Origin of the sequence: Peribacillus muralis, assembly GCF_001645685.2 — a bacterium.
Lineage (GTDB): Bacteria > Bacillota > Bacilli > Bacillales > DSM-1321 > Peribacillus > Peribacillus muralis_A.
Genome location: NZ_CP017080.1, coordinates 3,644,947 through 3,702,617 on the forward strand (window position 1 = coordinate 3,644,947; position 57,671 = coordinate 3,702,617).

General features: G+C 43.6%; 57 protein-coding genes and 4 riboswitches (2 of these 61 only partly in view). Of the genes, 25 read left to right on the forward strand and 32 right to left on the reverse strand.

Annotation, left to right across the window (positions count from 1 at the left end; genetic code table 11):
• Together ABE28_RS17725 and ABE28_RS17730 are read right to left on the reverse strand one after the other, a co-directional pair.
• Positions 1-1,313 carry the 5' portion of a PEP/pyruvate-binding domain-containing protein gene (locus ABE28_RS17725; RefSeq protein ID WP_064466101.1) on the reverse strand. The gene continues 1,201 nt to the left of window position 1, outside the view, so 1,313 of the gene's 2,514 nt are visible here — the first part of the coding sequence; the start codon lies at positions 1,311-1,313; the stop codon falls past the left edge of the window.
• A gap of 400 nt (positions 1,314-1,713) precedes the next feature.
• Complete coding sequence (locus ABE28_RS17730; RefSeq protein WP_064466102.1) at positions 1,714-2,742, reverse strand: NADH:flavin oxidoreductase/NADH oxidase; 1,029 nt, start codon at positions 2,740-2,742, stop codon at positions 1,714-1,716.
• Positions 2,743-2,914: 172 nt separating this feature from the next.
• On the opposite strand from ABE28_RS17730, the gene ABE28_RS17735 reads away from it, so the two are divergent.
• Positions 2,915-3,355, forward strand: coding sequence for a MarR family winged helix-turn-helix transcriptional regulator (locus ABE28_RS17735; protein WP_064466103.1), 441 nt, complete (start codon positions 2,915-2,917; stop codon positions 3,353-3,355).
• 296 nt (positions 3,356-3,651) lie between these two features.
• Here ABE28_RS17735 and ABE28_RS17740 read toward each other — a convergent pair whose 3' ends face one another.
• Positions 3,652-4,494, reverse strand: coding sequence for an aldo/keto reductase (locus ABE28_RS17740; RefSeq protein WP_064466104.1), 843 nt, complete (start codon positions 4,492-4,494; stop codon positions 3,652-3,654).
• A 163-nt stretch (positions 4,495-4,657) separates the two neighbouring features.
• Positions 4,658-5,887, reverse strand: coding sequence for an MFS transporter (locus ABE28_RS17745; RefSeq protein WP_064466105.1), 1,230 nt, complete (start codon positions 5,885-5,887; stop codon positions 4,658-4,660).
• Positions 5,888-6,075: 188 nt separating this feature from the next.
• Here ABE28_RS17745 and ABE28_RS17750 point away from each other — a divergent pair, with 188 nt between their 5' ends.
• The 3 genes from ABE28_RS17750 (at position 6,076) to ABE28_RS17760 (ending at position 8,160) form a co-directional block, all read left to right on the forward strand.
• Entirely contained in the window at positions 6,076-6,438 is a 363-nt protein-coding gene (locus tag ABE28_RS17750) for a winged helix-turn-helix transcriptional regulator (RefSeq protein WP_064466106.1), read from the forward strand.
• A gap of 264 nt (positions 6,439-6,702) precedes the next feature.
• Positions 6,703-6,990 (forward strand): hypothetical protein, encoded by a 288-nt coding sequence (locus tag ABE28_RS17755; RefSeq protein WP_064466107.1) that lies wholly within the window; start codon positions 6,703-6,705, stop codon positions 6,988-6,990.
• 21 nt (positions 6,991-7,011) lie between these two features.
• Entirely contained in the window at positions 7,012-8,160 is a 1,149-nt protein-coding gene (locus tag ABE28_RS17760) for a CAP domain-containing protein (protein ID WP_306807301.1), read from the forward strand.
• Between the two features lie 62 nt (positions 8,161-8,222).
• Here ABE28_RS17760 and ABE28_RS17765 read toward each other — a convergent pair whose 3' ends face one another.
• From ABE28_RS17765 to ABE28_RS17775, 4 genes are all read right to left on the reverse strand, one after another.
• A complete protein-coding gene (locus ABE28_RS17765; protein WP_064466109.1) occupies positions 8,223-9,416 on the reverse strand; it encodes a nucleoside transporter C-terminal domain-containing protein in 1,194 nt (397 codons plus the stop codon).
• A gap of 163 nt (positions 9,417-9,579) precedes the next feature.
• A riboswitch (purine riboswitch) is annotated at positions 9,580-9,680 on the reverse strand.
• Between the two features lie 184 nt (positions 9,681-9,864).
• Positions 9,865-10,614: an alpha/beta hydrolase gene (locus tag ABE28_RS17770; protein ID WP_064466110.1), complete on the reverse strand. Its 750-nt coding sequence runs from the start codon at positions 10,612-10,614 to the stop codon at positions 9,865-9,867.
• Between the two features lie 372 nt (positions 10,615-10,986).
• A complete protein-coding gene (locus ABE28_RS25170) occupies positions 10,987-11,211 on the reverse strand; it encodes a hypothetical protein (protein ID WP_156775815.1) in 225 nt (74 codons plus the stop codon).
• A gap of 227 nt (positions 11,212-11,438) precedes the next feature.
• Complete coding sequence (locus ABE28_RS17775) at positions 11,439-11,981, reverse strand: VUT family protein (RefSeq protein WP_064466111.1); 543 nt, start codon at positions 11,979-11,981, stop codon at positions 11,439-11,441.
• 51 nt (positions 11,982-12,032) lie between these two features.
• Positions 12,033-12,075: riboswitch (PreQ1 riboswitch) on the reverse strand.
• Between the two features lie 204 nt (positions 12,076-12,279).
• Between ABE28_RS17775 and ABE28_RS17780 the strand changes: the two genes are divergently transcribed.
• On the forward strand, positions 12,280-12,465 hold the full coding sequence (locus tag ABE28_RS17780) for an SRPBCC family protein (protein ID WP_064466112.1): 186 nt from the start codon (positions 12,280-12,282) through the stop codon (positions 12,463-12,465).
• Positions 12,466-12,719: 254 nt separating this feature from the next.
• Here the strand turns inward: ABE28_RS17780 and ABE28_RS17785 are convergent, their stop codons facing one another.
• The gene (locus tag ABE28_RS17785) at positions 12,720-13,319 is read right to left on the reverse strand and encodes a hypothetical protein (protein ID WP_064466113.1); all 600 of its coding nucleotides are present in this window, start codon (positions 13,317-13,319) and stop codon (positions 12,720-12,722) included.
• Positions 13,320-13,479: 160 nt separating this feature from the next.
• On the opposite strand from ABE28_RS17785, the gene ABE28_RS17790 reads away from it, so the two are divergent.
• Positions 13,480-14,049 (forward strand): TetR/AcrR family transcriptional regulator, encoded by a 570-nt coding sequence (locus ABE28_RS17790; RefSeq protein WP_064466114.1) that lies wholly within the window; start codon positions 13,480-13,482, stop codon positions 14,047-14,049.
• Positions 14,050-14,092: 43 nt separating this feature from the next.
• Entirely contained in the window at positions 14,093-14,440 is a 348-nt protein-coding gene (locus tag ABE28_RS17795; protein WP_064466115.1) for a DUF4260 domain-containing protein, read from the forward strand.
• A gap of 43 nt (positions 14,441-14,483) precedes the next feature.
• Here the strand turns inward: ABE28_RS17795 and queE are convergent, their stop codons facing one another.
• From queE to queC, 3 genes are read right to left on the reverse strand one after another with little or no spacing between them, the layout of a single operon-like run.
• Positions 14,484-15,212, reverse strand: coding sequence for a 7-carboxy-7-deazaguanine synthase QueE (queE, locus tag ABE28_RS17800; protein WP_064466116.1), 729 nt, complete (start codon positions 15,210-15,212; stop codon positions 14,484-14,486).
• Positions 15,205-15,675 carry a 6-carboxytetrahydropterin synthase QueD gene (gene queD / locus ABE28_RS17805; RefSeq protein ID WP_083232264.1) on the reverse strand — a complete coding sequence of 157 codons (471 nt, stop codon included), beginning with the start codon at positions 15,673-15,675 and terminating at the stop codon, positions 15,205-15,207. Before queD ends, queE begins: the two co-directional genes overlap by 8 nt.
• Entirely contained in the window at positions 15,675-16,340 is a 666-nt protein-coding gene (gene queC / locus ABE28_RS17810) for a 7-cyano-7-deazaguanine synthase QueC (protein WP_064466118.1), read from the reverse strand. The genes queD and queC overlap by 1 nt, the downstream gene beginning before the upstream one ends.
• Positions 16,341-16,395: 55 nt before the next feature.
• Positions 16,396-16,438, reverse strand: a riboswitch (PreQ1 riboswitch).
• A 169-nt stretch (positions 16,439-16,607) separates the two neighbouring features.
• Between queC and ABE28_RS17815 the strand changes: the two genes are divergently transcribed.
• From ABE28_RS17815 to ABE28_RS17845, 8 genes are all read left to right on the forward strand, one after another.
• A complete protein-coding gene (locus ABE28_RS17815; protein WP_083232129.1) occupies positions 16,608-18,287 on the forward strand; it encodes a methyl-accepting chemotaxis protein in 1,680 nt (559 codons plus the stop codon).
• Between the two features lie 340 nt (positions 18,288-18,627).
• Positions 18,628-18,840: a hypothetical protein gene (locus ABE28_RS17820; protein ID WP_064466119.1), complete on the forward strand. Its 213-nt coding sequence runs from the start codon at positions 18,628-18,630 to the stop codon at positions 18,838-18,840.
• 741 nt (positions 18,841-19,581) lie between these two features.
• Positions 19,582-20,763, forward strand: coding sequence for a poly-gamma-glutamate synthase PgsB (gene pgsB, locus ABE28_RS17825; protein ID WP_064466120.1), 1,182 nt, complete (start codon positions 19,582-19,584; stop codon positions 20,761-20,763).
• A 15-nt stretch (positions 20,764-20,778) separates the two neighbouring features.
• Complete coding sequence (gene pgsC, locus ABE28_RS17830; RefSeq protein ID WP_064466121.1) at positions 20,779-21,228, forward strand: poly-gamma-glutamate biosynthesis protein PgsC; 450 nt, start codon at positions 20,779-20,781, stop codon at positions 21,226-21,228.
• A 10-nt stretch (positions 21,229-21,238) separates the two neighbouring features.
• A complete protein-coding gene (locus ABE28_RS17835; protein ID WP_064466122.1) occupies positions 21,239-22,483 on the forward strand; it encodes a CapA family protein in 1,245 nt (414 codons plus the stop codon).
• A 93-nt stretch (positions 22,484-22,576) separates the two neighbouring features.
• On the forward strand, positions 22,577-24,151 hold the full coding sequence (locus ABE28_RS17840) for a gamma-glutamyltransferase family protein (protein ID WP_064466123.1): 1,575 nt from the start codon (positions 22,577-22,579) through the stop codon (positions 24,149-24,151).
• Between the two features lie 62 nt (positions 24,152-24,213).
• Positions 24,214-24,378: a CapE family protein gene (locus ABE28_RS25175; RefSeq protein ID WP_156775817.1), complete on the forward strand. Its 165-nt coding sequence runs from the start codon at positions 24,214-24,216 to the stop codon at positions 24,376-24,378.
• A 119-nt stretch (positions 24,379-24,497) separates the two neighbouring features.
• Positions 24,498-25,130, forward strand: a complete 633-nt coding sequence (locus tag ABE28_RS17845; RefSeq protein ID WP_257390619.1) for a poly-gamma-glutamate hydrolase family protein — start codon at positions 24,498-24,500, stop codon at positions 25,128-25,130.
• A gap of 12 nt (positions 25,131-25,142) precedes the next feature.
• On the opposite strand, the gene ABE28_RS17850 is transcribed toward ABE28_RS17845, so the two are convergent.
• The 6 genes from ABE28_RS17850 to ABE28_RS17875 all read right to left on the reverse strand — a co-directional run bounded on the left by ABE28_RS17850 (position 25,143) and on the right by ABE28_RS17875 (position 32,786).
• Complete coding sequence (locus tag ABE28_RS17850) at positions 25,143-26,345, reverse strand: C40 family peptidase (protein WP_064466125.1); 1,203 nt, start codon at positions 26,343-26,345, stop codon at positions 25,143-25,145.
• Positions 26,346-26,622: 277 nt separating this feature from the next.
• Entirely contained in the window at positions 26,623-27,288 is a 666-nt protein-coding gene (locus tag ABE28_RS17855) for a hypothetical protein (protein ID WP_064466126.1), read from the reverse strand.
• 24 nt (positions 27,289-27,312) lie between these two features.
• A complete protein-coding gene (locus ABE28_RS17860; protein ID WP_064466127.1) occupies positions 27,313-28,668 on the reverse strand; it encodes an arsenic transporter in 1,356 nt (451 codons plus the stop codon).
• 225 nt (positions 28,669-28,893) lie between these two features.
• On the reverse strand, positions 28,894-30,975 hold the full coding sequence (locus tag ABE28_RS17865; protein WP_064466128.1) for a methyl-accepting chemotaxis protein: 2,082 nt from the start codon (positions 30,973-30,975) through the stop codon (positions 28,894-28,896).
• A gap of 481 nt (positions 30,976-31,456) precedes the next feature.
• Positions 31,457-31,939, reverse strand: coding sequence for an SRPBCC family protein (locus ABE28_RS17870; RefSeq protein ID WP_064466129.1), 483 nt, complete (start codon positions 31,937-31,939; stop codon positions 31,457-31,459).
• Between the two features lie 331 nt (positions 31,940-32,270).
• Positions 32,271-32,786 (reverse strand): YfiT family bacillithiol transferase, encoded by a 516-nt coding sequence (locus ABE28_RS17875; protein ID WP_064466130.1) that lies wholly within the window; start codon positions 32,784-32,786, stop codon positions 32,271-32,273.
• Positions 32,787-33,029: 243 nt separating this feature from the next.
• Between ABE28_RS17875 and ABE28_RS17880 the strand changes: the two genes are divergently transcribed.
• The 6 genes from ABE28_RS17880 to ABE28_RS17900 all read left to right on the forward strand — a co-directional run bounded on the left by ABE28_RS17880 (position 33,030) and on the right by ABE28_RS17900 (position 39,093).
• The gene (locus ABE28_RS17880; RefSeq protein WP_064466131.1) at positions 33,030-34,130 is read left to right on the forward strand and encodes a GerAB/ArcD/ProY family transporter; all 1,101 of its coding nucleotides are present in this window, start codon (positions 33,030-33,032) and stop codon (positions 34,128-34,130) included.
• Positions 34,105-35,589, forward strand: a complete 1,485-nt coding sequence (locus ABE28_RS17885) for a spore germination protein (protein WP_083232131.1) — start codon at positions 34,105-34,107, stop codon at positions 35,587-35,589. Before ABE28_RS17880 ends, ABE28_RS17885 begins: the two co-directional genes overlap by 26 nt.
• A 4-nt stretch (positions 35,590-35,593) precedes the next feature.
• The gene (locus ABE28_RS17890) at positions 35,594-36,739 is read left to right on the forward strand and encodes a Ger(x)C family spore germination protein (RefSeq protein ID WP_064466132.1); all 1,146 of its coding nucleotides are present in this window, start codon (positions 35,594-35,596) and stop codon (positions 36,737-36,739) included.
• Between the two features lie 149 nt (positions 36,740-36,888).
• A complete protein-coding gene (locus ABE28_RS17895; RefSeq protein WP_064466133.1) occupies positions 36,889-38,046 on the forward strand; it encodes an IS256 family transposase in 1,158 nt (385 codons plus the stop codon).
• A 384-nt stretch (positions 38,047-38,430) separates the two neighbouring features.
• Positions 38,431-38,571 carry a hypothetical protein gene (locus ABE28_RS25180; protein WP_156775818.1) on the forward strand — a complete coding sequence of 47 codons (141 nt, stop codon included), beginning with the start codon at positions 38,431-38,433 and terminating at the stop codon, positions 38,569-38,571.
• 81 nt (positions 38,572-38,652) lie between these two features.
• The gene (locus ABE28_RS17900; RefSeq protein ID WP_064465744.1) at positions 38,653-39,093 is read left to right on the forward strand and encodes a GNAT family N-acetyltransferase; all 441 of its coding nucleotides are present in this window, start codon (positions 38,653-38,655) and stop codon (positions 39,091-39,093) included.
• A 51-nt stretch (positions 39,094-39,144) separates the two neighbouring features.
• On the opposite strand, the gene ABE28_RS17905 is transcribed toward ABE28_RS17900, so the two are convergent.
• Positions 39,145-39,429, reverse strand: coding sequence for a transition state genes transcriptional regulator AbrB (locus ABE28_RS17905; RefSeq protein ID WP_064465743.1), 285 nt, complete (start codon positions 39,427-39,429; stop codon positions 39,145-39,147).
• A gap of 472 nt (positions 39,430-39,901) precedes the next feature.
• On the opposite strand from ABE28_RS17905, the gene ABE28_RS17910 reads away from it, so the two are divergent.
• The 4 genes from ABE28_RS17910 (at position 39,902) to ABE28_RS17925 (ending at position 42,259) form a co-directional block, all read left to right on the forward strand.
• Entirely contained in the window at positions 39,902-40,873 is a 972-nt protein-coding gene (locus ABE28_RS17910; RefSeq protein WP_064465742.1) for a DMT family transporter, read from the forward strand.
• Between the two features lie 80 nt (positions 40,874-40,953).
• Positions 40,954-41,054, forward strand: a riboswitch (guanidine-I (ykkC/yxkD leader).
• A 73-nt stretch (positions 41,055-41,127) separates the two neighbouring features.
• Entirely contained in the window at positions 41,128-41,469 is a 342-nt protein-coding gene (locus ABE28_RS17915; protein WP_064465741.1) for a DMT family transporter, read from the forward strand.
• Entirely contained in the window at positions 41,469-41,783 is a 315-nt protein-coding gene (locus ABE28_RS17920; protein WP_064465766.1) for a DMT family transporter, read from the forward strand. Before ABE28_RS17915 ends, ABE28_RS17920 begins: the two co-directional genes overlap by 1 nt.
• 215 nt (positions 41,784-41,998) lie before the next feature.
• The gene (locus ABE28_RS17925) at positions 41,999-42,259 is read left to right on the forward strand and encodes a hypothetical protein (protein WP_064465740.1); all 261 of its coding nucleotides are present in this window, start codon (positions 41,999-42,001) and stop codon (positions 42,257-42,259) included.
• Between the two features lie 195 nt (positions 42,260-42,454).
• Here the strand turns inward: ABE28_RS17925 and ABE28_RS17930 are convergent, their stop codons facing one another.
• The 13 genes from ABE28_RS17930 to ABE28_RS17985 all read right to left on the reverse strand — a co-directional run.
• Positions 42,455-45,661: a DEAD/DEAH box helicase gene (locus ABE28_RS17930; protein ID WP_064465739.1), complete on the reverse strand. Its 3,207-nt coding sequence runs from the start codon at positions 45,659-45,661 to the stop codon at positions 42,455-42,457.
• Positions 45,662-45,827: 166 nt separating this feature from the next.
• Positions 45,828-46,061 (reverse strand): YczF family membrane protein, encoded by a 234-nt coding sequence (locus ABE28_RS17935; RefSeq protein WP_064465738.1) that lies wholly within the window; start codon positions 46,059-46,061, stop codon positions 45,828-45,830.
• The gene (locus tag ABE28_RS17940) at positions 46,058-47,203 is read right to left on the reverse strand and encodes a GerAB/ArcD/ProY family transporter (RefSeq protein ID WP_064465737.1); all 1,146 of its coding nucleotides are present in this window, start codon (positions 47,201-47,203) and stop codon (positions 46,058-46,060) included. The genes ABE28_RS17935 and ABE28_RS17940 overlap by 4 nt, the downstream gene beginning before the upstream one ends.
• Positions 47,204-47,224: 21 nt before the next feature.
• The gene (locus ABE28_RS17945; protein WP_257390621.1) at positions 47,225-48,454 is read right to left on the reverse strand and encodes a Ger(x)C family spore germination protein; all 1,230 of its coding nucleotides are present in this window, start codon (positions 48,452-48,454) and stop codon (positions 47,225-47,227) included.
• Complete coding sequence (locus ABE28_RS17950) at positions 48,438-50,066, reverse strand: spore germination protein (protein ID WP_064465736.1); 1,629 nt, start codon at positions 50,064-50,066, stop codon at positions 48,438-48,440. Before ABE28_RS17950 ends, ABE28_RS17945 begins: the two co-directional genes overlap by 17 nt.
• Before the next feature lie 172 nt (positions 50,067-50,238).
• On the reverse strand, positions 50,239-50,853 hold the full coding sequence (locus tag ABE28_RS17955) for a DedA family protein (RefSeq protein WP_064465735.1): 615 nt from the start codon (positions 50,851-50,853) through the stop codon (positions 50,239-50,241).
• Positions 50,854-50,926: 73 nt separating this feature from the next.
• A complete protein-coding gene (locus ABE28_RS17960) occupies positions 50,927-51,580 on the reverse strand; it encodes a phosphatase PAP2 family protein (protein WP_257390622.1) in 654 nt (217 codons plus the stop codon).
• 385 nt (positions 51,581-51,965) lie between these two features.
• The gene (locus tag ABE28_RS17965) at positions 51,966-53,204 is read right to left on the reverse strand and encodes a cytochrome P450 (protein ID WP_064465764.1); all 1,239 of its coding nucleotides are present in this window, start codon (positions 53,202-53,204) and stop codon (positions 51,966-51,968) included.
• A 554-nt stretch (positions 53,205-53,758) separates the two neighbouring features.
• Entirely contained in the window at positions 53,759-53,935 is a 177-nt protein-coding gene (locus ABE28_RS25185) for a DUF4083 domain-containing protein (RefSeq protein ID WP_156775819.1), read from the reverse strand.
• Positions 53,936-54,045: 110 nt separating this feature from the next.
• Positions 54,046-54,717: a DUF975 family protein gene (locus tag ABE28_RS17970; RefSeq protein ID WP_064465733.1), complete on the reverse strand. Its 672-nt coding sequence runs from the start codon at positions 54,715-54,717 to the stop codon at positions 54,046-54,048.
• 338 nt (positions 54,718-55,055) lie between these two features.
• Entirely contained in the window at positions 55,056-55,310 is a 255-nt protein-coding gene (locus ABE28_RS17975) for a biotin/lipoyl attachment domain-containing protein (RefSeq protein ID WP_064465732.1), read from the reverse strand.
• Positions 55,311-55,348: 38 nt separating this feature from the next.
• Positions 55,349-56,623, reverse strand: coding sequence for a Glu/Leu/Phe/Val family dehydrogenase (locus ABE28_RS17980; RefSeq protein ID WP_064465731.1), 1,275 nt, complete (start codon positions 56,621-56,623; stop codon positions 55,349-55,351).
• A gap of 16 nt (positions 56,624-56,639) precedes the next feature.
• Positions 56,640-57,671, reverse strand: partial view of an ornithine--oxo-acid transaminase gene (locus tag ABE28_RS17985; RefSeq protein WP_064465730.1) — the 3' portion only. It continues 162 nt past the right edge of the window; 1,032 of the gene's 1,194 nt are visible here — the last part of the coding sequence; its start codon lies off the right edge, out of view — the gene reads right to left on this strand; its stop codon occupies positions 56,640-56,642.

A 57,671-nucleotide genomic window follows, 5' to 3' on the forward strand; every position in this document is an offset into this window, starting at 1 on the left:
ACTGCCAGCTCCTCCAAGCCTCTTTTTGCTTTTGCTGGCGTGAATGGCTTTGATGTTTCCTCGTCAAGATGACGATAAATGGGCATTAAATGATCATAGACGATATCATACATCCCATTGGTCAGCTCGGGATACAAATCCTCCATAAGCTTTTCGTTTTCCATGAATAACTGCTCCGGGTCCATTTCGAATTGGATCTGCTTTCCATAATAATAACCATTATGGACTTTCATTTGCGTAAATCCCATCGGTTCTTTCAGCTCCCCTGAAGCTTTTGCCATCCCTTGATAAAATGGCTGTGTGACGATGGAGGCGAATAATGGGGAGATGGGATCGGGAAATCTTGAATCCATCAAGAACCAGAATTCATCTTCATCTTTCCGTTCCAAGATAAATCCTTTCCTTGCTTCGGGAATGGATTGTGCAGCTTTTGTCACAGTCGTGATCGGCCGGGCTTGCAAGAGATATACTTGTTGATCTTGAATGCCAAATTCCAAATCGACCGGATGCTGATAATGCCGTTCCACCTTAAGGGTCAATTCAACCAATTGTGAAATCATCGCATCATTCAGGCAGTACGCATCCCGTTCCAATTTAGTCGTTTCCATTTCCTCGGTGCCTGTTGCGCCAGCTATGATTTTCAGCTCTTTACTGCCGATGATTTTCTCAATTTTCCTGCCATCACGTTTGACCACGAAGGTATCCGGTGTAACGATCCCCGATACGACAGCCTCCCCAAGTCCATAACTCGCATTGATCAATATATGATCCGTATTGGAGGTAACGGGATCCTGACTGAAAATCACTCCTGAAACGTCTGAATGAATCAAGCCTTGGACCACAACGCCCATATTCAATGTATCCACCTGTTCCTCGATCGTTTCGGTATATTGCTGAACGCGGTTCTCGAAGCAAGAAGCCCAACACCCCTTCACCCTTGAAAGGAATTCTTCTACCGTCCTGACATTCAAATAGGTTTCATATTGGCCGGCAAAGGATGCCTGCTCCAAGTCTTCGGCACCAGACGAAGAGCGGACCGCCAAGGCCGTATATTTTTCACGCAGCTCCAAAAAGGCGCTGGTCAGCTCAGTCAGTACCTCTTCGGGAATGCTCGCTTGCGTTATTTCGTTTTGAATGTTTTCACTCTGTAAGTCGAGTTCATTCACTTCCACAAAGTGCAAGAATGAATCACGGCCGATCACGAACCCATCTGGAACGGGCATGCCCCACTTCGTCAGTTTAATTAAATTTGCCGCTTTTCCCCCTACAGCTTCCCTGGTATCAGCAGCATGGATAAATCTCTCTGTATACATGTTAATTGCTCCCCTCTCATCCGCTTGAGTTGACTAGATTACATTAGACCTTGCAATCGTTCTCATCCAAAAAAACAAAGCAAGTCTGGGTCATATCCATTGTTTAGGAGAATACCCACCCTTAACCATAATGGATAGTATGCTTCATTTCATATGAAAAGGCTTACTTCCTTTCATTCGACAAAAGCCCGTCGCGTTATGTTTCATGGGGCTTTATTGCCAATTTCAAGAAGATCGAGCGACAAACATGCAACAATCGAATCAATTTAACCTTGCTTTCATTTCATTAAGTGGACTCCATAGTTCTTTTCGCTGCCGAATAATCCCTACTATAGTCGCAATAAAAAAAGCCAGCGAATATAGTAGTCGCTGACCTTTTCTTCCATTGAATGAGCCTATCTCAGTGCTTGAATCCCCGTTCATATTGCACAGGGACATCGATCTTTTTATTCAGAGTTTTGGACGCTTCCAAAGCCCAATATGGATTTCGCAGCATCCCTCTCCCTACAGCCACCAAATCCGCCTCTTCATTGCCAATGATTGAATTGGCAAGATTCGGATCATCCAATCGTCCTACAGCAATTACTGGAATACCCAATGCTTTTTTTATTTCCCTGGCCAATGGCGTTTGATAGCTTGCATGCGTGCCAGGTCTTCCATCTGCTCCAATCGGGCCTTCGCCGCCCGAGCTCACATGGAACATATCGACGCCCGCTTCTTTAAACACATTTGAAAAAGCAATGCTTTCTTCCAAGCCATACCCGCCTTCCACATATTCTTTTGCCGAGATGCGCATGATCAACGGCATGTCAGCAGGCATTTCGCTTTTTGCGGCTTTAATTACCTCCACTCCAAATTTAGTCCGATCCTTACCATACTCGTCTTCACGTTTATTCGTTAGCGGTGATATGAATTGATGGATCAAGTAGCCATGAGCGCCATGTAATTCAATGACATCAAACCCGGCTTGGACAGCCCTTCTGACTGAAGAACGGAATTTATCGACCATTTCCCTTACTTCTTCTGTCTCTAAGGCTCTTGGTGTTTTAAACGTTTCATCGAATGCTATTGCCGAAGGCGCTACCGGAGTTTCCGCATCCTGTGCCTTACGCCCTGCATGGGCAATTTGAATCCCGATTTTCGCTCCGTGTTGATGTACTTCGTCAACGATTTTCGTGAAAGCATCAATTTGCTCGTCAGCCCATAACCCAAGGTCACCATCCGTAATCCGACCATCTGGTTCTACATCTGTCATTTCCACTATGATTAAACCTGTGCCCCCTATTGCCCTGCTTACATAATGGTGCTGATGCCAGTTAGTTGGTATCCCATCTCCAGCATCGACGGAGTATTGGCACATCGGTGGCATGACGATCCTGTTTTTAAGTTCCAGCTCTTTTATTCGATAGGATGAAAATAAATCATTCATGTTTTATATCTCCTTTATTTTTTAATGCATGCACATGCATTTATATCATTTGGATAACGGCGTGTCAATCATTCCGATTCATCAACAAGCGGATTGCAACCGCTAGCTTCTTGGTAAACTTCGTTTAATATGTGTTATATTTAAAAGAAGTAAGCAGAGGAAGGCGAATAAAATGTCCAGTGAACAAAACCTGATAACAACATGGCTATCGTTTACACGTATTCATGCCGAGCTCTCCAATGAGCTTGATCGAATGCTTCAGGCGAGACACCAAACGACTCTAAATGAGTTTTATGTTCTTTTATTTCTATCGAACACCCCTGAAAAAAAACTGCGGCTACTTGAATTGCAGCAGTTGGTCGGCCTCAGCCAAAGTGCGATGTCCAGGCTGTCCGTCAGGATGGAAAACAAAAGCTGCGGCGTCATCCAAAGACTTGGATTTGAAAACGACCGTCGCGGTGTATGTGCAACCATAACCGACCGAGGTGAGATAAGGCTTCAGGAAATCCTTGATACCGTTAATGAAACACTCGAAAAATCCTTTAAAAAAGGCGATATCGACACAGTCCTCAAATTGTTCGTACATGCTAAAGACGAGCTCTTTAAAGAGTGAACGAAGAATATGATCATTTCCGTGCCCCATTTCGTTTTGGGGCCTTTTTGCCGTTCCTGGCATACCGGAACGTAAGATGAGCCTGCGGCTTAGGAAATGCGTGTCTACGTGAGACCCCGCAGGCTGGCTCACGGACCGCCTCTGGATAAGGGAGCGCCTGCAGTGCAATGGAACGTCCATAGTCCAAATCCCCATTATGAGCGCACTGTCCTTACTCTTCATCAAATCCAAAAAAGACTGCAGACAAACGCCATGTTTGTCTGCAGTCAAAGACGTTTTCCCGTCCTCATGCATCATTAAAAATCAAAATTATCAGGATCCGGACCCACACGGTGATTCTGATTCAACCCATCTATTTGGGTCATTTCTCCGTCAGTCAACTCAAAATCGAAGACAGATGAGTTTTCCACAATGCGATGCTCCTTCGTCGACTTTGGAATCGTTACGATCCCATTTTGCAAATCCCAACGTAAAATGACCTGTGCAACGGATTTTCCGTGCTTTGTCGCTATCGCCTGTAATGTTTCATTATCGAGTAATTCCCCCTGCATCAACGGCGACCAAGCTTCCAGCTGAATGCCTTGCTCCTTACAAAATGCTTGCAATTCTTTTTGCGTCAGACGCGGATGACATTCGACTTGATTGACCATCGGCTTCACGTTCGCCTCCTTCATCACAGCTTCTAAATGGTGAATTTGGAAGTTGCTCACACCAATCGCTTTCACTTTTCCTTCTTTATAAAGGGTTTCCAGTGCTCGCCAAGCTTCTTTGTACTTTCCTTCCACCGGCCAATGAATAAGATATAAGTCCAGGTACTCCAAGCCAAGCTTCGTTAAGCTTTTTTCGTAAGCCGCTAATGTCGACTCATAGCCTAAGTCCGCATTCCATACTTTGGATGTAACGAATAAGTCTTCCCGTGTGATTCCAGCTTCCTTAAGACCTTCACGGATTCCTTGTCCGACCCCTTCTTCATTTTGATAAATGGCAGCCGTATCAATGCTGCGGTATCCATGTTTGATCGCTGATTTAACCGCATTCACAAGCTCGGGACCTTCCTCTACCTTAAATACGCCCAAACCGAACCAAGGCATGTCAACCCCGTTATGCAATGTTGTTGTATCTTGTAAATTTTTCACCATTATCGATCTACCTCCATTTTTTCATTTCATATTTCATAGACTGTAATGCGTTAGAGTATCTGTATCATTACATCCCTTCAAGGAATCTTCCCCATTCGCTGAAGGGATGTAATGATACTTGATGTTAAGGGATACTCTATACACATACAGGGAATGACTTGCTTTAACTACCTTGCATCACTTCGCCTATCCTATTTAGTTCTTCCCTTTCCTGTAGGTCCCTCCGTTCCAGCGAACGGCTCCATCCGGTTAAAATCACTGCAGCGAACACCATGACACCGCCTATCCACGCTGTATGGATGAGTCCAATCGAGTCCGTGATCACGCCGCCTAAATAGGCGCCCAAAGCGATGCCTGCATTAAAAGCAGCGATGTTGATCGCAGATGCCACATCAACTGCACTTGGCACGAAGCGCTCCGCTAACATGACAACATAGACTTGAAGCCCGGGGACATTCATGAAGGCAAACAGCCCCATTAAAATGATCGTAAGCAGACCGGCCAGCTTGAACGGTGCCGTGAAAGTCAAGACCACCAATACGATGGCCTGTATGAGGAACATATAGAATAGGGCATTAATGGGATTGCGATTAGCCAATTTTCCGCCAAGAGTATTCCCGATCGCAATAGCTACTCCATATATTAACAAAATCAAGGCGACGGTTCCTTCTTTAAACCCCGTCACTTCCTGAAGCAGGGGCGACAAGTATGTGAAGACAACGAATGTACCGCCATATCCTAATGCTGTAATGATGAAGACAAGTAGTAAACGCCCATTTGTGATTAATTTGATTTGATCGGAAAATGTTGTGCGTGCAGCCTTCCTTAAATCAGATGGGACAAGGACGCTGTTCCCGATGAAGGCAATGATGCCGATGGCCACGATGATGATGAAAGCAAATCTCCAGCCGAATTGCTGTCCGATGAAGGTCCCGAATGGAACCCCGGTCACCGTTGACACCGTCAGACCTGTGAACATGATGGCGATGGCACTCGCCCGCCGATTTTCAGGCACCAAATCAGCAGCGATCGTCGCACCAATCGACATGAAGATGCCGTGGGCTAGGGCGGAAATGACACGTGCAATCAATAAGACACTGATCGTGGTCGCAGATGCCGCTAATGCATTTCCTGCTATGAACACGACCATGATCCAAAGCAGCAAGGTTTTGCGTGACATATTCGACGTCAAGGATGTAAGGATCGGTGCCCCGAACATCACGCCCAAAGCATACAGGGATACTGTCAAACCGGCCGTCGTGACCGTAATGTGCATATCCCTTGAAATGAGCGGCAATAAACCCACGCTGATGAATTCTGTCGTTCCAATCGCAAAGGCACTGATTGCCAAAGCCAGCAATGCCCATGTACTTCTATTTTTATTTGAAATCATATTCCCTTCTCCTTTTCGTCTTTTTGTACTATCATGAAAATTGCCTAAAGCAATTTTTTTATAAATGGTACAGTGGAATTCGGTGTGCAAATGCTATTATGAGATATAATAGAAATAAAGAACAGTACGTACTTTAAAGTGATATAGGCACCTTTTAGTTCCTATAAGTTAAGGAGTGTATGTCCATCATGCAAAAAAAGAAGTACAATATATCGGTTGAAGCGACCCTTGAAGTACTGGGCGGCAAATGGAAATGCGTCATCCTTTGTCACCTGACCCACGGAAAAAAACGGACTAGTGAATTGAAGCGCCTGATGCCGAACATCACGCAAAAAATGCTGACGCAACAATTGCGTGAATTGGAAAAGGACGGGGTCATCGACCGGATCGTTTACAACCAGGTTCCCCCAAAGGTGGAATATGAACTTAGTGAATATGGACAGAGTCTGGAAACGATCCTAACCGCCCTGTGTACATGGGGGGATACTCATATAACTAGAGTGTACGGAGATAAATCTTCCGTTCTCGAGGAAAGCATTTTGAATCAGTAATGGGACATGCAGCTGTTGCGTTAGCTATAAAAAAAGATTAGCTCAATTGGCTAATCTTTTTTGCATTAATCGTCACGTAATGTAAGGGATGATCCCTGGCGACCCGAAACGGGACCGAGGTTTTATTATCCGCCATTTTTTGGTATAATATGTATGAACATACATAAATTCAAAGTTTTTTGGATGAAATAGGAACGAGCTGATTCTTTTCATTTTTTCTTTTGTAATTGAATGAGTATAATTAGGGAAACCAAGAGGTGACGTATGAAAGTCTTATTGGAATTAATGCGCATCATATTGATATTCGGTATTGCCGGAACGTTTTTTTCGGTGATGGTGAACGGCATATACAGTAACATAGGCGTGGACACGGAGCAATTTGGCTGGATAGGATCAGTTGCCATCCTCCTTTTATTGTTTGTCTGGTATCGAAATAAACTGCAATTCAGCGGCTGGTACGCTGGTAAGGGGAAGGAAAAGCTGCCTAAAACGGCCACGAGAGTATTGATCATCTGCTCCCTATTGCTGTTATGTGCCCCACCCATTCTTTAAGTCTATTTCAAATAGAGCGGAGTGAATTATTTGCAGAGATTATTTAATATAGTTGTCCTCATCCTCCTGCTCGGTGCCTTTTGGCATGGATATGGCAAAGACATTCAGGAGTCTGGGGTCAAGGCGGGAGTTAGCTCCTTTGCATCCGATTTCCACTCGCTCATAAACGGGCCCGAGGTTTCGAACGCCCTGGAAAAGCTGAATACAGGCGTCACCAACCTGATGGGGGCGCTAACCGAAAAACTGGACTCCGCTACCGATAAGGAGCGCCCAGAAACGGAAAAAGTGAAAAAACCAGCACTGGAAGCACCAGCTGAAGCCTCCTTCTCGGTCCGTAATATTGAGTTGGGCGACTCGAAGGACAAGGTTGAAAAACTAGCTGGAGGGGCGCAGCGGCATACGTTGAACGAATATGGAGTTGAATGGTACACCTATCACGAAAATTACCAAAACTTCTTCATGGCTGCTTATGATACAGACAATAAAGTCGTCGGTTTATATACGGACCAGGACTTAATTTCCTCGAAGCAAGGGATAAAACGCGGCACACCTAAAGCAGACGTGGCTGAAAAACTGGGGGAGCCGATTACCAAACTGTTAAAAGGAAACGTCTATTATCAAATCAAAAGCGATGGCGAATACGAGATGTTTGAAATGGATAAGAGCTATGTGACGATTTTTTATGACAAACATGAAAACGATACCGTCACATCCATCCAAATTATCGACGCCGATCTCGAAAAGCAAAAAAGCAGTTATTTTGCAGCTGCCAGCACGGAACTGAAGCAAGGATTTGAATACCAATTATTCGATTTGACCAATGCAGCCCGGGTCAATCATGATCTCTCCGTGCTCTCCTGGGATAAACGGGTCAAAGTCACTGCCCAGGACCATAGTAAGGATATGGCCGTGAATCAATATTTTAACCATACCAATCTTGAAGGTAAGTCTCCTTTCGACCGGATGGAGGATGACAAAATCAAGTTCCGAATGGCCGGCGAGAATCTGGCTGCCGGGCAGAACAGCAGCATCTTCGCCCATGAAGGCTTGATGAATTCCATTGGGCATAGGGAAAACAAATTACAGAAGGACTTCCAATCACTCGGTGTCGGGGTTGCTTTCGATAAAGAGCAGAAGCCTTATTATACGGAAAACTATTTGAGGAAATGAACGAAAAAAAGGAGTGCGCCCTTCATGGAATGGGTGCACTCCTTTTCATTTTCACTCGTACATTACCAAACGAATAAGCCTACGACCATGGCACTTAACAAGGAAACGGCCATTCCGCTGACCAACAGTTTCCAAACGTTCCTTCCGATGATATTCGATTTCTCATCACTAAGGATCGAATTGAAGGTTCCATAGATCATCCCGACTGTGCTGAAGTTGGCAAATGACGTCAAATAAGTGACCGCAACAGCGACTGTATGAGGTGGCAGGCTGCTGATTTGATCTTTTAAATCGAGCAAGGCGACGAACTCATTCGTAGCCAGCTTGATCCCCATCAATTGGGCAACATACATCGCATCATTTCCAGATAATCCGAGCAGGAAGGCAAAAGGACTAAAAATTATGGAGAAAATCTTTTGGATCGTCAAGCCATCAATGAAGAAGCCGAAAATGCCATTCAAAGCTGCCGTTAACGCCACATAACCGATAACCATCGCCATGATAACGAAGACCATCTTGGCGCCGACCAGCATGCTATTCGAAATGGTGGAAAAGAAATCTTTCCGTTCCTCTTTGGCGGGTACGTATACGACATCTTCCTGTTTACTGACTTCGACGGGATTCAGCATGTTAGCAATCAGCAAGGCGTTCAAGCAGTTCAAAGGAATTGCCACAAATACGTAGGTTGCCGGGACCATCGATAAATAGGCACCAATGATCGAGCCACTTATGCTGCTCATGCTCATGATTCCAAAGGTCAATAACCGCTGATCCTTTATCGCTCCGAGCTGAGTCCGGATAACGGCAAGTGCTTCCGTATTCCCAAGGAACATCATCTGGATGGAAAAGAAACTCTCAAGCTTTGGCAAACCGGAAATTTTCGAAATGAGCCAACCCACTTTATCAATGATCCAAGTAAGGATGCCGAAATAAGACAAAACATCAAAAAACGTAATAATGAAAATGATTGGCATTAAAGCACTAAAAAAGAAATCCACTTGTTCATTTGCCATAATGGAAGGAAACACGAAAGAAATCCCTTCATTTGCACATTCAATTAACCAAGTGAAGAAGGAAGCAATCAGATTAATCACCCATGCCCCGATTTTAGTCGATAACATGAACCACGTGATAAGCAATTCAAAAACCAGCAAGGTAAGGATGGCTTTCCAATTAACTCTCCTTTTATTGGGTGAACAAAGGTAAACGATGCCCATTACAACTAAAACACCTAGTATATTCAATAAGAAATACATGCTTTCATCCCCTTTGTTTTATCATTTCCCATTCATTATAAAAAAGCCCTTACCTTTTCACACTTTCAGCCGCAGGAAGAAAGTGTGAAAAAGCAAGAGCCTACATCGAAACAAGGTGAAGTGCTGATCATGAAGCCAACCAGCCTAAACCCGTTCATCTCTTCCATTTATCATACTTCCTTGTAGTCCGGCATTACGGCTGCCAGGTAGAAACTATCAGACCATCGTCACTGATATTATACAAGGATATTTTTTTAATGAATTATTAGGAAAGATTTATTTTAAAACACTTTATTTTCAATATCAATACGTTTCGTAATTGTTATATTAATATAAATATTTCGAAAAAGATGACCCCGCTCCTGACCTTATCTATTCGAGTTACATCCTCCACTCAAGCAAAAAAGCCACCATGATGATGGTGGCTTCATTTGACAGGTTTGTCCTCTTAAGCATGATACCAAGGCAGTGTATTCAAGAACCGGTATACATCCTCATACACCTGTTCACGCTCTTTGCCCAATGTAATGATATGGCCCGATTTCTCATACCATATCAATGATTTATGCTGTGTATCCACTTCATTATATATAATGGATGCACTATTTCTATAATCCGGGTCATCAAGACTTCCCTGTAACACTAGGGTCGGGGAAGTGATGAGATCCAGTTTATCAGCTGTATCATTAATCATATCAAGTGCTTCCTGCAAGGATGCCATCGGCTCCTCTTTAAGCTTATTCATTTCAGAGGCAACTTGTTCTGCATCTTTCCCCTCAAATTTCTTATAAGCTTGTGCATAACTGAGCATCCGATTATTTAAACGGTCTACATCATTCCCAATTGTAGGTGCACACATGGAAACGACCCCTGTAACAGGCAATTCGATTCCGACTTTCAATGAGAAGACACCGCCAAGGGAAATACCTACAACGGCAATCTCTTCGTAGCCCTCATCCTTCAAGTATTGATACGCATTTTCCACATCTTCCCACCACTGCTTCGGACTAGTTTGAACCAGCTCCTCCGCAGGCAAACCATGCCCGCTATATAGAGGTCCGTGGCAAGTATAATCACGATCATTCAAATATTTACCCAATTTTTTCATATCTCCCGTACTTCCGGTAAACCCGTGAAGTAAAAGGACTGCTCTATTTCCACCTCTGTATGTGAATGACTCAGGTGCTTTCACTTTCATCTAACTAGGACCTTCTTTCTGCTCTTGTTGATAAATAGAATCTAAATGATTTTTATCAAAAAATCAATTAATACCCCTTGAGTAGGGTTAACTTCTATCCTAATCCGTATTCTCATAGAACAAATCATTATCGGATATAGTAACCTTACACACTACATATAACTCATCCGTTCCGAAGCACATTTTACTATGATTAAATTTATTTAGCAATCGTCATTTAACCATTTTTTTTAGAAAAGTAAAATGCACCTTGTGATACGATGTACAACGAATGACACTTTACTGATGAAATCCGGAGACGTGAACCAACACTCTTACAAAAAAAAACAGCTCTATGGCTATGAAATGGAGAAGACACCCTCTGCCCCGCCCTTAAACGGATGGTAACAAGGAAGTTAATGAAATACCCGCGGAAAGAGTCCGAAAGCAGGAAATATTATTTCTCGCCAATTTCAGCTGTTTACTCGCCAATTCCGGTCGTTTACTCGCCAATTCCGGCTGTTTTCTCGCCAATTTCGGTCGTTTACTCGCCAATTCCGGTCGTTTACTCGCCAATTCCGGTCGTTTACTCGCCAATTCCGGTCGTTTACTCGCCAATCGGGCTTTCCCTCATGAATGTCGCTACCTCATATTTCCGGAATTTAAAAAAGGGCCTAATTTGGCCCTTTTGCCTCTAATTCTTTATGCTTGCGATAATTGGCGCAGGAGAGTTTCATGCATTCGCCTTGGACATGTGGTCCGTACTTTTTACGGAAGGCTTCCAGGCAATAGCATCTGTCTTGTTTCTTTTTGGATCCATCCATCAAGCGTTTCACTCCTCCTATTTAACCGGAGACTACGCGCTTCTCCAGCCTGATATGGATTCGTCCGAGCAGTAGGGCACCGATCGACTGAATGATCGTTTTTACGATGATTTGACCGATGATGGCTGCCGGTACGGCTTCCCATGGCAAGATGTTGGCACCGAGTGGGCTTAGGCCAATCACGACAAAAAGCACTGAATCGAAAAAGCCTCCAACGATTCCGCTGTAAAACACCCTCCAGCTCATCGGCAGCTTTAGTCGGGTGTAAATTTCCGTATCGGCCGTTTCTGCGACCACGAACGATAATGCGGAAGCGAAGACGATCAATAATGTATCCCCTAATAAAAATGATACACATGCAGATAATATTAGTGCGATGATGATGCAAAAATAGGTTTTCGCCCGGCCGAATTTATTTTGGACCAGATCTCGAAAGATGAACGTTCCCCCAATCAGCAACGTTCCCATCGGTATGATGAACATACCAAATTGTAAAGGCATAAAAGCTGCTGTCACCACATTTGCGGTGATGATGGATACTAAATACAGTAAAATTCTTAACATGTCTTACAATCTCCTCTTACAGAAAAAACAGCACCCTAAGAAAGAGTACTGTTCTCCTTAGTTTTTTTGAGAGGGTAGCTAGAACCTCTTCCGCCGAGCGGATCATTATTTTCCTTTTTTATCGTAGCTTGAAAATGATTGGAAATCAAGCAGTTTCCAGCTAGCTTAAAAAATGATGATACTCTGAAAGATGGGGACAAGACGATTACCTTAAAATATGATGAATACGCAGCCGAGGTCATGATTACTGTACCGGAAATCGAGGAAAAAAGGAAAATCACATTTTCTTGGGGAAACGATGGTTACCATCCTGTTAGAAGAAGTGGGTGCCCCAAGCACGAACGAATCAGGTTTGAAAGCCGATGACCCCGAGATCCTAAGCAAAATGATCGGCCAAAAAGAAGGGTGGGTATATACATTCACTTGCTTAAAGGGCCATCTGGAAAATGGCGTGCATACATTGTGGGCGTCCATCGTTTTTTAACATGGACTCATGGATTTGAGTCCATCACTTTTAGATACCTTCCAGGTTACCATCATCCGCTTCATCCCCAATGAGCATGAATTCAGTTGATAGTACTCGATTTCCTGGATGCACGATAAATATGTCTACTAGAGGGTCAGTTTTTTTAAAAAATGGGCGAGCGAATAAAAAAAAACCGTCAATACGAAGATTATTGAAGATAATATTCCTAATTTCTTTTTCATATTAGTCTCTTTCCTCCAATTTCAATATCCTCATTTTATCATATAAGGGTGATGATGGAATTGGATTGAATCGATTATGGGTTCCTTTTTTTCTGTTACCGACACGTTCATATCTCCCATGAATTGATCATGTACATATAGCTGTAAAGTCCAAATGCCGGTTTCATTAAATGTTAAAACCGTGGTCGCCATGGATACAGGAACATCAATGCATTCGCTATCAAAGCTGACTGGTTGCGGCGTATACGCTTTAGGTAATTCTTTGATGGGCGTTTTTATATTGATCAATACCCCTTTAGCTGAATGGCTTATTCCATCAGCATGAGTGGCCGTTACCTCTAGTTCGCCTAAGGGAATTTCTTCACCATTTCTCCAAAACAGCCATTCCAATACGATTTCCTGATCCACTAATAAGGGTTTATCCATATAGCCGAATTTTCGCTCCGTCCCCCTTAACACATGCAGCAGCATCACATCTTTCACTTTTTCTGTTATCGTGAATGTTTTTGACGCATTTAATGGATCGTAAGCGAATCCATCATCTTCAATACTCCATTCAGCATCGGCGTCGTTAGGAATTGATAAACCAACAAGCAGGAACAGAAATATAACAGCATGTTGTAATTTCATAGGTCTCCTTTCTAGGCTCAACGTTTACTATGTTAGACGAGGCAGGCAAGCTTTAGTTACATATATATGGAAATCTTTGCAACGCTCCGTCATTTGACAGTTTATAACAAATGGGTTATATTTTAATTGACCATTGGTTAATAAATAAGGAGGTGCTCTGATGTCACCAAGGAAATCGGCAGATAAAGAATTATCAAAGGAAATGATTCTGAAGGAAGCTAGACACCTTTTTGCCACCGTCGGGTATTCGAGCGTTTCCATGAGGCAATTGGCGAAAACATTGAATTGCAGTCACGGAGCCATTTATTATCATTTTAAAAATAAGGCAGAAATCTTTTATGGCTTGGTGAAATCGGATTTTTTCGCTTTAAATCTCTTAATCGATGAAATCCTGCTGTCCGACAATCTCCCTCAGCAAAAATTGGAAAAGGTCTTATTGTGCTTTATCGAATTCGGCTTGACTCAGCAAAATCATTATTCCATCATGTTTCTATCCAAGGAAAAGGAAATTCAGCATTTATTGCAAATCGATTCTACCAAGACCTATGAAAAGCTTATCCAGTCGATGGCAGAACTGACCGATCATAAACTCGACCCTGCGTCCATTTGGTCCATTTTCCTTTCTCTGCACGGCTTTATCACCTTTTATATCAATACCGATCTATCCTTCCAAGATGTAAAGGGTTTAGCGCAATTCCACGTAAAAAACATCACGAAGAATATTTTATAAATAACACTGACCATTGGTCAATTAACCTTCAGGAGGCTTGAATATGGTAAAGAAACTTCTCCATACCGAAGGGCTCATAATCTTTTTCGCCATGGTTTATGTGTATTCCTTATACGATTTCAGCTGGTGGATGTTCCTTTTGTTGCTTTTTTCCCCTGATGTTTCGATGGTGGCCTATCTGTTTGATGAACATGCAGGAGCAAAGGTTTATAACGTATTCCATACCTATACCCTCCCTATATTTCTGATCCTGTCGGCCATTTATTTAAGGCTGGATAACCTGTTGATGATCGGATTAATTTGGACGGCGCATATCGGCATGGATCGTTTTTTGGGCTATGGGCTTAAATACGCCACTTCATTCAAAGCTACACATATACAAAGAGTTTAAGAGAAAAGGCAGTGTGAATATGCTTCACACTGCCTCCTCTTCTTTACACGCCCCGCTTGTTGCCCCATATATAGGTATGCAGCTGCGGCAGAACCTTCACGTCATTCAATTCATCATCGGCTATCACTTTATCGATCAGCTCTTCATATTTTTTCAATAATCGGCCTATCAATTGCTGATCATCAGCCGTCCTGCTGTCGTCATTGCCGACCTGCAGATAAAAAGGAATGCCAGGGTACCTTCCATGTATACGTTTGGCATACTGGTAATCTTCTTCATTAAAGACGACGATTTTCAATGAAACATGATTGTTAGGGTTTCCGTCGGCAAGGTTCTCCATGATTCGATCGAGCACCGTAAAATCCGTGTTCATTCCGGAGCTCGGGGGCTTAGGTGATAAAGTCAATTCATCAATATCGAGAAACCAATCCTGCCAACGGCTGCCTTGTGTTTCGACACCGATTTTCATTTCATGCTCGTGCAGCAAGGCGATCAAACCGTTTAGATTTTTCAAAAGTGCAGGATTCCCTCCAGATATGGTCACGAAGGAAAAAGCCGAACCACCAATTCGCTTCAGCTCATCCCAAATTTCTTCTGCGGTCATTTGGACGGTATCTTCCTTCCCTGATCCATCCCAGGTAAAGGCTGAATCACACCAAGAACAGGAATAATCGCAGCCAGCAGTCCGGACGAACATCGTCTTTTGACCAATGACCATTCCCTCACCTTGGATGGTCGGGCCGAAGATTTCCATTACCGGAAGCTTACTCACTTTCCATCCACTCCCGTCTGGCCTCAGCATAACTGGTCGGTGTTTCATAGAGGCGGACAAATTCGACTCTTGCCCCCTGATAATCCTTTAACGAAAGGGCTTCGGCCATTTTTTCATATATCCAGACAACCATATTTTCAGCTGTTGTATTCATGGGCGGCAGCGTTTCGTTCAAATAACGGTGATCGAGGTGGATTTCAATCTCATTTTTCCATATTTCCTTCATATCACCGAAATCCATCATCAAACCTCGTGAATCCGTGTATCCGCTCACTCCAAAGATGACCTTATATGTGTGACCATGAAGATTCTTGCATTTCCCCTCATAGTCGTGCAGATGGTGTGCTGCGTCAAAAGTGAATTCCTTGCTGACCAATACCCGTTTCTTTGTATAGTTCAGCTGGCTGCGCTGTATATCTTCATCTATTTTTTGAAGCTTATCGACGATTGTAAAGCCATACATCATGAGAGGTCCCCCCGTCTGCTTACATAGTCGTCCAGTCCTTTTTGGCGCAGCTTACAGGCAGGACATTCTCCACAGCCGTCAGATATGACGCCATTATAGCAAGTAAGCGTCTTGTCACGGACGAATTCAAACGCGCCAAGCTGATCTGCAAGCTCCCACGTTTCTTCTTTATTCAGCCACATAAGCGGCGTATCAATTACGAATGACTGGTCCATCGACAAGTTCAAGGTTACGTTCATCGATTTAACGAATACATCTCGACAGTCCGGATAACCGCTGAAATCCGTTTCACAGACACCTGTGACAATATGTTTAGCCCCAATCTGGCTGGCAAGCACCCCGGCAAATGAAAGGAACAGCAAGTTCCTCCCAGGGACGAACGTTGATGGCAATTCGCCGTCTTCACCGTCCTCCACTGCAATGTCACTTCTCGTCAGCGCATTGGGCGCCAGCTGGTTCAGCAGCGACATGTCAAGGATATGATGGTTGATGCCCAGCTCCTTGGCGATCTGTTGGGCGCATTCGATTTCCAAGCTGTGCCGCTGATTATAATCGAACGTCACCGCCTCCACTTCCTCGAATCTTTCCATTGCCCAAAACAGACATGTCGTACTGTCCTGCCCTCCGCTAAATACAACCACTGCCTTTTCTTTCTTGTTCATTTCTATAAAACTCCTTTTTACGGAAAAAAACAGCACCCTAAGAATAGAGTACTGTTTCTCCTTAGTTTTTTTGAGAGGGTAGCTAGAACCTCTTCCGCCATAATGCGGAATATGCTATTTTTCCTAATTAATCGTAACTTGAAAACGGGAAGAAATCAAGATGTTTATAAATGGAGCAACTGGACCATTTCATACGATCCAATTAACATATTTCATTATTTTCCGATAAATAAGTGAACAAACTTATTGATAAAGGGGTCCATTCATTTGAGAAGCATTAGAGGAAAGATATTGGTGTCATTTTCACTCATCATATCATTATGTATCATCTTAGGAGCATTCAATATTTATAGCAGCAACAAGTCACTTGTACATTCGCAGGATATCATTGAAAGGGAGCTGCCCCTTCTGATCGAGAACGAAAAGCTGCTGAATAATCTCTCGCAAAGGACGGCGTTCGCAAGAGCTTATATTTTATACGGCGACGAAAGCTATAAAGACAAGTTCTTACAATATACCGAAGATAGCCAAAACATCCAGGACAATCTCTTGACCTTAAACGACTCGGAAAAAGCGAAGGATCTGATCGAGAAAAGCGTGGATTGGAAAACGATGATTGTCGATCGGGTGTTCCCACAATATGAAAAAGGAAATGAAGAACGTGCAAAAGAAATCCTTAAAAACGAAGTGGCGCCGATAAGCAATGAGGTAATGGAAGGCTTTAAGGGTCTTGCTTCGGAACAAGAGGAATTGATCGAAGCTTCAGGCGAAACCGTCATGGCCAGTGCGAAGTCAGTCAAGACGACAAGTATCATCATATCCATTGCCGTCGTCATCATTGGCGTGCTGCTCGCGGTCGTCACGGCCCACCTCATTACCGTCCCCCTTCTTAAAATCAGGGATAGGATGAAATTGGTGGCAGCTGGAGAGTTAAACCACGAGCCGCTGGAACGCAAATCAAATGATGAAATCGGCGAATTAACGGAATCTGCCAATCAAATGCAGAATAACCTGCGTGAAACGATCGAAAAAATGCTGGATGTATCCGAATCCGTATCCACCCAAAGCCAAGACCTGACCCAATCAGCTCATGAAGGGCAACAGGGCAGCAGGCAGATAGCGACCACGATGCATGAACTTTCGGAGGGCTCGGACTCGCAAGCCAACCGGGCAACGGAAATGGTTCGCATGATGGAGGATTTCACCAGCAAAATCGAACAGGCCCATCATGCTGGCGGCGCGGTATTCATGAGTTCAAACGAAATCCTTTCCCTTACGAAGGAAGGAAGCATTCTGATGCGCAGCTCCGTGCAGCAAATGAATACGATCGATACCATCGTCAAAAATGCCGTCGAGCAGGTGAAAGGGCTGGATTCCCAATCACAGCAAATCTCGCAGCTCGTTCAGGTCATCAAGGACATTTCCAACCAAACCAACTTATTGGCATTGAATGCCGCCATAGAAGCTGCCCGTGCCGGCGAACATGGCAAGGGATTTGCCGTCGTCGCGGATGAAGTCCGAAAACTCGCTGAAGAGGTCACACATTCCGTAGGGGATATTACCGAAATTGCAGGCACGATACAAACTGGTTCAAAAAACGTCGTCCGATCCTTAGAAGACGGGTATCGCCAGGTCGATGAGGGCACGAAACAAATCACCCTTACCGGTCAAACCTTTGAAACGATCAATCGCTCAGTCGAGGATATGGGTACGAAAATCCAACATATTACAGACGAACTGACCTACATCTCTACTAATAGTAGAAACATCAATACGGCCATTGAAGACATCGCAGCCGTCTCCGAAGAATCCGCAGCAGGAATCGAGCAGGTCTCCGCATCGGCTCAGCAATCCAGCTCGGCCATGGATGAAATCACTAATCATGCCGGCGAGCTCGCATCATCCGCTGTGCAACTGACTGAACAGGTAAAGAAGTTCCAATTATGACTTTAGCAAATTCCTGCCATTTCCAGGCAGGAATTTTCATTTTTTCCTCGACAATCGAATTGTTTCATCTCTTCCGATCCGGGGAATAAATAGAAGGTAAGCATTATCAGAATATTTAGTGTATAATGAATATACCTCAAGGAATATTCTACCCATTACAAAACCTAGGTATATGTATTGAGCAATTCAATATCACGATTTCTTACACAACGACCACCTCCAAGACTTTATTACCATATAAATCTATCTTTTTCTCCAAAATTGTAAAATAAGGTTAATTCTCACCAGTTTTGTGTTACTATTAAACCAAGACCTTTTAACCCCACAAGGAGGAATTCATATGAAGCATCTATTTAAATTCATAGCAGAGTTTAACAAAAGGAAAGCGCTGGAACGGGAAACCGACGAATTCTTTCGCAAAGAATACGAAAGCTATATGAAACTCAATCCTGAAACCGGAGTAAAAAGGAGATTAGCTCCTATGCTTTATGTTATTGAAGGTGGTAAAAAAGGCGCCGATCACGAGATTTCCGATCGAAAGAAATCCAGTTGACCCCCTTTCCTAAAAAATCATTTGTGAATGACGTACTCTGACAGCTCCAGTTAAATACAATATATAAACGAAAGCCCAGGAATCATTTCTGGGCTTTTTTTGTTTCTTCTATTAACACTATATTAATAGAAGAAACTAGGCATTTTTTAAAAAAATTGGATTAACTTTAGCGCATTTCATGTTTTAGGCAATCATGCACGAGGTATGACAATCGCTATTTTTTGTGTAAAAGCGCGAATAATCATAAAAAAAGAGCTGTGTTCTTTTACTCATCTTTACCCATATTCAAAAGAGTCTAAATAATTGAGTCGATGGATGCACTTTCTTACATTGAATGACAATCGAATAATTAATATTACACAAGCAGCAAATACATGGGTAAAAACAATTATCCACCTGTAATAAAGGTCACTTTCAAAGTACATTAATTATATAAATATAGTCATTAAGAATCGGGTTCAAATACTCATTATTTGACATTTGTTCTCTCAATATAGTGTTTCTATTACAACTGCCATATTTTAGTGTAAATAAATCAAGACATTCCACTGTTTCCATCCCTATCTTTGTGCTCATGAAACAATAAATTCCATTAGATACTATTACACTCCTATATACATTTATTTGAAAAAACCGAGAATAACTATATTGCGATAAAAAAATTGACCCTTGCCTATTAAGTTTAAAATCATGTAGTGTGTATTCAGTAATTCAAATATGCAAAAAAAGAGAGGGTAAAAAATGGCTCCAATACTTATATGTGCGATCTTTTTGCTTGGCTATGGCATAGTCGAACAAATACGCCATCAGAAGCGTCTCGACTCCATTCCCGTACGAGTGAATGTGAATGGGATCCGCGGAAAATCAACTGTAACGCGTCTGATTACAGGTGTAATCCAGGAAGCTAAATACAAAACAGTAGGAAAAACGACCGGAACCTCTGCTAGGATGATTTATTGGTTTACGGACAAAGAAAAACCGATTAAGCGCCGTCCGGAGGGACCGAACATTGGTGAACAGCGGCGTGTCGTCAAGGAAGTGGCTGATTTGGGCACGGAAGCACTAGTTTGTGAATGCATGGCCGTTCAGCCTGATTATCAACTAATCTTCCAAAATAAAATGATTCAAGCCAATATCGGGGTCATCGTGAATGTACTCGAGGACCACATGGATGTCATGGGTCCGACTTTGGACGAGGTTGCCGAAGCATTCACTGCTACCATCCCCTATAATGGTCATTTAATAACGATTGAAAGTGAGTATTTGGACTTTTTCAAACAAATTGCCAAGGAACGCAACACGAAGGTGATTGTCGCTGATAATTCAAGAATCTCGGAAGATTACTTGCGCGAATTCGATTATATGGTATTTCCCGATAACGCCTCACTTGCTTTAGCCGTAGCCGAGGCTTTGGGCATCGATGAAAAAACGGCCTTTCGCGGCATGTTACATGCACATCCCGATCCAGGTGCGATGCGAATCACCAAGTTCGGGAATTCAATCCAGCCAACTTACTTTGTAAATGGCTTTGCTGCAAATGATGCATCATCGACTTTGAACATCTGGGAACGTGTCAATACGTTCGGATACAGCTCAGAACCGCCTATCGTCATCATGAACTGCCGTCCCGATCGCGTGGACCGTACCGAGCAGTTTGCGAGAGATGTATTGCCTTACATAAAATCTACAATCGTCATTGCCATCGGGGAAACGACTTCACCGATCACCAGGGCATTCGAACAAGGTAACTTGGATACCAATGAGTATTGGGATCTAGAAAACTGGTCGACGGAAGAAATCGTTGCCCGCCTCGGCCCAGCCATGAAAAATCGCGTCGTATACGGTGTCGGTAACATACATGGTGCAGCGGAGCCATTAATTGAAGCATTCATGAAATCTAAAACAAAGCAAAAAGCGAGTTAAGTAGGAGGAACCTTAATGTTTGGATCGGATTTATATGTAGCCTTAGTATTGGGAGTAACACTTAGCCTTATCTTTTCAGAAAAAACGGGTGTCGTGCCCGCAGGACTTATTGTGCCAGGTTATTTGGCACTCGTATTTGACCAATGGGAGATCATGCTGGTCATCATGATCATTAGTGTCGTAACTTATTTGATCGTCACTCATGGCCTTTCGAGATGGGTGATACTTTACGGAAGAAGAAAATTCGCAGCCATGATGGTGACCGGGATTTGCTTGAAGCTCATATTGGACTTCGTCTATCCCGTCATGCCATTCGAAATATTCGAGTTTCGGGGAATCGGGATAATCGTACCTGGTTTGATCGCGAATACCATTCAAAGACAAGGAATGCCATTAACGCTTGGCAGCACGCTTTTATTATCCGGTTTAACTTTCGGTTTAATGAACGTGTATTACCTATTCTGAGGTGCATAAAATGAAACGGACTTTAAACGCTAAAGAAAAAACACTTATTTTTATTAAACGGACAAAGAAAAACAATCTTAAGTACGCTGGAATCATTCTACCTATCTTACTGATCGCCCTAGTCATCACCACGTGGATGGGACGGGCCGAGGAAGTGAAAACAGTCCCTCCCAAATCTGATCAGCCATCGACGATGACAATGGTCGGTGATGTGATGATGGGGCGTTATGTGGAGGAGGTGACGGAAAAACATGGGTATGACTACCTGTTCCGATACATGAAGCCTTATTTTGCCGATTCGGACTATGTCAGCGGCAATTATGAACACCCGGCATTGAAAGATGATGCCTCGAGCTATAAGGAAGCCGATACAGCCATCCGGTTAAACTCCAACAAAAGCGGAGTCAAGGCGGTTAAGGATGCAGGTTTTTCTGTCATGACCCTTGCCAATAACCATATGATGGACTTTGAGGAGCAAGGATTGCTCGACACGATTGATGAATTCAAACGTACGGATATGAACTATGTAGGTGCTGGGAAAAACACTGCCGAGGCTAAAGCCAGCATCGACTATGCAGATGTTAACGGCGTTCGGGTGGCAACTCTTGGGTTCACCGATGTTTATGGCAAGGACGCGGTACCGACCGATACTCAAGCTGGGATTTTGAATTCAAACCCTGATTTATTATTTGAAATGATCGGAAAAGCAAAGGATGCCAAGCAAGGCAATGCAGATCTGGTTGTAGTGAATATGCATTGGGGTCAGGAATATTCCACATCCGCAACCTTGCGCCAAAAAGACTTGGCTAAAGCGGTCATCGACGCGGGTGCTGACATCATCATCGGGCATCATCCCCATGTCCTGCAATCGTTTGACGTTTATAAGGACGGGATCATTTTCTATAGTTTAGGTAACTTCATATTCGATCAAGGCTGGACACGTACAAAGGATTCTGCCATGGTCCAATATCATTTGGCGGAGGACGGAAAAGCATCGATCGATGTCGTTCCCCTGCAAATTGAGGAGGCAACACCAAGGCCAGCCACTTCGAAAGCGGACCAATCCCGTGTTTACCGACAGCTGACGAAGGAAACGGGTAAAAACGTCCAGTGGTCGAAAAAAGCGGATCATATCGAAATCAACATGAACCACAAAAAGGTCATCGACCATAAAACACAGCGTGAACAAGAAGAAAAAGCGGCGGAAGCAAAAAAAGCTGCACAAGAGAAACGAGCAGCAGCTACCAAACAATAGAACATACAGCCCATGCAATAACGAACGATTGACTACGACGTGAACAAGAGAGACATACAACTTAGATACTCACCGAAAAAGGGGGATCCGCCGATGATTAACCATATGACAAAAAAAGTGCTCCTTTCCCTTTGCCTGCTCATATATATAGCAGGATGCTCGAAGTCGCCCCCTCTTTCTGACACGAATGAACCGATCGATCATAAATCATATGGAGTCAGCTCTTCCAGCCCGATAGCAATCGATGTCGGGATGAAGATATTGAATAACGGCGGTACGGCGGCAGATGCCGCCATTGCGGTGTCCTATGCATTGGGGGTAACCGAACCCTATGGATCTGGTATAGGCGGCGGAGGCGGCATGCTGATCGCCCCTAAGTCAGGCAAACCGAATTTCATCGATTATCGGGAATCCTCTCCGGAAGACCCAAGTTCAAGACACCAAACGGGAATACCCGGTTTAGTGGCCGGCATGCAGGTTGTCCACGATAAGTATGGAAGCGTACCAATGGAGGATCTCATCCAGCCGGCTGTTGATTTGGCACAGGATGGGTTTAAAGTGAATGAAATGTTAGCTGCACGCCTGGCCGAAGCCGAACCAAGGCTTTCATCCGATGAAACTTCACTGTTTTACCCGGATGGTGATGCTCTGGAACAAGGCGAAACGCTAAGGCAGGAAAAGCTTGCCGATACATTGAAGAAAATTCAGCAACAAGGCCCTGATGGTTTCTATAAAGGAGATATCGCCCGGGATATAAAAAAAGAAACAGACGTCGACTTGATGGATTTAAAGCGTTATGAAGTGAAAGAACGGAAGCCTGTCCAGGGAACATTTGCAGGTTATGACGTGTGGACGGCCCCTCCCCCCTTTTCCGGCATAACCGTTCTTGAAATGTTGAGACTTGCCGAAGAAGCGAACCTTGGCGATATAAAAAGCAAATCTGCTTATATGAAAGTGCTCGGGGCCATCACCAATACCGCTTACGGGGATCGGGTCAACCATATCGGGGATGGAACCAGTCCAGCTAAAGCTGAACAGCTGCTCTCCCCCATCCACTTGACCAATCTTACACATAAAATCAAAAATGACAGCTGGGATTATAAGGAATCCGATGAATCGGAAGAACATGAAAGCACCACACATTTTGTGATCATGGATAAGTATGGCACGATCGTTTCTACCACAAATACGCTTAGTAACTTTTTTGGATCTGGTGACTATACGAATGGTTTTTTCCTGAATAATCAACTGAAAAACTTCGGCTCCGACTTGAATGATCAAGAGGCTTATAAACGGTCCAGAACGTTCACGTCACCGACCATTCTCAAAAAACCAGGGCAGGAATCGATTGGGATCGGCTTACCCGGCGGAGATAGGATTCCCCAAGTATTGATGCAGGTCCTATACTCATATGCGGAAAAAGAAGGCTCTTTCCAGGATATCATCGACCGTAATCGGTTCGTGTTTGACGGAAGGAAAATTCATACAGAAACAAAATTACCAAATGAAACGATATCGGATTTGGAAGATTCCGGATACAAAGTCATTCATGATACGGACCCGATGTATTACGGCGGAGTACAAGTTCTCCTGAGAGACGAAAACACCGGACGATTAACGGGAGCTGGGGACAAGCGAAGGAACGGAAGCTGGAAGGCGCATCAATAAAGTCCAGTCCAGGCCGTCCTTTGACCATCATATGAATGTAGTGAATATAGGGAGACGAGACTATGAATATCGCAAAAAAAATAACAAGCTGGCTCATACCTGTTTTTCTCATTGCAGCCCTGCTTGTGACGATGAATACGTTCAAACGGACGGAAACTTTAACACATGACGAGCAAAAGAAAATCGAACAACATACAACGGTCAAACATGAAAAGGCGGGGCTTTGAACCCGAAAGCTAGATACGCTGCTACGAAGGATTGAGTCCGGTATTGCACCGGATTTAATCCTTTTGTTTTTGCCCGCAACGGGTATTATCAATGAAATGACCAATACCGGAGGATGAACATGACTTCAGCCAGCTACACTAATTTTGCCGAGCTTACAAAAAATGAACAAGAACTCTTCGATTTCCGCATCATTTCGCATCACAGGAATCCCGCCATTGCCGTTCTTGCCATCCATGGGGGAAATATCGAACCAGGCACCAGTGAAATTGCCGTCGCCCTAGGAGAAAGACTGGGCGCGAGCACCTATCTATTCGAAGGGCTGAAGCCTCGAGGCAACCAGATTCTTCATATAAAATCCAGCTTGTTCAATGAACCGAGCGGGCTCGCCATGGCGGCCAACGCACAGACCACACTTACCATTCATGGACACCGCAACGAACAGGCTTCAATTGTTTACATCGGAGGACGTAATGAAACCTTCAAAAACGTGATCCGACATTCCCTGAAAGAAGCTGGATTTCAGGCATATGACGCGCCAACGCACCTTTTGGGCATGAATGTTAGCAATATCGCCAACACCTGCAAAATGGGTGCAGGCGTTCAATTGGAGCTTTCCACCAAGCTTAGGAAAAGTATGTTCAAAGGTGATGACTTTAGCAGAAAGAACAGAATCAATCGCTTGGACCGCTTTCACCGCTTCGTTCACGCGCTTGAAAAAGGGGTGCTCACTTATAAACGGTTTATCAGGTGAAAAGGTTCATGTTTAGTAGATAAGGTTTTCGGCTTGACCAAAGCTTTCGAACTTCACGGCAAAATACCCTGATGAAAGATTGGAAATATGAACGCCGGCATTTTCGGTTGTATGGAGGAAGCGTCCTGCCCCCAGGTAAATGCCGACGTGAGTTACGCCCAGCCTTGCCCCGGTATCTCTAAAAAACACTAAATCCCCTGTTTTTGGATTATCGATTTTCGGTAGTAAGGAGAAGTATTCCTCCGCTGAACCGCGCTTTACTGAAAGGCCCTGCTCCTTCATGACCCAGTAGATGAATCCACTGCAATCCATTCCGATTCGGGGATCATCTTCCCCAAATGCATAGGTGAAGCCACGTAAAGTGTAGGCATACTTAATGACTTTCTCAGCTTTATCATAAGCAGCCTCCCGATTTACGTAAAACGGAAATAGAGGATTGCTGTAAATTTGAAGATACTGTCCTTTTATCAGTTCGCCAGCAGGGAGTGCATTGCGATTGTTGATCGTATTGACGGACACGCCGTAATTGTCCGATATCCCTTTAAGCGTTTCCCCGCTTTGGACGATATGCTCACCTTTTGGGGTATACGTTTTATAGGCCAGTTTATATTTTGCAAAATAATTTTCCGTACTCGATCTTACCTGGACCGTTTCTGCCCCGTATCCGGACTGAACGAACTGGTTCTTGCCGAGATAGATCCCAGCAGTCACGACCTTCAAACTTTCTTTTTCAAGAAAGAAAATAAGATCTCCTGCTTTCGGAGTCGATGTATCCATCCCTTGCTTATAAAAACCGTCCACCGTCAAACGGTCGATCGGAACCTTTTGCGCCGAAAGCACCCAATGAATCAATCCGCTGGAGTCAAAGCCCTTTACAGGCGTCTCTTCTCCGGCCACTTTTTTAAATCCCAAAAAAGTTTTCGCATAGTTGGCAATCCTTTTCCCTCTCTCCGACCACTGGTAGGCGGCAGGCGTGTAGGCCGTCCGGATGATCGTCAACTTCTGGCCGGCATATAGCTTGTTATCTGGCAGCCCATTCGTTGCCATTAATTGCTCCGCGGATATATGATAGTCCCTTGCAACCGAATCTACCGTTTCGCTAGAAGCTACAGTATGAACCCGATCTGCCGCCTCCGCCATCAAGCCAGGGAAAAAAATGAAACCAACGAGCATTACGCCTATAAGTACCCCGCTGCTTACTGTCTGTTTTAACAAATTATCCCCTCCTTCACGAACAAAATCCAGTAATCCCCAATGAACCTTATTACCTATCAAATTAAGAATCATACACCTTAATGCTTATTCACACCTCTAATATCGGTCAATAACATGAATCTTTTAGCCTATTAATCTTCTGAAAATACGTTTCACCTGATTTGTTTTTGGGCAGGATGCCGGACTGATGAAGTCAGGGGAAGCCGAATTGGATTTGCGCAATTAATGTAATGTAAAAGGGGGAAAGCCATATGGCTCTCCCACTCGATTGCTGATTTTAAGGCATGTACACGCTTTTAATATGGGCAAGCTTCAAAAACACCTGCTCGCCGCTTGCTGTCGTTAACTCGACCAAGTTATTCACTGCCGTTTTCAATAACCCTATTTTCATCGGGTCTCCCCCCCCATCAAGGACCACAAGCTTTCCTGCATTTTTCTTTAATTGTTCTTCCAAGGAGCGCACCATTGGTACGGCTGAAGGATTGACCGGAAAGCATTCTTTACTGAGGGAGTAAGGGATGGCATGTTGAGCATAAGGGGAAAGCCATTTAAGGTGATGCAGTGATATATACATCGTTTTGTATACAGGGGAGTAGAACGCAAAGTAGTCATTGAAAACATTAGTGATATAACCGTGCAGCGGAATGTGGCCCGCAACGTGGATCTCCGAATAAACCCCTTTTGCATTCATTAAGGTTTTTCGATAGGAAATCGAGCCCATGTCCTCCATCATCGGTGGATCGGAGGGATATGCAATCTCACTATCTATTTCTTTACTCAGATTCAATCGATGGACCTGCAGCATCGGAAAATATAGAAACCGCTCTCCATTAAAAAGCACGAGTATATCCATGCCCAGATCAGTTAATATTCCTTTGAACGTTTTTTTCCCCGAGAGCTGAACATCGATTTGCTTACCCAGCAATGCACCTGCATCACTCATTACTATCTCCTCCTAGAGGGTTATTTAACTGAAGATCATTTGGACCCAAAAATATAATAATAGCAGTGTCGCCACTGTAGTCAGTGGTATGACTATCAAGGATACACTTAAGTAATCTTTCCATGTTATTTTCACTTTATTCCGCTTCAGGATATGCATCCAGATAAGAGAGGCGAGGGTACCGATCGGCAACAACAACGAGCCCATGTCACTGCCGATTATATTTGCGAGATAGATGGTTTTTAAGGTGATTGGATCAAGTCCCATCTCCGTTAACGTAATCGTGCCTATCATTAATGCTGGATGATTGTTGAAGATGTTTGATAAAAGCGAAACCAACCCGCCCATGACAAAACTGGCACTCAATAATCCTTGGTTCACTATCGGTTCACAGAGCTTTATGAGGAGGGTTGTCAGTCCTACATTATGCAGTCCATAAATGATGACATACATGGAGAAAGCGAATATCAGGATGTGCCATGGAGTTTTCTTTAGGATATCGACAGGATGGGTCCGTAGGTGATACCATCTCCAAACCAGCAAAGACAACGAGCCAAGGACGGCAACCCATTCAATGGGAATGGATAGGTAAGATGCGACGAAGAGTAAACAGCGTATCACAAACACATACAGCAATACTTTCAGCATGAATATTGTTCGCTGCCGTTTCGTTTCAACCGTCATTTTCCCCTTTAAGGGGTGAAAGTTCCTCGTGAAGAAGCTTTCCTCGATGTCATATGAAAGCTCAGGCAATTTCTTGGGCAATTTTTTCCTGACCACCAGGAACATCAAGCATGACATGAAAAGCAGCCCCATGGTAGCAGGTACGAACATCATGGCTGTATGCATATAAAGCGTCATATGCACAATTTGCAAAGCGATTAAATTAACAATGTTACTCACACCAATCGGGGCACTCGAAGCAGTTGCAATCAATGCTCCGCTCAAAAGATAGGGAACCGCTTGGTGCGGCTTAAGCCTGAGATTTTTCAGGAGCAAGATCAATATGGGCGTTGTGATCAAGATGCTTCCATCATTATTGAATAGCAGAGTCATTAAAAAGCATAATAATTGAATGTACCAATATAGGCGATGACCCGAGCCTCTCGCAAGGATGGCGAGCCTTGCAGCCGCCCAGTGAAAAAAGCCGAAGCTTTCCAGAATGACAGCCATCACGATCGTTGCCATGATGGTGATCGATGCCCCGCCAATTTTACTGAGGATATCCAAAATGTCGCCATGGGATACCGTGCCGGATAGTAAAATCACCGCTGCACCGATTGAAGCTGGCCATGCTTCATTTATACCTCCCGGCCTCCATAATATGACGATCATTGTCATGACGAACACAAAAATAGCCATTCCAATTTCGAAATGCATGCTGTTCTCTCCTTTGGGCCTTGAGCCATTGGACCCTACTTGTCCAATTCCTATATGTATATTCCTCTTTAAGGAAAAGGAATGGGGTGCTGACCAGGCATATTAAATTGTACCTTTGTCCTTTTAGTGGAAATGTCCGTTTAGGAGAGATGACCAGAGCTGTTGGTACGCATGCCAAAAAGGGAAAACCATTAAGCGGTCTCCCCTTTTGCCTTTTCCGTGACTCTACTTATTTATTTGGAATTCTCCAAGCGTAGTCTCCAAATCATTTATTAATTGTGTTAGCTGACGGGTATATTGAGCAAGTTCATTGGATGAGGCAGCTTGCTCCTCCATCGATGATGCAATTTCTTCTGATGATGCCGTCGTTTGCTGGGAAACAGCGGTGATTTCTTCTATCATTTGCACGACCGTTTCTTTTTGTTGGTTGATGCTTTCAATCGATCGTGTTTCTTCCTGGATCGAAGTGGATATCCTCCCAATCGAATCCTCCAGCTCTCTCATCGCTTCACTTACCGTGATTACGGCATTTTTCTGATTCTTGCTGATTTGATTCGTTTCATTCGTCGTCCTTAACAGTTCCTCCGTATCGGACAGAATGCTCTGGATGATGACCTGAATGTTTTTGGTAGCTTCTTTGGAATCATCCGCCAAGCTCCGTACTTCATTGGCCACTACAGCAAAACCTTTGCCGGACTCACCTGCCCGTGCCGCCTCTATCGACGCATTCAATGATAACAAATTGGTTTGCTCCGATATTTTCGAAATGGCATTCGTCACATCGGAAATGGTTTTCGATTTTTCCACAAGTCTCAAACTCATATCGGTGACCGCCGTAAACGCCAGCTCCAATTTTTGATAAGAGGTTTCCAGTCCGCTGACCTGTTGTTTCCCTGATTCAATTTTTTCCGAAGCAAGCTCCAATACCGATTGGGTCTCCCTGGATTGCTTGGACAATCCATCGATTTCATCACTTAAAACACCGATCGTGCTCGCTCCATGCTCCACTTGTTCCGATTGATTGGACGCGCCCGATGCAATCTCGTCTATCGCGCGTGAAACATCCGTAATCGCCGAGCTGTTTTCTGCAGCTATTTGGCTTAGTCCGGCATTGGCATTCGTCACCGATTCGGCGTTACTGTTCACATTGGCAACCAATTTCCTTAATTTCCCGAGCATGGAGTTATAGCTTTTGCTCAAATCCCCAATCTCGTCATTCGAGTTAATCGCAAATTCGGTTACTAAATCTCCATTTGCCGTCTTTTCTATGACCTTTTTAAAGTCAGCCATGATTTTCGTTAACTTTCCTGCAAGATATAGGGCACATATCGTCCCGAATAAGAGACCTATTAGAATCGATATCAAGACGATTCCTTTAATATCAGCAAGCTTGGATTGGAGGATTTCGTCTGGTGTGAGCGCCAATACTTTCCAGTTCACACCGGCTACCGCACTCACTTCACCTGTATAATCCTCATCTCCCAGCGTCAAGGATTGATTGGCCACCGTTTCTCCATTATACAGGTCGGCCACCCACTTGAACTCCGAATCGAAGCTGTCTGTGTCCGTAATGAAATCCTTCACGCCTTCTTCCAGGCCGCTTTTTTCAGGATTCATATTCTTCCCGTCCATATCCTTCATGAAGGAACTTACGATAAAGCCTTGTGAATCCAAAATCACCAGACTGCTAGTCGAATCCTTTTCAATATTGGACCTCATTTTTCCGATCGTCGACAGGTCGATATCATAGCCAAGAGCTCCTGCCATTTTTCCGTTCACTAAAACCGGTGTGACAACAGAAGTCATGATCGTTCCTGAAGTCGTATCCTTATATACGTCCATCCATTTCGTTTCGGGCCTTTCCGTCAGCTGCGTATAGGTTTTTGTTTCCCTGGCGTCCTGATTGAACTCCATTTTGGGTGACGCATTCAAGGAACCGTCTTTCCCATCCATATAATAAACCGAAATTAAATCCTCATTATTTTTCTGGAATGCTTCAATTGTCTTAATGACATCCTTTATTGAATCACCACTGCTTACCTGGTTGGAGATTAACTGAGATAATTGTTCCAGCGAATTTTCATATGTAGCCATGCTCAGATTGATTTGTGCCGCGGCATTTTGTGCCGAGCTTTTATTGAGGGATATACTATCTTCTTTAAAAATGGAAGTCACCTTCACCCCCATTATCGAAACGGCAACGATTATAGCAAGAAAAACAGATACACAAATGAATAATAGCCATTTTACCCGAATCGATATCCTTCTTTTTACTTTCTCCTTCTTGTCAGCAGGTGAACTCCCCATAAACTTTTTCCTCCTTATAGCTTCATGCAATAACACAGTTGCAATTCATGATTAAAATGGATTATTCCTTAATCTCCATCACTTACTTTATTTTTCCACATAAACATACTATATACCTATTATATTATTGTCAATTACCAATTTTAACGATTTTGATGGGTCCAAAGTTTTGAATGCATTAAAAAACACTATTCAAACAGTGTGAATAGTGTTAAAACAAGCGGATATCACGCATTTCTTCCTCTATCACCTTTTTATTCCAAGGATTCATCGAGATGATCATTTTTCCATATATTACATGATTGCCAATAACTTCATCATTCCAATTCATGAATCAGCACTGCTCCAATTACGTATAAACGGATTAAACCCACGATTACCTTTCCGCTTCGTTCCCAATGCAAAAACACAGGCGGGCTGCCTGTGTTTAGTGTACATTCCTTCTTAATTTCTACCGCTCCTCCATTTTTCCATCCTTCCGTCAGCCCATCCGTTTGACGGCACGGATATATTCCTCATGCCACCTTTCCCATACATCCATCGGAAAGTCCATGGCACGACCAGCCAATACCGCCCTTAACATGTCGAGGCACACATGCCAGCCTGCCAAATCTTTTGATGTATGCTGATTGAGCTCAGGTATGGATTCAGTCAATACGAGCGAGCAGCCATCCTTGTCAGGATATAACTCGAAACGAACCCAGCCATCCCCCCATTCATACCCTAAAACGGCACGTTCACGGAAGTCCCTTATCTTCATATCAAATGATTTACCAGATTCGTCATTGAAATTGAATTGTATGTTTCCGCCTTTTCTAAGGTCCTTCATTTCCAGATTGGACATCCACTTCTCCAGCTTATCATTCTCCGTTAAAGCACCCCATACCTTTTCCACTGAATGATTGAATCGGCGCTCGAATCTAGCTATAATCCCGATCCCTTCTTTTTCGATTGCAGCCTGCACTTAAATCTCCCCCATCCATTTATTTATAATAAATGGTCAAATGAATTCGAGTTCCCGATATCACACCATCAGGAATTTTTCCTGCCGGAATGTATCCAAAAAAACTACAGGGTTTGAAAGGATTCGCTCTAGCGTGATTGAACATGCAAGCACCTTCGTCTGTAACGATTTTGGCACGCTCACTGTCCTTTTGCTTTGAACATGAATGCAACTGTACGCTCCGACTCTCACCCTGTAATTTTGCAACAAACGGAATGACACCAGGCTTTAAGGCACCACCCCAACAATGAGTAAGCTCTTAAAGATTTTTGAGCAGAATGAGATCATCATATTACCATCCCCGGCGCTTTGATAAAGAAGTAATATGAGCGAGATGGTGGCGGCCATGCCACGCATACATGCCGATATTCTCTCCGACCTTCACCTCGCCTGAATCAGGATGAAGAAAGGTCCGGTTCAGATCGTCAGCGGAAAGGCCCGATAAAAGTGTGTGCAATCGCCCATGGACCGCCTCTATTAGTGTTAGTGATATGTCCACTGGCATTCCATAGTCAGGCAGCTCTGCCCAGCGTCCCTGTTCATAAGGTTTAATGACTGGATTTTCTTCTGTAAGAGCAAGCTTAAAACGAATATACGCATTCATATGACTATCGGCCACATGGTGAACGACCTGACGCACCGTCCACCCTCCCGGACGATAAGCCGTATCAAGCTGCTCATCATCCATGCTGGCTACCGCCTCCTTAAGCAAGCTAGGCAAAGTCCCGATCTCCTTGATCCAGTCGTCGGCCATACTTGCGATTTCCCCATCAAAATGGAATTGCCCAACCGGGTATTTCAAATCCATCTACCTCTCCCCCTTGATGTTCCTCATTTTTTTTCACCTATATACATTCTTTATAGCTTAAGATAAATCCTTTATGTCCCCCTATCATCACCATTCATTATCGACGTCAATGTTTCCTTGCTTCTCAAGCAGGATTATTAATTTAAGACGTATACTATTTCCACTTTTAGCAACTATAAACAAATATACGGTACGTTCATCAATCCCGATTATTTAAACCATGGAAAGGGAGATTAGATCAAATTGAAGAAAATTAGTTCGATGCAAGTCCTTAGTATTTGCTTTTTATCCATTGGCCTTCTTAATCATGTCATCTTGATCCCCTTCCTCCTTTCTAGCGGCGGAAGGGATGCTTGGTTTTTTTCCCTCCTTACTTTCGGGCTGATTCCGCTTTGGGTTTACCTTTTATCAAGGATAATCAAGAACATGAACAATGAATCTCTGGCAAATTGGCTTGAAAATAAATTCGGCAAACCGATTAAACATATCGTTTTATTCTTCATCATGATTTATTTGATGAGCATGGTTTTGGCCACCACCAAGGAAACGATGGATTGGATCACCACAAGCTTTCTTTTTGAAACCCCAAGTTTGGCCATCATCATTCCGTTTGCCCTGCTTTGCATATTCCTGGCCCACTCGGGCTTGCGCTCCATTGCCATCAGTTCATCCGTGTTATTGCCAATTGTCGTCATTCTTGGCTTTTTTGTTGCGACCGGAAATATCCCGACCAAAGATTATAGCCATCTTCTTCCCCTATTTGAAAATGGCTATTTTCATGGCATCAAAGCCTTTCAGTTTTCATCATACGGCTTTGCTGAACTGATTTTGTTTGCCTTTTTCCAGGAAAAACTTACGGATACTCTCAGTCGCAAAGGCTTAGTCATCTTATGTTTAGGCTTGTTGTTCCTGCTTATTGGACCGCTGACTGCAGCTATCGCCGAATTTGGACCGACCTTAGCAGAAACGATGAGATACCCTGCGTATGAGCAATGGCGCTTGCTGACTATCGGGAAATACATCGAGCATACGGATTTCTTTTCGATTTATCAATGGCTTGCCGGTGCTTATATTCGTGTTTCCTTGGCGTTGTTCCTTATAACGGAAATTTTCAAAAGAAAATCGAACAAAATGAAGCTCGGCATTCTTTTAGCCAATGGTTTTCTGATGGTGATCATCTCCATTGTGCCTTTCAGTAATTTCAAGTTCCTTCATTTCAGTAAAACCTATTATTACCCTGGCACTTTTTATTTCCTTTTATTTTTGTCCGCCTTTTTGTTTTTCGGCACATTCATCCATACGAAGGAGGCGAAAAAGCATGAGAATGAAACGATCCAAAAATGAGCCTGAATTGCCTGAATTGAAGGAGGAAACATTTCGGCAGTTGTTCAGGAAAAGCTCGGACATCATCTTTGACACGATATATATTGGAGAAACCGAAGATCCCATGCCTGCCCTTATCTTTTATTGCTCGGGCATGGTCGATATCAGTTTATTGAATGAAGGGATATTGGAAAAGCTGAACAAAATGATGGAATTGGATGAGAAAATTGATGCAAAGGAAACCATAAACAAGCTAAACCCCTTGGTAGATTTGACGAAAGTGACCATTGATGATGAATTCATTAGTGTACAACAGTTGATTTTCTCTGGTTATGCCTTATTATTCATCCCTTCCACCCAAAAGGTGTATTCGATGAATTTGTCCAATGTCCCGAATAGGCAGCCTGAGGAATCCTCCTTCGAGGTCTCGGTACGAGGTCCAAGGGATGGGTTTGTCGAGGATTTAAGCATCAATACAGCTTTGGTCAGAAAACGTTTAAAGACAAAATCACTCGCATACGAGGACTTTATCGTGGGCAGGCGCAGTCAAACGAAAGTCGCGCTATTGTACATGGATGACATCATCAACCAAGATCTGGTCACCAATATTAGAGCCAGACTGAACTCGATAGATATTGATATATTGGTCAGCAGCCAGCAATTGGAAGAGATGATTTCAAATAGTAAATATAGCATATTTCCACTCACCCATTATACGAGCCGTCCCGATTTCGTGGTCGAAGCACTGAACCAGGGAAGATTCATCCTGATCGTTGACGGGATGCCAACGGTCATTGTGGCTCCCTCGACATTATTATTGCAAATTAAAACAGCTGAAGATTCGAATCTTCCTTATCTTTATGTTAGCCTTGAGCGGCTTCTTCGGTTTTTGGGACTGGGCATTACCATTTTACTGCCTGGATTTTGGATATCGATATCCGCTTTCAATATTGAACAGGTACCATTTCCTTTACTTGCCACCATAACCCTTTCAAGATTCGGGCTACCGCTATCTGCGACGATGGAATTCATTCTCATGCTCATTTTGTTTGAATTATTCCGTGAATCCGGAGTCAGATTGCCTAAAGCCGTAGGACAGACCGTTGCCGTGGTCGGCGGGCTCATTGTCGGTGATGCCGCAATCAGGGCAGGACTGACCTCCCAAACGATGCTCGTGGTTACTGCTGTTACATCCGTCGCATCTTATACCCTTGTCAATCAGTCATTGACCGGAGCCGTCACCATCTTGCGCATGTTCGTCCTGGCACTCAGCTGCATTTATGGTATTTATGGCTGTATCATCGGCTTCCTGTCCATCGTCACTTTATTATCAAGACTCGATTCATTCGGTGTTGCCTATATGGGCGGACTAAACCCGCCAAGATTCACAAAAATTCTGGATTCCATCATAAAGAGGCCATGGAATTCCATGGCGAAACGGACGCTGGGTGCTAGAGATAAGACAAGAAAGGGGCAGTAGGACCATGTTCCGCATCACTAAGATTTTGTTGATCGTTCCTTTATTGCTGCTGCTTTCCGGTTGCTGGGATGAAAAAACGATCCAGGATTTTCATTATGTAACCGCGGTAGGCATTGATTTCAAAGACGGGGAATATATCGTTTATGCTCAGCTTGTTGACTTCGCTGCCGTAGCAAAAACGGAAACGAAGCCGACGCAAAATCCCCCTGTATATGTAGGAAGGGAAAGAGGGCGTTCCATCTCGGCTGCCATTAATCAACTGATGCACAATACACAGCAGGCCCTTTATATTGGGCATATTTCCACATTCGTAATCAGTGAAAATGTCCTGAACCAACAAAGCACCGAAATAGTCGATTATATTTATAGGAACCAATTGCTTAGATACTCAGCCAACATCTTTGCCACGAAAAGTTCCATGGATGAGCTTTTTTCCATCAATGGCTATTTTAATTTGTCACCTTTATACACAACTTTATATTTACCGGATGATGTCTATCGGCACCGCTCATTCATTAAGCCCATCACAGTCCAAAGATATTATTCCATGCAACGTGAAAAAGCATCGACCACCATTCTCCCTTCCATTAGCTGGAACAGTAAAGTGTGGAAAGAAAAAGATAAAAAACGAAAAAGCCTGTATATGGATGGAGCCTATGTCATTTACTACAAAGTGTCACAGCCTTGGTTTTCCGAACAGGAATTGAGCGGCGTACGCTGGCTCACTAAAAAGACCAACAAGGCACCCGTAAATATTAGCCTTAAAAAGGAAGATATCTACGCCTCCTTCTCCCATCCGCATCACAAAGTAAAACCCGTTTTCAAAAACGGAAAGTACAAATTCGATATTGATGTGGTTGTGCCCGGCAAGATCCTCGGACTCGATACACAAATGAATATGAATAAAATAATACGAACATTCGAAAACCAAATAAAAAAAGAAATCCAATCAACCTTTGAGGCCGGACTCAAAAAGAACGCGGACCCGCTTAGCCTAGGCAAAATCCTCTATATCCAAGAAACGAAATACTGGCAGAAAAATGATATTAAAGAACCGAAGGATTACCTGGATGCAGACTCAATCAATACTATTAACGTAAAAGTGAACATTCTGAACACAGGAGGATTAGAAGCTAAACCTTTAAAATGATGGCGCGCAATGCCACATTCATGATTAAGAAGCCCACACTCCATGGTGAAGATTAAGTCCGTATAATTGTGTAAAAAAAGAGAGTCATTTCGTTCACTCTTGGAAACAATGTTTTCTACCACAGAAATCACATTGAAAAGAGGAATAAAATGACTCAGTTACAGTTTAACCTTGATCTCGATCTTTTAAAAGTATCCATTATGAGTTCTACAATGGATGACGTGATTAAATCAGCGGTTGTATTAATTTTAAATGAGTTTATGGAGAAGGAGAGAGACGCCTATCTACAAGTTTCATCTTATGAGCGCTCCTCCGAACGTCAGGATTATCGGAATGGCTATTATGAACGTGACTTTACGATGAGTATTGGGAAGATTAAATTGAAGGTACCCAGGACGCGTACTGGTGACTTTTCCCCTTCTGTTTTTGAAAAATATGCCCGGTGTGATCAGGCGCTTATCCTTTCCATGTTGGAGATGGTGATCAATGGGGTCTCTACTCGGAAAGTCACCCATGTTGTCGAACAGCTTTGCGGAGAAAGTGTTTCAAAGTCTTTTGTTTCCTCGCTTACCCAAAAGCTGGATCCCATTGTTAATGGCTGGGCAACTAGGCCCCTAAATATCACATACTATCCCTTTATTTTCGTGGATGCCATGTATATCAAGGTGCGTGAGCACCAACAGGTTGTTTCAAAAGCCGTATATATCGCCACAGCTCTTACCAAACAAAATAAGCGGGAGATTATAGGGGTACATATCGATCATGTTGAAAGTTTTGAATGCTGGTCCCAGTTCTTTAAACAACTAAAATCTCGTGGCCTTCAATCCCCTAAGCTGGTGATTTCTGATGCCCATCAAGGATTACAAAAAGCGATCCAACGCGATTTCATTGGAACCTCCTGGCAAAGATGCAATGTCCATTTTAAGCGGAACATTTTAGAGAAACTGCCCAAAAAGGGATCATCCGACATTCGTTTAATGATTAAACGGGTATTTGAGGCTGTCACGATTGAGGATTGTCGTCTATTCAAAGCGGAGTTAATCGATAAATTCGGGGAGGAATTAAAATATGAAAAAGCCCTTCAAATTTTAGATGAAGGGTTCGAAGACACCGTTCAATACATGAATCATCCAGAAAAAATCAGGCAGCACATCCGCAGTACCAACTCGCTGGAACGTTTAAACCAAGAAGTTCGTAGAAGAGAAAGAGTCATCCGAATCTTTCCTAATACCCAATCAGCCTTCCGATTAATAGGTGCCGTATTAATGCAGTATCAAGACACGGTTTACGCTAAGAAAAAAGGATAGTCCAAGTACCTATTTTGTGAAACTTTCATCATGAATAATTTCACATTCGAACAGGACCGTCAAAGTGAAAAGCCTTTGACAGCCCTGCCCGAATGTGAGAGAAGATGATCATGAAAGTTTCGCAAAAAAAATGTGTCAGGATAGAGTTTTGCGTACCTCTAAAATAGCTTTTTAATCTGAGGAAACATTAAATTATATGGTTGAAAACATTGTGTTAGTGAATTTACACAATAATAAGGGCTTGACTGTAAAAGCCTAAAATTGGAACATCAAATTAAATGGTTGAAAACATTGTGTTAGTGAATTTACACAATAATAAGGGCTTGACTATGGTGAACTGCTTATGGCGAGTAAAGTGGCGGTATTCGCGAGTGAAACTGCTTATTGGCGAGTAAAGTGACGGTATTCGCGAGTAAAACTGCTTATTTGGCGAGTAAAGTGGCGGTATTCGCGGGTAAACTATCCATTCTCGCGAGTGCAGCTCCCCAACTCAATACGAAACTTCCGAATAATCAAATTACCTGACAAAATGAGTATGGAGCATGTTTCGTTATGTGTGAAAAAATGGTAAATTGGTATTATTCTAATAAATCGGAGGTTTCAATCATGCATATTCAGAGAGCCACATTGGATCAGCTTGAATCTTTGACGGGTCTTTTTGATTCATACAGAGTGTTTTATGAGCAGTTGCCTGATCTTGATTCTGCTAGGATTTTTTTGCGTGAAAGGCTGGTGAATGGAGAGTCTGTCGTGTTCATTGCCTTCGAAGAGGAGGATGCTGTCGGGTTTGTTCAACTGTATCCTTCCTTTTCATCCGTAAGCATGAGGCATTCATGGATATTGAATGATTTATTCGTGAAGAAGTCAGCTCGCCAAAAAGGGTATGGAGAGGAGTTATTGAAGAAGGCGATCACTTTCGCACGGGAATCAGGCGCCAAAGGGATTACACTTGAGACGGGTAAGGATAATGTTAAGGCGCAAAGCCTTTACGAAAAAATAGGCTTTGCTCGTGAAACGAATTATTTTTATCATTTCTCCATCATCTAATAAAAAAAGTGTAGGGAAATGATACTCCCTACACTTGGATGCCTTTTATCATTATTTAGCGAATTCCAGGCTGGCTTGAATTTCCTTGATTAGAAGTTCAGCACCTTCAGCGCTAAGGATTAATTTACCGTCAGCTAGTTTCATATTGTCATCGGATGTTTCGCCTGTTACCTGACAAGTCATGTTTGGTTTATATTTTTGAAGGATGATACGATCTTGTTCAACATAGATCTCCAAAGCGTCTTTCTCTTTAATTCCTAATGTACGGCGTAGCTCAATCGGAATGACTACCCGTCCTAATTCGTCAACTTTACGTACAATACCTGTAGATTTCATTATTATTTACCCCACTCATTTTCTTGCGAATGTTGCATCTATATATTTCGTCAGCATTCGACATTATTTGCACTTCTATTAAGATACCACTCCCTACCATATCCGTCAATTCTCGTATCTTCATATATTATCTGCCTCTTTATTTTTTTTCGTTTATCTTACCCTCTTTCATTCCTAAATCCCTTCATACCAGCATTTACACTTCTTTATTTTAGTATTTATTGGTAATCATTTATTTTCGAACGATGAACACCATCATACAAATTTAATAGAATCCTGTTGATTTCCCACCATTTTTGAAGGACAATTTATATTGACAGGTTTTATATTCAGAAAATTTCATATTCGTGCTATTAATCCGTCCAATGCGAATATGCTCGAATCAACATCACGATAACGACAGCCGAAACGATTGCCATACTTTCTGAGTCTTGGCTAATTATTGGCTCAAAAACAGATTGAGGTGAGTCAATTGCGTCCAATTATATTAGGGATTTGTTCAGCTTTCTTTTTTGCCTTTACGTTCGTATTGAATCAGGCGATGGAATTGTCTGGCGGAAGTTGGATTTGGAGTGCTTCGCTGCGGTATATTTTCATGGTGCCTTTTCTATTGTGTATCGTTTTAAGCAGGAAAAACCTGCTTCCCCTTTTACGTGTGATGAGAGAACGGCCGGGGCCTTGGCTGCTTTGGAGTTTTGTAGGCTTTGGATTATTTTATGCTCCCTTATGCTTTGCATCCGCCTACTCACCAGGTTGGCTGATCGCCGGCACTTGGCAAATCACGATCATTTCCGGTGCTTTACTTGCTCCGCTCTTTTTTGAAAATGTTCAAACGAAAGAAGGCCTCGAAAGGCAAAGAGGGAAGATTTCCGTAAGAGGTCTCCTCATGTCGATGATCATCCTGCTCGGTATCATCCTGATGCAGCTGGAGCACACGAAGCATATTTCCATGGCTAACCTCTGGTTAGGTGTGATTCCCATCATCATCGCCTCCTTTGCATACCCTTTGGGGAATCGTAAGATGATGGAGGTTTCAGAAGGACGGCTGGATGCCTATCAACGAGTATTGGGCATGACTTTGGCAAGTATGCCATTTTGGTTCCTGCTTTCGATTTACGGTTTCATGACAGTAGGCGCCCCTACGAAGATGCAGAGCTTCCAATCCCTTTTGGTAGCTTTGTTTTCCGGAGTTATTGCTACCGTCCTTTTTTTCAAGGCGACCGATATGGTACGCGGAAATATGCAGAAATTAGCTTCCGTTGAAGCCACTCAATCGATGGAAGTGCTTTTTGCCCTAGCTGGTGAGTTACTATTCCTTTCTTTACCGTTTCCTTCCCTTTTATCTTGGTTCGGCATCTTCATCGTTATCATCGGAATGATCCTGCATAGCTATGTATCACATAAAAATGAAGGTTCATCGCGAAAACGGACAGTCAGTGCCTAATTGGTTAGAATGAAGCGCTACCAGTATTTTTCCCTTGAGTAAGTTTTAAAAGTATGTATAATGTAAGGTAACTGCATACGTCAAATGTTTTCTAGGGTTCCGCAGCTCATGTAATGGCTGGCCTGGTCCGAGAGAAAACTCACAGCTTGCTGTGTCACGGAAGGATAAAAGCCTGGGAGATACTGTTTAACAGTCATCTCTTTGGCTTTTTTTGTTTTTTGGTAAAGAATAATCATATTGGAGGTGTTGGTGTCATGAATATCAACTGGATTAAAGTATTCATTGCAGCTTTTTTTGAGGTTTTTTGGGTGATTGGCTTAAAACATGCAGATGGTTTTTGGACTTGGACCGGAACCGTCATTTCCATCATCATCAGTTTTTATTTGATGATCATGGCTGGACGGAAGCTTCCCGTCGGAACGGTTTATGCCGTATTTGTAGGGATGGGGACCGCCGGAACCGTTTTATCCGAAATCATCTTCTTTGGGGAATCATTCAGGATAAGCAAAACGCTATTGATCGTTCTATTATTATTAGGGGTAATCGGCCTCAAGGTAGTGACCGATGATACCGTTGCAAAAGGAGATGAATCATGATGGCTTGGGTTTCTTTAATTTTAGCGGGTTTATGTGAGATGTTTGGTGTTGCGATGATCAATAAGCTGCATAAAGACCGTAATTGGCAATCCTTGACGCTGTTATTCATCGGATTCGGTGCAAGCTTCCTATTCCTTGCTTATGCGATGCAAACATTGCCGATGGGAACGGCCTATGCGATATGGACAGGAATCGGTGCATCAGGCGGAGCGATAATCGGGATGCTCCTTTATGGGGAATCGAAGGATTGGCGGAGGATCGTGTTTATTGCGATGGTTCTCTGTGCAGCTGTCGGCTTGAAACTCGTTTCCTAGATATTCACTATCATATTTTCTCCTTTTTCCGCAGCAGTTTTATTTTTGCCTTCTTGAATGGAAATGTCCATCTTATTATGGATGAAAGTAAAAAATTGATTCTTAGGAATCGATTTTTACTTTCTGTTTGAATATCAATTCGGTTTAGATGAAGTGTTAACTACCGGTCCTACCTTACAGGAGCATAACATAAAGTTAAAAACGAGGTGGTTCAAATGTCACAAAATCATGACTATTATCAGGACTTATTAAAAAGACTATGTAAAGCTGAACATATTTCAACACGAAAACCTAGATTTGAAAATATTGATGATTTTGTAGTCATTCATGTTAAAAATCATTTAAAAGAAGGAGTCGATTTGGAATGTTTCAAAATTTTAGATCTTATTCAGCGGACAATTGTACCTTTAGGTATAAAATTCAATCAACAATTATATTTGTACCAAAAGGAGATAGATTGGATCGAGTGGCGATAACCATCAATAAAAGCGATTATGCACTTTTAAACAAAAAACTGGAAAAAGGAGAAGTGTAAATTATTATACTTAACAGTGAGCCGCTAGTATGTGATGGCTCATTGCCCTCCATTGTTCAACCAGGCAAAAAAGGCCACCACATGCAGGCGGCCTTCCAAAAAGCGTATGGAAGGCTGAAACAGCTCGCCACCCTTCCTATATCATCAAGATTTCCTTAATATCCTCTTCTGTAAGTGCGGAGGATGACATCTCCCCAGGGTCGATGATTTCCTCGATCATATGTCTCTTCTTCTCTTGTAGCTCATTCATTTTTTCTTCGATGGTGCCCCGGGCAACGAGTTTGATGACCTGGACCACGTTTTCCTGTCCCATTCGGTGGGCCCTGTCGGCAGCCTGTTCCTCAACGGCCGGATTCCACCAAAGGTCATAAAGAATGACCGTATCGGCACCGGTCAAATTGAGCCCTGTACCCCCTGCTTTCAAAGAGATGAGGAATAGATCCCGTTCTCCCGAGTTAAATCGTTGGCAGACATCTACACGTTCCTTTGATGGTGTTTGCCCATCCAAATAAAAATAGTCTTGTCCCTGCTTAGCTAAATCCCTGCCGATCATGTGAAGCATCTTGGTAAATTGCGAGAAAATCAGCACCCGTCTTCCGGAAAGCTTCGATTCCTCAATGATTTGCATCAGCTGTTCATACTTCGCTGAGCTGCCTTCATACCCGTCCACAAACAAGGCGGGGTGACAGCAAATCTGTCTCAGCCTGGTCAAGCCAGCGAGAATCCTGATCCGGTTTTTGCGGAAGGTATCCTTGTCGAGATGCTTGAGCGTATCATGTTTCAGCTTCGCCAAATATGCACCGTATAGTTTCTTTTGATCGGGAAGCAGCTCCATTGACTCGAGCGATTCGATTTTTTCCGGAAGCTCCCCAAGTACGTCCTCTTTCATCCTCCGCAGCATAAATGGCTGGATCCTCCGGGAAATCTTCTTCCTTGAGAGGTTGCTATACTCCTTTAACCCCATGAATAGCTCGGGAAATACGACATGGAATAGTGACCAGAGCTCTTCCATTGAATTCTCGATTGGTGTGCCCGTCAAGGCGAAGCGATGTAACGCCTTTATTTTCTTGGCCGATCGTGCCGTCTGTGTCCCGGGATTTTTGAACGCCTGTGCTTCATCAAAGAACACCGTATGGAAGTCGCGTTTTTCAAACCATAAGATATCCTTCCGCAGCAGCGGATACGAGGTGATCACGACATCCATGTCCATCGCTGCCTGCAAGAGACTTGTCCGCTCCTGCTTGTGGCCGTCTACGATGACAGCTTTTATATCCGGAGCGAATTTTGCGAATTCCGCCTGCCAATTATAGGTTAAGGATGAGGGGCAGACAATGAGGGCCGGGAGCTTTTTCTTACGGATTTCGGGTAACTCCGAAACGATGAAGGCGATACTTTGCAAGGTTTTTCCCAGTCCCATATCATCTGCAAGAATTCCTCCAAATCCGTATTCGGCAAGTATTTTCATCCATTTATAGCCGGTTTTTTGATAATCACGCAATATCGGCTCCAAGCTCTTTGGCACTGCGAACTCCAATTCAGTCGGATTCTTGATGTTTTTCAGGAAGTTGCGGAATGATTCCTCCAGCGTGAATGTGGTGCTGTCATTCACGGAATCCAGCAGCTGAAGCCCTTTTACAATCGGCATGTTCAGACTGCTTTCCAGATCTTGATCCTGGACGGGAAGTGCCTTAAGAAACCGTTGGATCTCCTCGAACTCCCTTGTTTCGAGGGAAACCAGCGACCCATTCCTTAAACGGTAATACTTCCGCTTTTCTTCAAGCGCTGCCAACACCTCACGTATTTGTTTATCGGGGATCGCGTCCATTTCAAATTTGAATTCCAGCCAATCCGTCCGTTCCTTCTTGATTTTCACCTTTATTCGCGGTGCCGCATTCCCCCGCGATATTCGGTTTCTTATGGCTGTCGTTGCATAGATTTGGACCAACTTTTGCAGCTTCGGAACGATATGGTATAAGAACTCGTACTCCAACTCTTCATTATGCAAGAAATAGCCACCGTCCGTTTTGGCGAATTGGCCATCCCCCATAAGCTTTAAGATCTCCTTCTCCTTTTCCACATCTCTAATGAGCATTGAAGCTGTTCCTGTTTCCTGAGTTTCTAGAGGATTGATCACGTTATGTTCATAATGGAATTCCATTCCGGCAAGCAGCCTGTTATTCACTCGATCCAAAAATAGCTTTGCGACAAGCGGAGTCACCAAAAATCGTTCACTGATGGACCTTGCTATATGGACTTCTCCGAGCCTTTTCAAGCCTGGCACCACCTTATCGAGGAATAAGTCCAGTTGCTCATGATGGATGGGAATTCGATTCATGCCTGAATCTTCAAGCATTTGCTTCAATTCCAAAAGACGTTGACAATCCTCGCTTTCAAGCTGAAAAAGGCTGCCCGCAAAAAGGACCGTTTTGTAGGCATTCATGACGATCGTCTCATTCAGCCCGCTAATATCCAGTCGATATCCTTCAACCTCGCCTCGGTTAAAGTCGAACCGCAAAGGAAGCCGTTCACCGGATATCAGCAGACCATGAAACGTATTGCCGCCATGAGCGAGCTTCACCAATGGCGCAATGACCAGGATCGGGATAAGCCTCGCAAAGGAGGATGGCGGCAGAAGTAACAAATGATCATCCATATTGTATTCGGATTTGTCCATAAGGGCGTCCACATAAACTTTTTCATCCGCTAGCACGGCAATGAGCTGCTGAAGCACTGCATCCGTTTCACGCTGAAAACAATGGAGCTCTGGGTCATACAGAAAGGATTGCGACACAAGGACCGCCTTTCCTTTTTGGACGCGCTTCAGGAAATTCCGGATATCGGCTACATGAACCTTATCGAGCTTCAGCTCCATTCCGAGCATATATTGCCTCTTGCCCATCCGTATCGGCTTCAGCGTAAATTCGGCATCAAGCAACTGTCGATTTTCGAAGTGAAGCTGATGCCCGCTTTTTCGTACAGGCTGATTATTGAAAAGGGTCAGCAGCCCCTCGGACAATCTATTATTGGCTGAAGCATTTAATCCCTCAGGAACTGTCCCATGCTGCTGATGATCATGAACTGACAGCAGTACGGCGGCAATATGCTGACAATCTCTTGGGAAGGAAGCGAGTGTAGGGCAAGTGCATGTCGATTTAAAGCCGCCTGCACCATCCACTGCAATTGAAACATGAAAGGTTTCTTTTCCATCGACCATGGCTTCACAGCCATCGGAACGGTAGCTTTCAAATGTCACTTTATTGGTGCGCTGGAAGGCCTCCCCTCTTTTGAAGGAGACTGTCCCACACAGGTCTTTGATGATTTTTTGATTCAATTTGATATTCAAATGGCAGACCTCCTTGCTGAGGATTTCTATGTAACCATCCTATATGAAAGATAAGTCCATTCCATAATCATACTATGAAATGGATGAACGGGGTGGTAAAAAGGCAAAAAGACAAACCCTCATTCAAACCAAGGCTTGAAATGGAGTTCATCTATTATGTAAGCGTTCATTGCTGCCCCTTGGATTTGTTATCCTTCTCTTTTTTCCGATAAATGAAACTGAATAATAAGATGATAAGAAGTATGACGAACAGAATCAATTCCGCTCGGTCCTTCACCAAAAAAGGATTAAAGGCACGTTTCACGGAATTATCCAAATCAAATCCTAAAAGAATATCCATCCCTAATGAAAAGAGCACTAATGGAACCAGCAACAATACCGTAATACCGAAGAATTTCATCTTTCTTCAACTCCACCTTTCAGTTCCGTATTTTGTCGCTGGTGCTTGTTCGTTTTTTTCCGGTTCTTGAAAAAAGCAATCATTAAAAGAAGCAGCGGAATGATGATCTGGAATGGGAGGTGGATATACATCGGTACGGCGCCTAGCCCTTCATGGATATGCTCCGAATAGCTGCTTGCTATCACGACCGATACGAGCAAAATGACGATGCCGACCGGATAGGCAAGTCTTGATGCTTGCTTCACATTGAACACATTGGCCGTGCCGATTACCGCTACATAGGTGAAAACGGTTATTTTGATGAACCCGCCAATCATTAGCTTCAACAAAAAATAAACATCAAGCCGTTCCAAAAAGCCAGCGACCTCGATTGATTGAATGAGGGTCAGCAGCGGATATTGGGAGCGTAAAGTCAGGTCCACTCCAAGCACCGCAATATTCATTGCCATAGTGAAAGAAAGGAAAATCCCGCTTGCTGCCAAACCAGCGACACCAATTTTCTTCAGTCTCTGAGGCTCGTTCAAATAAGGGAAAATCATTAAAAAGACAATCAGCTCTCCAAAAGGAAAGAAAATCGTTTTCGTGAAGGCCATCTTGCCCATTTCGAGAACACCGATTTCAAAGACGGGTTTCAGGTTGTTCATATGAATCATACCTGAAACGATTATAAGAAGAATGAAAGTCATGAAAAGTAAATTCTCCAGCACAAAGAATAGTTCCCCCGTCCTTGCCAGTACCTCCACCCCTTTACGGACCGTATATATCACAACAATAATGAAGGCTGCATTGGCAAAAAATATCGGAACGTGTGGATAGGCAAAGGTAAGCAGTGTCTCGCCGAAATCCCGCAAAACCCTTGCTGCAAGGTACATAAAATATAAAATATATAGGAAAGCCACGATCCTGCCCAAAAAATTGCCCAATATACTCCTTACAAATTCAGTCAAGAGCTGATCTGGGTAGTAGCGAAAGAGGGCATAATAAACGAAAAACAATAAAATGCCGCCAATCGTCGCCATGAGAATGACCAGCCAGGCACCCTGTTTGGCTTCACCTGCAAGAGGAACCAAAAGTGCACTGCCCATTTCAAACAAGAAAATGAGGACAAAAAGCTGGTAGCCGCTGATTTTTGCCTTTTCCATGTGATTGCCACTTCCCTTCCTTTATTGATCGCCCTTTTTAATGTCCGATAGATACGGTTTATTCCGCAGTCCTGTGCGACGGATGAAGGTCTCTACCTGTATCTCCGCTTCCAACTTGGGAAAAGTCGCATCATCCCAATCCTCTTCATGTTTTTTCCAATATTTAGGGTGAGACTCGTGAATAATTTCCCCAAAGCCAAAAATGTCAGATTTATTTTTTTGGGCTATGGCGATCGCATTCTCCATCTCCTTCTTCAGATCCTTTGCTAGCATCTTTTCAATGTCTATCAGCTCATGCGGACTGGCAAGATCAAGAGGAACATTCACCTCGCGAATATCTCCTTCCGCTCGGACCGTAATATACATTTTGGGTTTGCCATTTTTCATTCTTGGCTTGATGTTGGTTTTTTGGCGAAGCACCTGATAGGTGACTGCCCCTTTTTTTCCTCCCCAATTGATGTTAACATTCGTATTGACAATCCTATCCATGACCCACATTGTTCCTATTGCTTGATTACCATCCAGCCAGTCCACTAATTTGCCATCTTTAAAAACGCCTATTCCAACGGCATTTGGATTGGCCGCTATACTGGAAGATTGGGTATTCTCCATTTTATTTTCTTTACCGGTATTTCCCCTCACTGTAAAGCCACTGATTAATGGCTCTTTTCCGGAGCTGACGAGATTCTTGATCACCTCTTGAAGGTTGACGTTAATGCTTCCACCCTGCTGCTTTTCCGTCGATTCAATCGTTTTGATGACTTTTTCAGCCGATACTTTATCAATCGCCGTCAGTGTTTCGACGATATCCTTTGCTTTTACACCCCGGGCAATGACGATCCTCGTAGTGGCCCTGAATTCCGGGGAGCGCTCAAACGCATCCAGGATGGAGTTAATCCCCATTTCTTTTGCAACCTCCTCACCTATGACGATAAGATTCGCATGAGCAAAATACATATCACGGGAAATCTTGGTTGAAGCGTTGCTATCCAGCTCAAGCACATTATCTCCAGTGGCCCGGTAAATGGAGATGGGGGGATTGGTTCCCCCTCCGCCCTGGAGCGAACCCGCCACATTGACCGGATTAATGATTTGAAACGTTCCAACCAGCTTGCCATCATTATTTTTATCGATTCCAACGGCAGAAACGATCGACATTTCGTTCAATTCGGTTTTGTCCCAACAGCCGGAGGTGAAGGCCGTACCCATCAGCATCAATAGCAGAACGAGCCGTTTACGATTCATTTCCATCCCCACTCCCCTCGTCAGATGTTTTCATTCCACGCGATTCAGGAGGCAATGGTCTTTGATTATCGCCTTCCCGTTTCAAGTTTCCTTTCGAGCTTATTAATTTGGGCCTTTCCTTGAACGCCCACATCGGTCTTCTGAAGAAGGTGTCTCCCAATCCTTGCGGGTTCAGCGGTGCAAGCGGTGACATATAAGGGACACCGAACGAACGCAGGCTGCATAAATGGACGATGAGGATGATAAAGGCTAAGATCATGCCATAAAGACCCAATACGCCAGCACAAATGATAAAGGCAAAACGGACTAAGCGGGCTGAAATGGCAATAGAATAAGAAGGTGTCGCAAAGCTTGCAATCGCCGTAATCGAGACGATGATGACCATGGCCGGAGAAACGATGCCGGCCTGTACTGCCGCCTGCCCAATGACCAGCGCACCGACAATGGACATCGTCCCGCCAACGGCCTTTGGCATCCGAAGGCTTGCCTCCCTCAGGATTTCAAAGGTAATCTCCATGAGAAGGGCTTCAATGACGGCAGGCAATGGCACCGTTTCCCTTTGCGCCGCAACGATGACCAGCAATTTCGTCGGAATCATTTCCTGATGGAAGGTCGTTGCCGCCACATAGAGGGCAGGTCCCACGATTGAAATGATAAAAACGATAATCCGCAAGAAACGGGTGGCCGATGCAATATCAAAGCGATTATAGTAGTCTTCGACAGACTGGAAAAACTGGACGAACAAAGCAGGTGCCACGAGGACGAAAGGGGTACCATTAACGAAGATCGCAACTCTGCCTTCCAGGAGATTACCAGCGACCATATCCGGTCTTTCCGTATGATTCATGGTGGGGAAGGGAGTCATGACCTGGTCTTCTATCAATTGTTCGATATATCCCGATTCAAGAATGCTATCGATATTGATCCGCTTTAAGCGTTTCTTGACCTCTGTGACGATTCCCTTTTTTACAATCCCGTTTATGTACATGATCGAAACATCCGTTTTTGTCACCGTCCCTATTTTCATCGATTCGATCCATAGGTCGGGAGTGTTGATGATGCGGCGCAGCATGGAGATGTTCGTTTCGATCGATTCAGTAAAGCCCTCCCGCGATCCCCTGACGGTCAGATGGGTGCTTGGCTCTTGAATGGAGCGCCGTTCCCCCCCTTTTGTACTGGCAACCAGCGCTGTGCCTATCCCATCAACAAAAATGATGCTATCGCCTGACAATAATGCCAAAAATAATTTTTCCCAGTCGTTGACGTTGGCTACACCACCGAGGGAAACCACGTCTTCCGAGATTACTTCCAACGCTTCTTGCGGAAGTATTTTCTCCGACAGATGAGGGTTCTTCATCATCGATTCAATTAAAAAATCCGTAACGCTGGGATTATCGATCAGACCCTGGACATACACGATGGTCGTTTTCATTTCAGGGTTTTTGCTGATTTTTAACGTCCTGATAATGATATCCGGACTGTTTCCCGTTCTTTGCTTCACGATTTCCATATTGGCAGAAAGGGAGCTTTCTATATAATCAGTCGTTTTCGATCGTTTTTCCTCTTCCTTTTTCGTCTCCTGCTTACCTTGTCTTTTTTGTTTGAAAAAAGAAACCATTGCACCGACCCTCATTCCTTTTTCGTTTCACTCATTTTGTCCAAAGGGTATACCCTTTATTCTGTGTTCCTCCGCTCATTTCGGATTGAAAGACAAAAGAAAAAAGACTGCCCATCGACAGTCTTTGAGATTTATTGAATTTTATTTATATTTGGAAGGTACATGCATCCAATTATTTCACATTGCCTTTATTTCTCCTGAAAATCAAGACAATGAAAAGAATGAATAGCAACGCCAATATCGCATACACGATGTTTGAATAAATATCCATATACCCTACGATGTCTTCCCAAGAAGATCCGACTGCCGCCCCGATATTCACTAAAAGGATGTTCCAAATCAACGTTCCTGATGTTGTATATAACAGGAACAGCCAAAAGTTCATGTGCGACATCCCAGCTGGGAGCGAGATCAAGCTCCTGATCAACGGAACGAGCCTGCAGAAGAACACGGTCCAGGCACCGTACTTATCAAACCAAGCGTTCGCTTTATGGACATCAGATACCGTTAACCGGAAAATGTGCCCCCACCTTTCGACGAATCTTTCAATGATTTTCACATCAAGAATGGAACCGATCCAATAAAGGATGACTGCCCCCGCCACTGATCCAAAGGTCGACGCAATCACGACGCCAAGGATCGTCATATTCGCCGTCGTTGTCATGAAACCGCCAAAAGTCAGGATGACCTCCGATGGGATGGGCGGGAAAATATTTTCCAGTGCTATTAAGAGAAAGATACCGATATAACCAAAATCATTCATGAATTGCGTAATCCAGTTTTCCATTTCAAATGCTCCTTACTATATGGAATCACAAAAATTGTAGCGAAGCCATTGACTTATCCAGCTCTTTTTTTATTCAGCCACTTTTATCCTGCCGGCGGTCCTGATATCTTTGGAAGAACCAAATCGACATCGCAATCCAAAAACCGCCTGCCAAATAACCCGCTATTATATCACTAGGATAATGGACTCCCAAGTAAATGCGACTTATTCCGATTGTGAGGATCATCAATGTGCTCATCACAATCAGGAGCATCCTCCCCCACTTAACCTTAATGTGCCGCCACAGCAAAAAGGTGAGAATTCCGTATAACGACATGGCATTCATTGCATGTCCACTCGGGAAGCTATAGCCACCTATTTCGATGAGACGATGTAAATCGGGCCTTGTCCTTTGAAAGCAAAGCTTGACCACTGCATTGAGGAGAGGAGATCCAGCCATGACGGCAATGAACAAGACTAACTCCAAACGATGCTTCAATACCTTGTATAAAAAAATCAAAATGAACAAGGATAGGATGATAATGGAACCAGTGGATCCTATATATGTAAAGAACTTCATGATTCCTGTCAGTATCGGCGACTCCCACCCCTGCACAACGGAAATGACCTCACTGTCAAATTTCAAATAATCATTGGCACTAACGGCAAAAGCCATGAAGCTAAATCCGATTAAGGCAAACACACTCACTATAAAGGCAATCATTAATTGCAGCTTTAATTTCATCATAACATCCTTTCACTATTCAAAGCTCGCTTCTTCATACCGATTCCTAATATCAGCCTGCCTTGGTCGATCCCCGCGCAAAAAAATGCGGTAACACGGCCAATATGAGCGTAAACAGACCGAAATTGCAACCGTTCCACTTTTCATACTACTCTATCCATCCCCGCCACCTCAACTTAAGGTTACTTTAGAGTAAGAGATATGATGAAGAATGATTGATTTCAGGAAAGGGAAAGCGATGTTTGGTTGTGAATCCGAAAGGACTTTTTTATGGAAGGAGGAGAGAAAGGTTGGCAGCAACATGCTTGGCTTGCCGCTTATTGGCCATCTGATTTTGCTGAAACGAAATAAACCCTTATGCAGATTCACGCATAAGGGTTTTTCGATCTTAGAGAGTACGGTGGACTTTAAGCGGCATGGATGTCAGCGTCTGTCCGGTCGCCGAATCGGTGAGATGATCCTCCAATTGAAAAGCTGCCACCGGTTCAATTTTCTTGAACTTTTTCAGGAATGAGGTAAGTGCAATCTTTGCTTCCAAGCGGGCTAACGGAGCCCCTAAGCAGAAATGCGGCCCATTTCCAAAAGCTAGATGCTTCTTGTTGTTGGGGCGGTGGATATTAAGGGTGAAAGCGTCCTCAAACATATCTTCATCCATATTTGCCGCACTCATCCACGCCACAACGGTATCGCCTTTTTTCAGTTTTACGCCCAATAAATCGTTATCTTCCGACACCGTCCTGTCCAATTTGGTTAAATTGAACCGGAAGCGAAGCATCTCCTCTACCGCTTGCGGAACTAAATCCAGGTTTTCATGCAATTCCTGATAAACCGTATCATCATCATAGAGCAAGGAATAAAAAGTATTGGCAAGTAAATGACTGGTCGTCTCGACCCCTGCCCCCAATATCAGCATCGTGGTGCGCACCACTTCATCATCGGTAAACCTTTCGCCATCGACCTCAGCCTGCAATAAATCGGAAATGATATCATCGGCCGGATTCAATCGTTTCTGTACAACAATTGGAAATAAATACTCATAATATTCCCGTGCGGCAACCTTCTTCCTTTCATTGACTTCATCCTGTGTTTTTTTATCAAAAGGAAGGAATAGGGTATCGACCCATTCTTTGAACAACAGGCGATCTTTCGAGGGAACGCCCATCAAATCGGACATCACAATGATCGGGAGAGGGCTTGCCAATGCGGAAACAATATCGATTTCCGATTTCCCCTCCATTTGCTCCATCAATTGATCTGTAATCTCTTGAATTCGAGGTTCCCAGTTTTGAAGGCTTCTAGGTGTAAAGGCAGCGGCCAGCAGCGAACGGCGTTTTCTATGATCAGGCGGATCGACTTCAGTAAGTTTGATCTTATCCGGTGCAGAGCCTTCCTTACTATCGACTCCAACCGATATCGTGGTACGCTTCCTCTCGCTCGAAAAATGCTTATAATCACCTAGAACCAGTTTAACATGCTCGTATTTAAAAACATTCCACGTATCTGTTCCCTCGTGATAGCTCACAGGATCATTTTCGAGCATCTCTTTACACCAAGCGTACGGACTGAATTCCTCCGTTCGAGTTGTAAACTGCGTAATTTCTTTTACTGCAATAATTTCTTTCATGATACCGACTCCTCCCACTTCTTAAAGGTCCCTAACAAAAGGATTGAATGCTCAACATTCACATTCTTCATCGATTAGTTATAGTGTCGTGCATTCCTGATAGATCATTAACAGATTCTTCTATTCCAGTATAGGGTAAATATTGGTCACAAACCATGCATCATCCATCCTAACTCCTAACGTGAAATCTCCCCTCACCTCCATGTATAATTGCTTATTTTTTACATTTCCCTTTCTTTTTCAAAATCTTTATGTCTCTCAAATGCCGAGATAAAGCCTACAGCTTTACGAGCAGCACCCTTAATAAATTATCCTAAAATAGTTTGATAATCACATGCTTCAAAAAGCCGCAACAAACCACAACACCAATCCACTCCGAACAACTGGGATGGAGCAGGTATACGAAACGTCCAAGGGTGGGTGGCCCTATAGAGGAGGATTCCGCGGGACCGCCTGCAGTGAAATGAAATGTACAAATATCGAAACCAAAAAAAATAGACAAACCCGACTTAATGGAGTTTGTCTACAATCTGAAGACCGCCGCCTGCGACTGTCATTCAGTCCTTCCGTAACTGTTGATGCAAATCATCCAGCTTCTTTTCCATGATATCCAACCTCGTTTTCCTGTGCTTGATGGATCGGAATAAGGAAATGGCACCAACGATGATCAAGATGAAAAAGGCAAGGAAAAAAAACTGATATATGATATCCGCAATATTATAACTACTCACCATTTAATCCCCCTAATTTGCAAACTCACCATTCCATTATACATCAGATGTATTTTTTTAAGGGAAAAGGGAAATAAAAAAACCGATAGCCCTATCGCTATCGGTCACAGTCTTTATCCTTCTATTGGCTGCTCATCTTCCTGAAGGACAATCAACTCGTCATAGAATGCTGCCAGTGTTGTCCCGATATAAGGAATCAGCCATAATAGCCCAATCCCCACCGTAAAGAGGCAGAGGAATCCCCAGCCTATGAAGCTAAGGTTCATAAGGAAGTACTTCCATTTCAATCCATTCATCCTTTTTCTGCTCTCTGTAATGGCCTCCAGTATTGTATATTGCGGATGGTCCCTCAATAAGAAAAACAGTTGAGAATAGGCGATGCTTTTGATGATACCCGGTATGATTAATAATAATGACCATAAAAATATGAAAATAGCTTGTAAAATCGAGCCGCCAATCAGCTTCAAGGAGGTTTTCCCATCTTTATAGATAGCGAATACCTCGGTAATTTCAGGGTTTCCTTTCCTGACTAGATCCAGGTAGAACCAAGTGGTCGCTATAGTTAGCGGTATTAAAACGATGGACAGCACCGTTCCGAAGATATCCGACCATAACGGCGTTCCTTCCTGATCGAACCACTGTACGAAGCCTCCGCTTCCGATCACTTCGACAATGTACGGCAGTATGACATTGATCAAGAATAGGAGCAGCATGAGTGAAACGGCTTTTCCCCATTTACCTTTTAACGATTCAAGACCTTTCTTTTTTAACTCGGATATTCTCATCCTTTAATTGATCTCCCCTTTACGGCAGCATCACTGAAATATCCAGTAATAAAGCCAGTTGTTTTTTACCTCGTTTAGATTTTAACATATTTTCACCATTTGTGGGTATAAATTCCCATAAACTAACGAATACAGCCGAAACGAGGGAATCATCATCACTCGAACGCTTATTTCCTTCAAAACGCCTTCCCCTATCAGTCTATGAAGGTGAAAATGAGGATATGCCTTTGATCCAGAAGCCAAGGCAGTCAAGCTTTCCCCTATCATCTAAAAACAACAAAAAAGAGCATCCCAAAAGCAGAATAGCCTCCGCTTTTGGAACACCCTCTTTTTCATCATCAATCAGAGCCAGTTATAACGAAATCGTCTTGGAGCAAAGCTAAAGGTAGCTTTCCATTTATAGGATCCCCTGCCGTGACATTAATTTCAGTGATATGACCACTTGCACCTATTGAAACATCGATCAATTTCCCATCTTCCGTCTTCACTAGAAAAAGCCTCTCCCATTCATAAACATAGGAATTCTTTTGAATGTACACCTGTTCGATGGTCCCATTCTGGGCACATTCGATGGCATGGATCGGTTTTAGCACGGAATCACTCCTCCACTCTTCATTATTTGACTAAGGGCTTATACCCAGCCGCGGAATATCGAGGCTTCTGCCATTTTCCTGACTCCCACCATGTATGCCGCCAGCCTCATATTCACCTTTCTTGTCTCGGACATCTCATACACTTGGTTGAATGAGCTGACCAATAGCTCTTTTAATTTTCTTTGGACTTCTTCATCTTCCCAATAGTAACCCTGATTATTTTGTACCCATTCAAAGTAAGAAACCGTCACACCGCCTGAACTTGCCAATACATCCGGCACAAGAAGCACATTGCGTTCCGTCAAGATCTTGGTTGCCTCCAAAGTGGTCGGGCCATTCGCTGCTTCCACGACAATTTGGGCTTTGATAAGATGTGCATTTTCCTTGGTGATCTGGTTGGAAATGGCAGCCGGAACTAAAATATCACAATCTTGCTCGAGAAGCTCTTGGTTGGTGATTTTATTTTCGAATAGTGTCGTAACCGTTCCAAAGCTATCCCTTTTATCAAGCAAGTAGTTGATATCCAGGCCATCCGGGTTATATAAAGCACCGTATGCGTCTGAAATGCCAATCACCTTCGCACCTGCATCATGCATGAACTTGGCTAAAAAGCTTCCAGCATTCCCGAATCCTTGGACGATGATACGAGCACCCTTCAGTTCAATGCCCTTACGTTTAGCCGCTTCTTCAATACAAATCGTGACACCTTGCGCCGTGGCCTTTTCCCTGCCCTGTGAACCACCAAGGACCAGTGGCTTGCCGGTAATGAACCCAGGAGAATCGTGCTCTCTTATTCTACTGTATTCATCCATCATCCATGCCATGATTTGTGAATTCGTATAAACATCCGGAGCCGGAATATCTTTCGTCGGTCCGACTATCTGGCTGATCGCCCGGACATACCCGCGGCTAAGCCTCTCCAATTCACCTATCGACATTTGGCGCGGGTCACAGATGATGCCGCCTTTCCCTCCGCCATAAGGGAGATTCACAATGCCGCATTTCAAGCTCATCCACATGGAAAGTGCCTTGACCTCCTCCTCATCGACTTCAGGATGGAAACGGATTCCGCCTTTTGTCGGACCGACTGCATCATTATGCTGGGCCCGATATCCAGTGAATATCTTCGTCGTATTGTCATCCATCTTAATGGGAATGCGGACAGTCAGCATGCGAAGAGGTTCCTTCAAAAGCTCGAACACTTCTTCGGAGTAGCCAAGCTTACCGAGCGCCTCCTTGATTACGACCTGTGTTGATTCTAGCAAGCTGGCAGTTTCTTTTTCTTCTTTGATTGTTGTACTCAATGGATTCACCTCATAGGGATAGTAATTAAGATAAAACTTTATTGATGCGTTCGATTGCCCAGTCCAAATCTTCTTTCGTGATCACTAGCGGCGGTGCAAAACGGATGACTGTATCATGCGTTTCTTTACATAGCAGTTTTTCTTCTTTTAGCTGCTCGCAATAAGGCCTTGCAGCTTCCGTCAATTCGACTCCGATGAACAAGCCCCTGCCGCGGATATCTTTAATCATTGGATTCTTGATTTCTTTCAAACGATCCATAAAGTATTGGCCAAGCTCCAAGGAACGCTCCGCAAGCTTCTCCTCTTCAAGGACTTCCAATGAAGCGATGGAAACCGCACACGCCAATGGATTGCCACCGAATGTGGAACCATGGGAACCAGGATTGAATACGCCAAGGATTTCACGGTTTGCAGCTACGCAAGAGATCGGGAAAACCCCGCCGCCTAGTGCCTTGCCTAAAATGTACATATCTGGAACGACTCCGTCCCAGTCAGAGGCGAACATTTTCCCTGACCGGCCAAGTCCTGATTGGATTTCATCAGAAACGAACAAGACATTATTTTCTTTACATAAGTCATACGCTTCTTTCAGGAATCCTTGAGGCGGGATGATGATTCCTGCTTCCCCTTGAATCGGTTCGATTAAAAATCCAGCCGTTTGCGGTGTAATCGCTGCTTTCAATGCATCAAGATCGCCGTAAGGGATAAGCTTGATTCCTGGCAGCATCGGTCCGAAGCCCCTTCTGTATTCCTCATCGGAAGACAGAGATACGGCTGCCATCGTACGTCCATGGAAATTTCCGATACAAGCGATGATTTCAGCTTGGTTTTCTGCGATTCCCTTAACATCATAGCCCCAGCGTCTAACCGCTTTGATGGCTGTTTCAACGGCTTCGGCACCTGTGTTCATCGGCAGTGCCATGTCTTTTTGCGTGAGGCGCGAAACCATTTCATACCATGGGCCCAATTTATCGCTGTGGAACGCACGAGACGTCAATGTCACGCGATCCGCTTGTTTTTTTAATTCGTCGATGATCTTCGGATGCCTGTGCCCTTG

Bases quoted from the DNA above. Each gene is read 5' to 3' on its own strand.
- ABE28_RS17730 (WP_064466102.1), bottom strand. From the start codon at position 2,742: ATGAATGATTTATTTTCATCCTATCGAATAAAAGAGCTGGAACTTAAA.
- ABE28_RS17735 (WP_064466103.1), top strand. From the start codon at position 2,915: ATGTCCAGTGAACAAAACCTGATAACAACATGGCTATCGTTTACACGT.
- ABE28_RS17740 (WP_064466104.1), bottom strand. From the start codon at position 4,494: ATGGTGAAAAATTTACAAGATACAACAACATTGCATAACGGGGTTGAC.
- ABE28_RS17745 (WP_064466105.1), bottom strand. From the start codon at position 5,887: ATGATTTCAAATAAAAATAGAAGTACATGGGCATTGCTGGCTTTGGCA.
- ABE28_RS17750 (WP_064466106.1), top strand. From the start codon at position 6,076: ATGCAAAAAAAGAAGTACAATATATCGGTTGAAGCGACCCTTGAAGTA.
- ABE28_RS17755 (WP_064466107.1), top strand. From the start codon at position 6,703: ATGAAAGTCTTATTGGAATTAATGCGCATCATATTGATATTCGGTATT.
- ABE28_RS17765 (WP_064466109.1), bottom strand. From the start codon at position 9,416: ATGTATTTCTTATTGAATATACTAGGTGTTTTAGTTGTAATGGGCATC.
- ABE28_RS17770 (WP_064466110.1), bottom strand. From the start codon at position 10,614: ATGAAAGTGAAAGCACCTGAGTCATTCACATACAGAGGTGGAAATAGA.
- ABE28_RS17775 (WP_064466111.1), bottom strand. From the start codon at position 11,981: ATGTTAAGAATTTTACTGTATTTAGTATCCATCATCACCGCAAATGTG.
- ABE28_RS17780 (WP_064466112.1), top strand. From the start codon at position 12,280: ATGGTTACCATCCTGTTAGAAGAAGTGGGTGCCCCAAGCACGAACGAA.
- ABE28_RS17785 (WP_064466113.1), bottom strand. From the start codon at position 13,319: ATGAAATTACAACATGCTGTTATATTTCTGTTCCTGCTTGTTGGTTTA.
- ABE28_RS17790 (WP_064466114.1), top strand. From the start codon at position 13,480: ATGTCACCAAGGAAATCGGCAGATAAAGAATTATCAAAGGAAATGATT.
- ABE28_RS17795 (WP_064466115.1), top strand. From the start codon at position 14,093: ATGGTAAAGAAACTTCTCCATACCGAAGGGCTCATAATCTTTTTCGCC.
- queD (WP_083232264.1), bottom strand. From the start codon at position 15,675: ATGTATGGCTTTACAATCGTCGATAAGCTTCAAAAAATAGATGAAGAT.
- queC (WP_064466118.1), bottom strand. From the start codon at position 16,340: ATGAACAAGAAAGAAAAGGCAGTGGTTGTATTTAGCGGAGGGCAGGAC.
- ABE28_RS17820 (WP_064466119.1), top strand. From the start codon at position 18,628: ATGAAGCATCTATTTAAATTCATAGCAGAGTTTAACAAAAGGAAAGCG.
- pgsB (WP_064466120.1), top strand. From the start codon at position 19,582: ATGGCTCCAATACTTATATGTGCGATCTTTTTGCTTGGCTATGGCATA.
- pgsC (WP_064466121.1), top strand. From the start codon at position 20,779: ATGTTTGGATCGGATTTATATGTAGCCTTAGTATTGGGAGTAACACTT.
- ABE28_RS17835 (WP_064466122.1), top strand. From the start codon at position 21,239: ATGAAACGGACTTTAAACGCTAAAGAAAAAACACTTATTTTTATTAAA.
- ABE28_RS17840 (WP_064466123.1), top strand. From the start codon at position 22,577: ATGATTAACCATATGACAAAAAAAGTGCTCCTTTCCCTTTGCCTGCTC.
- ABE28_RS25175 (WP_156775817.1), top strand. From the start codon at position 24,214: ATGAATATCGCAAAAAAAATAACAAGCTGGCTCATACCTGTTTTTCTC.
- ABE28_RS17845 (WP_257390619.1), top strand. From the start codon at position 24,498: ATGACTTCAGCCAGCTACACTAATTTTGCCGAGCTTACAAAAAATGAA.
- ABE28_RS17855 (WP_064466126.1), bottom strand. From the start codon at position 27,288: ATGAGTGATGCAGGTGCATTGCTGGGTAAGCAAATCGATGTTCAGCTC.
- ABE28_RS17860 (WP_064466127.1), bottom strand. From the start codon at position 28,668: ATGCATTTCGAAATTGGAATGGCTATTTTTGTGTTCGTCATGACAATG.
- ABE28_RS17865 (WP_064466128.1), bottom strand. From the start codon at position 30,975: ATGGGGAGTTCACCTGCTGACAAGAAGGAGAAAGTAAAAAGAAGGATA.
- ABE28_RS17875 (WP_064466130.1), bottom strand. From the start codon at position 32,786: ATGGATTTGAAATACCCGGTTGGGCAATTCCATTTTGATGGGGAAATC.
- ABE28_RS17885 (WP_083232131.1), top strand. From the start codon at position 34,105: ATGAGAATGAAACGATCCAAAAATGAGCCTGAATTGCCTGAATTGAAG.
- ABE28_RS17890 (WP_064466132.1), top strand. From the start codon at position 35,594: ATGTTCCGCATCACTAAGATTTTGTTGATCGTTCCTTTATTGCTGCTG.
- ABE28_RS17895 (WP_064466133.1), top strand. From the start codon at position 36,889: ATGACTCAGTTACAGTTTAACCTTGATCTCGATCTTTTAAAAGTATCC.
- ABE28_RS17900 (WP_064465744.1), top strand. From the start codon at position 38,653: ATGCATATTCAGAGAGCCACATTGGATCAGCTTGAATCTTTGACGGGT.
- ABE28_RS17905 (WP_064465743.1), bottom strand. From the start codon at position 39,429: ATGAAATCTACAGGTATTGTACGTAAAGTTGACGAATTAGGACGGGTA.
- ABE28_RS17915 (WP_064465741.1), top strand. From the start codon at position 41,128: ATGAATATCAACTGGATTAAAGTATTCATTGCAGCTTTTTTTGAGGTT.
- ABE28_RS17920 (WP_064465766.1), top strand. From the start codon at position 41,469: ATGGCTTGGGTTTCTTTAATTTTAGCGGGTTTATGTGAGATGTTTGGT.
- ABE28_RS17925 (WP_064465740.1), top strand. From the start codon at position 41,999: ATGTCACAAAATCATGACTATTATCAGGACTTATTAAAAAGACTATGT.
- ABE28_RS17935 (WP_064465738.1), bottom strand. From the start codon at position 46,061: ATGAAATTCTTCGGTATTACGGTATTGTTGCTGGTTCCATTAGTGCTC.
- ABE28_RS17940 (WP_064465737.1), bottom strand. From the start codon at position 47,203: ATGGAAAAGGCAAAAATCAGCGGCTACCAGCTTTTTGTCCTCATTTTC.
- ABE28_RS17945 (WP_257390621.1), bottom strand. From the start codon at position 48,454: ATGGAAATGAATCGTAAACGGCTCGTTCTGCTATTGATGCTGATGGGT.
- ABE28_RS17950 (WP_064465736.1), bottom strand. From the start codon at position 50,066: ATGGTTTCTTTTTTCAAACAAAAAAGACAAGGTAAGCAGGAGACGAAA.
- ABE28_RS17955 (WP_064465735.1), bottom strand. From the start codon at position 50,853: ATGGAAAACTGGATTACGCAATTCATGAATGATTTTGGTTATATCGGT.
- ABE28_RS17960 (WP_257390622.1), bottom strand. From the start codon at position 51,580: ATGATGAAATTAAAGCTGCAATTAATGATTGCCTTTATAGTGAGTGTG.
- ABE28_RS25185 (WP_156775819.1), bottom strand. From the start codon at position 53,935: ATGGTGAGTAGTTATAATATTGCGGATATCATATATCAGTTTTTTTTC.
- ABE28_RS17970 (WP_064465733.1), bottom strand. From the start codon at position 54,717: ATGAGAATATCCGAGTTAAAAAAGAAAGGTCTTGAATCGTTAAAAGGT.